A 55,315-nucleotide genomic window follows, 5' to 3' on the forward strand; every position below is an offset into this window, starting at 1 on the left:
CTGCTGGGCGTGTCCGCCCCCGAGCGGATGTAACATCGGTACATGGCAACCAAGCGCAAAACCACCCGCCGTTCCTCTGGCGAAAGCGGCAGCACTCTGTACGGGGCGCTCGCCGGCCTGCTTATCGGCCTGATCGTGGCCGCCGCCGTGGCGTTCTACGTCACCAAGGCCCCGGTGCCTTTCGTGGACCGCGCCAGCCGCCAGGGCGACGCGGGCAAGCTGCCTGACCCCCGCCAGGCGCCGGACCCCAACGCCGGCCTGTACGGCCGCGACGGCGCGGCGGGCGCGCCGCCCACCGGCCCGACCGCCACCGCCCCCGCGCCATTGCCCGGCGCCGGCACGGGCGGCACGCCGGCCAAGCCCGACGAAACGCCCTCCAGGCTGGACGACCTGGGTGCGCTGATCGCTACGTTGCCGTCAACCGCCAAACCGCAGGCGGCGTCCACCCCGCCCGCGCAAGTCGCCATGGCTCCCGCCCAGGCGCCCACGCCAATTTCCAAGTCCGCGCCGGCCGCCACCCCGGCCCCGTCCCCCAAAGCCGCGACCGCCACGGCGTCTGCGGCAACGGGCACGTACTACCTGCAGGCGGGCGCCTTCCGCGGCGAAAATGACGCGGAATCGCTGAAAGCCCGCATCATCCTGCTGGGGCTGCCGGTGGCAGTGCAGAAGGCCGAAGTCAACGGCAAGGCGATCAACCGGGTACGCGTCGGCCCGTTCGCCCGCCTGGACGACATGAACCGCGCCCGCGGCAGGCTGGGCGAGAACAAGATTGAAACCGCCGTGGTGCGCCAGTAAACGCGGCGCCTGCGGCTTGGCATTGAACGCTTGGCATTGAACTTATCCGGCCCCGGGCCTGTCTGTAACTTTTTACCCAGGAACCTCTCATCCATGTTGTCCACCAAGATTATCCGCATCATGGCCGCGGCCGCGCTGACCGCCACGGCGTTCTTCAGCCAGGCAAGCCACGCTCAAGGCACGCCGGCCTATGTGTCGATCAACCCGCCGTTGCCGTCGGACACCCCGGGCAAGGTGGAAGTGCTGGAATTCTTCGCCTACACCTGCCCGCATTGCGCCGCCATGGAACCCATGGTTGAAGACTGGGTGAAGACTGCCCCGTCCGACGTGGTGCTCAAGCAAGTGCCGATCGCCTTCAACGCCGGCATGAAGCCGCTGCAGCAGGTGTACTACACGTTCCTGGCCCTGGACCGCCAGGACCTGCACGCCAAGTTCTTCACCGCCATCCACGGCGAGCACAAGCGCCTGTTCGACAAGAAGTCCATGGGCGAGTGGGCCGCATCCCAAGGCGTGGACCGCGCCAAGTTCGATTCGGTGTTCGACTCGTTCACCGTGCAAACCCAGGTGCAACGCGCCACCCAGTTGGCCGAGGCCTACCGCATCGACGGCACGCCCTCGTTTGCCGTGGGCGGCAAGTTCATGACCTCGCCGGTCATGGCGGGCAACAGCTACGAAGGCGCGCTGAAGGAAGTCAACCAGTTGATCCCGATGGCGCGCAGCAAGTAATCCGCGTCCGCGAATCACGGCAAAACGCCCCGGCCTCACCGCCGGGGCGTTTTCTTTTTGGAGAAGATGTTTCAGCCGCGCCGGGCGCCAAACGCCGGCGCTACACTTTCGCCACAAAAATTCGCCGCATCGACGGCATCAAACGGGTGGAAGACAAATGAAACAGCAATTCCTGCGCAATCGCGCGGCGTTGGGCCTGGGCCTGTGCCTGGCGTTCGGCGCCGTCGCCTCGCATGCCAGCACGGCCGACGGCGTGAAGATCGGCGTCCTGACGGACATGGCGGGCGTCACCGCCGACGCCACCGGCAAGGGGTCGGTGGAAGCCGCCCGCCTGGCCATCGAAGAAATGGGGGGCACGGTGCTGGGCAAGCCCATCTCGCTGGTGTCCGGCGACCACCAGCATCGCCCCGACATCGGTAGCAGCATGGTCCGCAAGTGGTACGACACCGATGGAGTGGACGTCGTGGTGGACGTGCCCAATTCGTCCGTCGCGCTAGCGGTGCAAGGCATCGCGCGCGAAAAGAAGAAGCTGGTGCTGTTCTCCAGCCCCGGCACCACCGCGCTGTCGCAAGCGCAATGCTCGCCGTATGGCGTGCAGTGGACCTACACCACCTATGCGTTGTCGCGCGGCACGGCAACCGCCGTCGTCAAGGAAGGCAACAAGCGCTGGTTCATCCTGGCCTCCGACTACGCCTTCGGCAAGCAACTGGCGGCCGACACCGAAACCGTCGTCAAAGCCAATGGCGGCGAAGTGGTGGGCACGGTGTTCCACCCGCTCAACGCCTCTGACTTCGCCTCCTTCCTGCTTCAGGCGCAGGGCTCCAAGGCGCAGATCATCGCCATCGCGAATGCGGGCGGCGACACCATCTCGGCCATCAAGCAAGCCGCGGAATTCGGCATCGGCGGCACGCAGCAGCTGGCCGCCATGCTGCTGCTGATCACGGACGTGCACAGCCTGGGCCTGCAAGCGGCGCAGAAGACTTATCTGACCGTGCCATCGTATTGGGACATGAACGACGGCACGCGCGCCTTCACCAAGAAGTTCGAAGCGCGCGTCGGCCGCCCGCCCACCTTCCTGCAGGCGGGCGTGTATAGCTCGGTGCGGCATTACCTGCAGGCGGTGAAGGCCGCCGGCACGGCGGATTCGGATGCCGTGATGGCGAAGATGAAGTCGCTGCCCATCGACGACCCTTTCAGCCTGAACGCGCATATCCGCGAGGACGGGCTGGTGGTGCGCGACATGATGCTGGCGCAGGTGAAGACGCCCGAGCAGTCCAAGGCGCCTTGGGACTACTACAACATCGTGCGCACCATTCCCGGCGACACGCTGGCCTGGCCGCTGTCGGAAAGCCAATGCCCGCTGGTCAAGCCATGACGCCGGCCAGGCCGTCGTCCGCCTCGGAGCCCGTCGCGCTGGCGGACTTCGGCAGCTTCTACGCCGGCGGCAAGCCCGTGCGCGTGGCCGGCCTGCCGCAGCGCGACATCGCCTTCACGCAGACCGCGTCGCTGGCTTATGACCCGAACGGCCTGTACCACTTCGAACAGGCCTATGTGCAGTACTTCATTCCGGCCCGGCTCACCCATCCGCTGCCCGTCGTGCTGCTGCACGGCGGCGGCATGACGGGCGCCATGTGGGAACAGACGCCCGACGGCCGGGCAGGGTGGATGCAGCATTTCCTGCGCCAGGGCCATGCGGTGTATGTGGTGGACAACGTGGAGCGCGGCCGCGCCGGCTGGGCCCCGTTCCAGCAGGTCTGGCCCGAGTCGCCCATCATCCGCAACGCGGAAGAAAGCTGGTCGCTGTTCCGCTTCGGACGCGCCGAGGATTTCGAGGCGCGGCGCGCGTTCGCCGGGCAGCGCTTTCCCGTCGACGCGTTCGACGACTTCATCCGCCACGCGGTGCCGCGCTGGCTGGGCAACAACGATGCGGCCTTGCGGGGTTTTTGCGCCGTGCTGGATCGCGTGGGCCCGTGCCTGGTGCTGGCGCACAGCCATGGCGGCGAAGTGGCCTACCGCGCGTTGCATGCGCGGCCGGACCTGGTGCGCGGCGTGATCGGCATCGAGCCCTCGGGCTTTTCCAGCGAGGTGGTCACCGCCGCCGTGGCGGACAAGCCGTTCCTGTTCGTCTATGGCGACTATCTGGATGCCACGCCGTTGTGGCAGCGCCTGTGCGCCGCCGGCCAGGACTATGCGGATTCGCTGGCGCGCCACGGTGCGCGGGTGGACGTGTGGCGGCTGGCGGAGCAGGGCATCGCGGGCAATTCCCACATGCCGATGATGGACGACAACAGTGACGACATCGCCGCGCGCGTCGGCGCCTGGATCCGCGCCACGGCGGTCTGAGCGCACGGCGTCGCGCGCGTTGCGCGATGCCGTGCTATCAGGCTGCCATGCCGCGGGCTGCGGCGTTACTCGCGTACCGCCGCGGCTTTTTCCAGCGCCTGGGTCAGGTCGGCGATGATGTCTTCCGGCGATTCCAGACCGATGTGCAGGCGGACCAACGCGTTGTCGCCCTCGCCCCAATAGCGGTGTTTGGACAGGTCCTTGGGCGACACGAGTTGCACCAGGCTTTCGTAGCCGCCCCAGGAAAAGCCGATGCCGAACAAGGTCAGCGCGTCCACGAAGGTACGTGCCGCCGCGGGCGACAGGCCCAGTTCCACCGACAGCATGCCGTTGGAGCCGGTGCAATCGCGCTGCCACAACGCATGGCCCGGGTCCGCCGGCCAGGCCGGATGGAACAGGCGCACGGTTTCGGGACGGCTCTTGAAGAATTCGCACACCTGCAACGCGTGGCGCGCGTGCTGGGCCATGCGGATCGGCATGGTGCGCACACCGCGCAGCGCCAGCCAGGCGTCGTCGGCGCTGATGGAATAACCCATCGCGTACTGCGTGCGGTTCAGCTTCTTGGCGATTGCTTCGTCGTTGGTGACCACCGCCCCCAGCATCAGGTCGGAGTGGCCGCCCACGTACTTGGTGCCGGCGATGACCGAGACCTGCGCGCCCAGCGTCAGCGGGCGATAGATGTAGCCCGAGCCCCACGTGTTGTCGGTAGCCAGCACCAGGCCGTGGTCCTGCGCGAACGCGGCCATCGCGCCCATGTCCAGCATTTCGAACAACAGCGAACCGGGCGACTCCACATACAGCAGCTTCGTGTTGGGCTGCACCAGCGCTTCCAGGTCTTCGTCGGCCGAGAAGTAGGTGATGTCGATGTTCATGCGCTTGAGCACGGCATCGTCCAGTTCACGCATCGGGCCGTACACGCAGTCGGAGATCAGCGCGTGGTCGCCCGCCGAGCAGAGCGCCATCATGACCATCGTCATCGCCGACAGGCCCGACGAGGCCAGATAGCAATGCGTGCCGCCTTCCAGCTGCGTGAACACCTCTTCCAGCGCGGCATGGGTGTCCATGCCCATACGGCCGTAGGTGGTGGCGCGGCCGCCAGCCGCCTTGGTGCGCTGCGCCTGCTCCAGCGCGGCCAGGTTCTCGAAGCGCACTGTGCTGGCGCGCATGGGCGGCAGCGGCACCGGCGCGGTGCCGGTTTCAGGATGGAACGGGGCGGTGCCCGCGTGCTGCAAAACCGTATCGATGTGTTTGGTGGTCATCTTCAGGGGAAGTGCTTAAGAATGAACGAAGCCGGAACAAGGGCGGATAGGGTGAACCATATCAGGCGCGAGGCGGCCTGTCCCTAGGCCGTGACCCAGGCGACGGCCTCCGGCAGGTCGGCGCGGCGGGTGCGGTAGCTGTTGGCGGGATGCGAGGCGTCCGCGTAGCCAAAGGAAATGCCGCACACGACGCGGCGGTCGGCGCCGATGCCCAGCACCTCGCGCAGCACCTCGGGATACATCGCCAGCGACGCCTGGGCGACGGTGGCCACGCCGTTGGCCTGGGCCGCCAGCAGGAAGTTCGCCACATAGCCGCCGCAATCCATGGCACCGTATTCGCCCAGGGCCTCGTCGGTCGTGATGATGGCCACGTGCGGCGCGTCGAACAGCTGGAAGTTGCGCATTTCCTGACGGCGGTAGGCCTCGCGGTCGCCGCGCGCCACGCCCACGGCGCCATACAGCTGGAAGCCCGATTCGCGCCGCCGCGCCAGATACTCGTTGCGGTATTCGCGGGGGAAGGGGAAGTCCGGAATGAAGCCGGGGGTGACGCCGGCCTGCTCCGCCCGGGCCTGCAGCGCCGCGCGCAAGCGTTCGGTGCCGGCGCCTTCGGTGATCGCCACCTGCCAGGGCTGGCAGTTGCACCAGGACGCCGTGCGCTGCGCAAGCGTCAGGATGCGCTCGATCGTGGCGCGGAGCACCGGGGCGGGCAGAAAGGCGCGGCAGCTGTGGCGGGCGCGCAGCCAGGCCTCCAGCGCGGCGTCCGGGCGGGCGTCGTTATCGTCGCGGACGGGCGTGTCCGGCGTGGGGTTTGCGGCCATGGTGTGTGTCTCTCTCCGATTGTCGGCGCGAATGAGCCGGGTGGATTTTGCCCTTATGATGCCATTCTCCGGCTGACCGGAGCCTTCCCGTTCCAGGCGAAACCCATGCTGCCCTTCGATACCCTGATCGCGTTTTTTGGCATTGCCGTCCTGCTGGCCCTGACCCCGGGGCCCGACAACCTGTTCGTGCTGATGCAATCAGCCATTTGGGGACGCAAGGCGGGCATGTTGGTCGTGCTGGGGCTGTGCACCGGGCTGCTGGGCCATACGGCCGCCGTGGCGTTTGGCCTGGCGGCGGTGTTCGCCGCCTCGCCGGTGGCGTTCACGGTATTGAAGCTGGCGGGTGCCGCCTATCTGGCCTATCTGGCGTGGCAGATTTTGCGCGCGCCGGTGGAATCGGAAACCGGCAAGGCGCCCGAACCGCTCAAGCCCGGCGCCCTGTATCGCCGCGGCATCGTCATGAACCTGACCAACCCCAAGGTGCTGCTGTTCTTCTTCGCCTTCCTGCCGCAGTTCACCTCGCCGGCGCTGGGCCCGGTCGGCATCCAGACCCTGCAGCTGGGCGCGGTGTTCATGGTGTCGACCTTGCTGGTGTTCGGCGCCATCGCGTTTTTTTCGGGCGCGTTCGGCGAATTGCTGCAGCGCTCGGTGCCGGCCAAGCGCTGGCTGAACCGCATCGCCGCCCTGGTGTTCGTGGGCCTGGCCGTGCGGCTGGCGACCGCGACGCGGTAACGGGCTGCGCGCGGTCTGTGCGCAACCCGGTTTGCCCCGCGATCAGGCGGCGGTAAAGCGCACGATGCCGTCGGCGCCGGTGGCGCGCTTGAGCTTGCCTTCGAAATACAGCGCGTGCAGATGCGCCAGCGCCTCGCCCATGGCGAAGGTCAGCTGGTGCAGGTCCAGCTTGCGCTTGAACAGCACCGGCACGATGTCGGAGGTCGACTGCGGCTGCGCGGCGCACGCTTCCAGGACTTCAGCCAGACGGTCGCGGTGATGCTCGTGCTGCTGCGCGATGCGCTCGTGCAGGCCCGTGAAAGGGCGGCCATGCGAGGGCAGGACCAGGGTGTCGTCGGGCAGGCCGTCGTAGCCGTCCAGCGAACGCAGGTACAGGGGCAGCGGGTTGGCATCGGGTTCGTAGTCGAACACGCTCACGTTGGTGGAAATGCGCGGCAGCACCATGTCGCCCGAGATCAGCACGTTCAGGCCGGGCGAATGCAACGACGCGTGTTCCGGGGCATGGCCATAGCCCACGATCACGCGCCAGTCGCGCTCGCCGATGCGGATCTGGTCGCCATGCATGATGCGCGTGTAGCGCGCGGGAACGGCCGGCACCAGGTTCGGGAAATAGTTGGCGCGCTGGCGGATCTGCTCTTGCGCATCCGGGTCGGTCAACCCGTGGCGGGCGAAATGTTCGACGGCCGACTGGCCGCCGGGGCCGCCGCCGGCTTCGGTGCGGCGCGACGACCACAAGGACGCCACCATGAAGTCCGTCATGGTCATCCACAGCCGCGCATCCCAGCGTTCGCACAGCCAGTGGGCCAGGCCGATATGGTCGGGGTGCATGTGCGTGACGATCACGCGCAGCACGGGCAGGCCTTCAAGTTCATTCTTGAAGACCTCTTCCCACAGCGCCTTGACCTCGTCGCGCGAGATGCCACAGTCGACGATGGTCCAGCCGTCGCGGCCGTCGATGTTGTCGCGCAGCAGCCAGAGGTTGATATGATCCAGCGCGAACGGCAGCGGCATACGGATCCATTTGACCCCGTCCGTCACCACATGCGCATGACCGGCTTCGGGCTGGAAGTCCGCCCAGGGGTACTGCAGTTTCTGTTCGTTGGGGTTCATCGCCTCTCGCTCCACGCTTGACGTTACCGTCAAGTCATCATAATTTACGTTTACGTAAACTGCCACACGTCGCATGCCCTCGTCAACCTGGACCATCTCTGAACTCTCCCGCGAGTTCGACGTCACGCCCCGCACGATCCGCTTCTATGAAGACCAGGGGATCGTCAGCCCGGCGCGCGAGGGGCGTAACCGCATCTTCGGCCCGCGCGACCGCACGCGCCTGAAACTGGCGTTGCGCGGCAAGCGCCTGGGGCTGCAACTGTCCGAAATCCTGACCCTGATCGACATGTACGACGGTCCGGGGGACACCGAAGTCCAGCTGCGCCAATACCTGAGCGTACTGGAACAGCACCGCGCCACGCTGGAGCAGCAGCGCCGCGACATCGAAGACACCCTGCAAGAGATTGCCCAGCAAGAACGCGAATGCCGCGCGCTGCTGGCGCAGAAGCCGTAAGGCGCGGACATGGGCGCCCTGCAGACCGTCGCGCTGTTCATCCTGACCGCGCTGGCCGAAATCGTCGGCTGCTATCTCCCGTATCTGTGGCTGCGCAAGGGCCATTCCATCTGGCTGCTGGCACCCGCCGCGGCCAGCCTGGCGCTGTTCGCGTGGCTGCTGACCTTGCATCCGACCGCATCCGGCCGGGTCTACGCCGCGTATGGCGGCGTGTACATCGGCATGGCGCTGCTGTGGCTGTGGGCCGTCGACGGCGTGCGCCCCAGCGCAAGCGACTGGCTCGGCGTGGGCCTGTGCCTGGCCGGCATGCTGGTAATCATGTTCGGCCCCCGGGGCGCGTAGGATGGGTGAAGCGCGAGCGCTTCGTGGGAAGAACACAGCTGCCCAACGCGCGTAACCCATCGGGCGACGGTTATTTCTTGGCAAGATCTGCCACAACACAACCGCTGCTTGATGGGTTACGCGCGTTGGGGGTTTACGTTCTGGCGCGCAGTCTTTCGCGCTCCACCCATCCTACGGTCCGATTCCGAGCGGAACGATAGGCGGCGCGGAGCACGCGGCGCCCGCCAACCCACCCGCGAATCCCGATCACTCCGCCTTGATGTTGCCTTCCTTGATGATGCGGGCGTTGTTCGTGAACTCGGCCTGCACCTGCTTGGCGAACGCCTCGCCCGACGCCGTGCCAGGCTGCAGGTAGGACTTGGCCAACAGGTCTTGGAAGTCGGCGCTGGCAACCGCCTTGTTCAACGCGGCCAGCAGCGGCTGCGACACCGTCGGCGGCAGGTTGGCGGGCGCGAACACGCCAAAGTTGGAGTAGTACTGCGCCTGCGGCAGCTTCAGTTCGGCCATCGTGGGAACGTCCGGCCAGGCGGCCAGGCGTTGCGGGGCCATCACGGCCAGCGGCCGCAGCGCGCCACTGGCCACGTGCGGCAACACGACGTCGCTGTTGACGACAAGCAGTTCGACCACGCCGCCCAGCCCGTCGGTCAGCGCCTGGCTGTTGCCGCGGTAGGGCACGTGCAGCATCTTGGTGTTGGTCTGCGTGGTGACGGCGGCCATGCCGATGTGGGCGACGGTACCCTGGCCCGGTGTGCCGTAGCGCACGCCTTCGGGATGCGCGCGAGCATATTCGACCAGGCCGGCGAAGTCTTTCACCGGCAACGCCTTGGTCGCCACGATGGCGACCGGCGCCACGGCCACGCTGGCCACCGGCGTCAGGTCTTTCATCGGGTCGTAGTTGGTCTTGGCCAGATGCGGGAAGATCGTCAGCGGGCTGGTGGAAGCCAGCAGCAGGGTGGTGCCGTCCGGCTGCGCGCGCGCGACGAAATCCGTGCCCACGGAGGCGCCGGCGCCCGGCTTGTTTTCAACGATGACGGTGATGTTGGCTTCCTTGCGCAGCACGTCGCCCAGGCGACGCCCAATCGCGTCGGCGCTGCCGCCGGCGGTATAAGGCACAACCAGCGTCACGGGCTTGGCGGGCCAGCTTTGGGCCATGGCGCCGCTTGCCACGATTGCCAGGGCCGCCCCCGCGGCCTTGACCAGCAATGTCTTCTTTTTCATATCGTCCTAGTGATGTTGCGTAGCACTGCGTTGGGTAAAGCGTGAAACGGGAAACACATCAAGCAGGCGCGGCGGTCAGGCCGTCAGATAGCGTTGCGCCAGGCGAACCCAGTACGACGCGCCCGCCGGAATCAAAGCATCATTGAAGTCATAGCTGGCGTTGTGCAGCATGCAGGGGCCCAGGCCGTGGCCGGCCATGCGGTGCTCGCCGTCGCCGTTGCCCAGGAACACGTAGCAGCCCGGCTTTTCCTGCAACAGGAACGCGAAATCTTCCGAGGCCATCGCGGGCTCGATGGTCAGCGCGCGGTCTTCGCCGACCACGTCGCGCATGACGCCCATGCAGAACTCGGTCTCGGCCACGGTGTTGACGAGCGCCGGGTAGCGGCGTTCGAAGAACACGTCGGCCTCACAGCCGTGCGCGGCGGCGATGTTGCCGGCGATCTCTTTCATGCGGCGTTCGATCAGGTCCACCACGTCCGTGCTGTAGGCACGCACCGAACCGCCCAGCCAGGCGGTGTTCGGAATGACGTTGATGACGGTGCCGCCCGCCTGCACCTGCGTGATGGACAGCACGGCGGCGTCCAGCGGCCGCTTGCTGCGGGTCAGGATGGTCTGCAGCGACTGGCCGATGGCGAACAGCGCCGGCACGGGGTCGGCGCAATCCTGGGGCGCGGCGGCGTGGCCGCCCTTGCCCTTGACCGTGATCTTGAAGCCGTTGGCTGCCGCCATCATGGGGCCGGCGCACACGCCGAACGAGCCCGCCGGCAGGCCCGGCCAGTTGTGCATGCCGAACACGGCTTCACAGGGAAAGCGCGTGAACAGGCCGTCCTGGATCATGGCGCGTCCGCCCGCGCCGCCTTCCTCGGCCGGCTGGAAGCACAGGTACACCGTGCCGTCGAAACCGCCCGCGGTCTGCAGGTGGCGGGCCGCCGCCAGCAGCATGGCGGTGTGGCCGTCATGGCCACAGCCGTGCATCTTGCCGTCGTGGCGCGACCGGTGGTCGAACTGGTTTTCTTCCTGCATGGGCAGGGCGTCCATGTCGGCGCGCAGCATGATTGCCCGGTCCGACGTGCCGTGCTTGATCACCCCGACTACGCCGGTCTTGGCGATGCCGGTGTGCGTTTCGATGCCCCAGCTGCGCAGCGTGTCCGCCACCACCTTGGCTGTCCGGTGCTCTTCGTAGCAGAGCTCGGGATGCATGTGGATATCGCGCCGCAGCGCCACAATTTCGTCCAGATTGGATAGTTCGAGCACGGCAGACTCCGAGGCAATGACGCAGGATTTCAGGGACAGGGTCGAATAGTAATCAGCGTTGCTCGCTGGGAAACATGCAATTTCCTAGGGATAACCCGACTCCAATTTACGTTTACGTAAACGTAATATTTGCGGTGCATCATTGCGCAGCGATGCGTGATCGGCGCATGATGAGCCCTCCGATGGCGGCATCGCGCCGATGGCAGGCGCCCATAAGAATGTAAGTACCCACTATCACGGAGACATCGATGAATCTTCCCGGCCTGAACTTCGACTTGGGCGAAGACCTGGACATGCTGCGCGACGCCGTGCGCAATTTCGCGCAGGCCGAGATCGCGCCCCGCGCGGCTGAAGTCGATCGCAGCGACCAGTTCCCCATGGACCTCTGGCGCAAATTCGGCGAACTCGGCGTGCTGGGCATGACGGCCGACGAGGAATACGGCGGCGCCAACATGGGCTACCTGGCCCATATGGTGGTGATGGAAGAGATCTCGCGCGCCAGCGCCTCCGTGGGCTTGTCTTACGGCGCGCACTCCAACCTGTGCGTGAACCAGATCAACCGCAACGGCACGGCGGCCCAGAAGGCCAAGTACCTGCCCAAGCTGATTTCGGGCGAACACGTGGGCGCCTTGGCCATGAGCGAACCGGGCGCCGGTTCCGACGTCGTCAGCATGAAGCTGCGCGCCGAAAAGAAGGGCGACCGCTACGTGCTGAACGGCACCAAGATGTGGATCACCAACGGCCCGGACGCCGACACGCTGGTCGTCTACGCCAAGACCGATCCCGAAGCGCACCAGCGCGGCATCACCGCCTTCCTGGTGGAAAAGGGTTTCAAAGGCTTCTCGGTTGCGCAAAAGCTCGACAAGCTGGGCATGCGCGGCAGCCACACGGGCGAACTCGTGTTCCAGGACTGCGAGATTCCCGAAGAGAACGTGCTGGGCCAGGTCAACGGCGGCGTCCGCGTACTGATGAGCGGCCTGGACTACGAACGCGCCGTGCTGTCCGGCGGCCCGCTGGGCATCATGCAGGCGGTGATGGACGTGGTCGTCCCCTACATCCACGACCGCAAGCAGTTCGGCCAGGCCATCGGCGAATTCCAGCTGATCCAGGGCAAGGTGGCCGACCTGTACACCACGCTGCAGGCCAGCCGCGCCTTCTGCTACCAGGTGGGCAAGAACCTGGATAAATTGGGCACCGAGCACGTGCGCCAAGTCCGCAAGGACTGCGCCGCACTGATCCTGTACACGGCTGAAAAAGCCACCTGGATGGCGGGCGAAGGCGTGCAGATCCTGGGCGGCAACGGCTACATCAACGAATACCCGGTGGGCCGCCTGTGGCGCGACGCCAAGCTGTACGAGATCGGCGCCGGCACCAGCGAAATCCGCCGCATGCTGATCGGCCGCGAACTGTTCAACGAAACGGCCTGATCCGCCGTCCGGACCCCATCATGATCCGCATGTCCGATGTCCAGCATATCGAGCAGGCCCCCGCCCCGGGGCCCTCGCCGCTGGACGTCGCGCGGCTGATCCTGGCGGGGTTCGACCGCCACTACGCGCTGTTTCGCTACAGCGCGCAGCGCGCCAAGGCCCTGTTCGAATCCGGCGACTGGCACGGCATCCAGCACCTGTCGCGCGAACGCATCGAGTACTACGACATGCGGGTGCGCGAATGCGCCACCCAATTGGAAGGCGTGCTGCGCGGCCGCCCCGAGGGCGCGCTGGGCGCGGCAAGCCTCAACGGCAACGGAGGCAATGGCGCAGCGGCGCCGGCCCTGACCGACGCCCAGACGGCCTACTGGCAGCAGATCAAGCAGGAATTCGTCGGTCTGCTGGGCGACCACCGCCAGCCGGAATGCGCCGAGACCTTCTTCAATTCGGTGTCGTGCCGGCTGCTGCATCGCGACTATTTCCACAACGATTTCCTCTTCGTGCGTCCGGCGGTTGCAACCGACTACCTGGACAGCAGCACGCCGTCCTACCGCGTGTACTATCCGGCCACCGACGGCCTGGAAAAAAGCCTGATCCGCATGGTGGCAGACTTCGGCCTGGCGCTGCCGTTCGAAGACCTGCCGCGCGACACCCGGATGCTTGCGCGGGCCGCGGTCGCGCAGTTGCGCACGCTGTTGCCGCGCCACGTGGGACGGCGCATCGCCAGCGATTGCCAGATCCATGCGCTGGGCTCGCTGTTCTTTCGCAACAAGGGCGCCTACATCGTCGGCCGCCTGATCAACCAGACCACCGTCTACCCCTTCGCCGTGGCGCTCACGCGCAATCCGGCGGGGCAGGTGACGCTGGACGCGCTGCTGCTGGGCGCGGACGACCTGAGCACGCTGTTCAGCTTCACGCGCGCCTATTTCCTGGTGGACATGGAAACGCCGGCCGCCGTCGTGAACTTCCTGGCGACGCTTCTGCCGCGCAAGCCCAAGGCCGAGCTCTACACCATGATCGGCCTGCAAAAGCAGGGCAAGACGCTGTTCTATCGCGACTTCCTGCACCACCTTGCCCACTCGCGCGACGCCTTCGACATCGCGCCCGGCATCAAGGGCATGGTGATGTGCGTATTCACGTTGCCGTCCTACCCGTACGTGTTCAAGCTGATCAAGGACCGCATCGACAAAGACGGCATGGACCACGCCACCGTGCGCCGCAAATACCAGATGGTGAAGCTGCACGACCGCGTGGGCCGCATGGCCGACACCTGGGAGTATTCGCAGGTGGCGCTGCCGCGCAGCCGTTTCGCGCCCGCCTTGCTGGACGAACTACGCCGTCTGGTGCCCAGCCTGATCGAAGAATCCGGGGACACGGTCGTCATCCGCCATGTCTACATCGAACGGCGGATGACGCCGCTGAACATCTATCTGCGCCAGGCGTCCGACGCGCTGCTGGACCCCGCCGTGCGCGAGTACGGCGACGCGATCCGGCAGCTGGCCGCCGCCAATATCTTCCCCGGCGACATGCTTTACAAGAACTTCGGCGTGACGCGGTTGGGCCGGGTCGTCTTTTATGACTACGACGAAATCCAGCGCATGACCGAAATGAACTTCCGGCGCATTCCGCCGGCCCCCAACGAAGAAGCGGAAATGGCGTCCGAACCCTGGTACGCCATTGGACCGAACGACGTATTCCCCGAAGAATTCGGCCGCTTCCTGCTTGGCGACGCGCGCGTGCGCGGCGCCTTCATGCGCCACCACGCCGACCTGCTGGAACCGGATTGGTGGCAGGCCTGCCGCGCCCAGGTGGCGCAGGGCCGGATTGAAGAATTTTTCCCTTACGATACGGACAGACGCCTGCGTCCGGAACGCCCTTCGGGCAACCGCGCAGTGCCGATACCCAGACGCTGTCCCGACCCTCACAGGAGCTAGTCATGTCAGATCCCATTGTTATCGTTTCCATCGCCCGCACGCCCATGGGCGGCATGCTGGGCAGCCTGTCCGGCCTGGCCGCGCACGAGTTGGGCGCAGTCGCCATCAAGGCCGCCATCGAACGCGCTGGCATCAAGCCTGAGCAAGTCGACGAAGTCATCATGGGCAACGTGCTGCAAGCCGGCCAAGGCCAGGCGCCCGCGCGTCAAGCGGCGCTGGGCGCCGGCCTGCCGCTGGGCGTAGCGTGCACCACGATCCACAAGGTGTGCGGTTCGGGCCTGAAGGCCGCCATGTTCGGCCATGACCTGCTGGCGGCCGGCAGCGCAGAAGTCGTCGTCGCAGGCGGCCAGGAAAGCATGAGCAACGCGCCCTACCTGCTGTTGAAGGCGCGCCAGGGCTACCGTTTCGGCCACAACACCGTGTATGACCACATGGCGCTGGACGGCCTGGAAGACGCCTACGACAAGGGCAAGGCCATGGGCGTGTTCGCCGAAGACTGCGCCGCCAAGTACGAGTTCACGCGCGAGCAGCAGGATGCGTTCTCGCTGGAATCGCTGCGCCGCGCCCGCGCCGCTACCGAAGACGGCAGCTTCAAGTGGGAAATCGCCCCCGTGACGGTCGCCGGCCGCAAGGGCGACACCGTGATCGACACCGACGAAGCTCCCACCAAGGCCATGCCGGAAAAGATCCCCACGCTCAAGCCCGCGTTCAAGAAAGACGGCACCATCACCGCCGCGAACTCGTCGTCGATCTCTGACGGCGCCGCCGCCATGGTGCTGATGCGTGCCTCCACCGCCGAGAAACTCGGCGTCAAGCCGCTGGCCCGCATCGTGGCCCACAGCCAGCACTCGCAAGAGCCGGGCTGGTTCACGACCGCCCCCGTGGGCGCGTTGAAGAACCTGTTCGCCAAGACCGGCTGGAAAGCCGAGGACGTGGACCTGTACGAGATCAACGAAGCCTTCGCGGTGGTCACCATGGCCGCCATGACCGACTTCAAGCTGCCGCATGACAAGGTCAACGTCAACGGCGGCGCCACCGCCCTGGGCCACCCGATCGGCGCATCGGGCGCCCGCCTGATGGCCACGCTGGTCGGCGCGCTGCGCAAGACCGGCGGCAAGCGCGGCGTCGCCACGCTGTGCATCGGCGGCGGTGAAGCCGTCGCGATGGCGATCGAGATGGTCTGACGACACGCGGGAAGGCGGACAGGCGTCCGCCTTCCCGTGGTTTTTCGCTGCGCCTTTTCTCTCATGGCCACCGGACGCGACGGGTCGGTCGCGGGCCAGATCGGAAAAGGCGCAACGAAAACCCACATCGACAAGAATGCCCGGACCAACCGGGCAGCGAGACAACCCGCTCTACGAGCGCCTTCAAATTCCAATCAAGCAGGACGGGTGGAACCCCATGCCCATCATCGAATCCCGCATCAATCCGCGGTCGCAGGACTTCACCGACAACGCGCGTGCCATGCAGGCGCAGTTGGATGATCTGAATCAGAAGCTGGCGCAAACCGCGCTGGGCGGAAGCGAAGCCGCGCGCGCCAAGCACGTGGCGCGTGGCAAGCTGCTGCCGCGCGACCGCGTCGAGAACCTGATCGATCCGGGCACCCCGTTCCTGGAACTGTCGCCGATGGCGGCCCACGACATGTACGACGGCGACGCGCCGGGCGCAGGCGTCATCACCGGCATCGGCCGCGTGTCGGGCACTGAATGCGTCATCGTCTGCAACGACGCCACGGTCAAGGGCGGCACGTACTACCCGATGACGGTCAAGAAGCACCTGCGCGCGCAAGAGATCGCCGCGCAGAACCATCTGCCTTGCGTGTACCTGGTGGACTCGGGCGGCGCCAACCTGCCGCAGCAAGACGAAGTGTTCCCCGACCGCGAACACTTCGGCCGCATCTTCTACAACCAGGCGCAGATGTCCGCGCAGGGCATTTCGCAGATCGCCGTGGTGATGGGGTCGTGCACCGCCGGCGGCGCCTACGTGCCCGCCATGAGCGATGAATCCATCATCGTGAAGAACCAGGGCACCATCTTCCTGGGGGGCCCGCCGCTGGTGAAGGCCGCCACGGGCGAAGAAGTCAGCGCCGAAGACCTGGGCGGCGGCGACGTGCACACGCGCCTGTCTGGCGTGGTGGACCACCTGGCCGCCAACGACATGCATGCGCTGCAACTGGCGCGTAACGCCGTGGCCCGCCTGAACCGCAAGAAACCCGCGCCGCTGGCCACGATTCCCGTGCGCGAACCGCGCTTCGATCCCAGCGAGTTAAACGGCATCATCCCCGCCGATACGCGCAAGCCCTACGACGTGCGCGAGGTCATCGCGCGCATCGTGGACGGGTCCGAATTCGACGAATTCAAGGCGCGTTTCGGCCCCACGCTGGTGACCGGCTTTGCCCACATCCAGGGCATGCCTGTCGGCATCGTCGCCAACAACGGCATCCTGTTTTCCGAGTCCGCGCAAAAGGGCGCGCACTTCATCGAACTGTGCGCGCAGCGCAAGATCCCGCTGGTGTTCCTGCAAAACATCACCGGCTTCATGGTGGGCCGCAAATACGAGAACGAAGGCATCGCGCGCCACGGCGCAAAGATGGTGACGGCGGTGGCGACCGCCGCCGTGCCGAAGTTCACCGTGCTGATCGGCGGCTCGTTCGGCGCCGGCAACTACGGCATGTGCGGCCGCGCCTATTCGCCCCGCATGCTGTTCATGTGGCCCAACGCCCGCATCTCGGTGATGGGCGGCGAACAGGCCGCAAGCGTGCTGGCCACGGTCAAGCGCGATGGCATCGAAGCGCGCGGCGGGAAATGGTCGGCCGATGAAGAAGCCGCCTTCAAGGCGCCCATCCGCGAACAGTACGAACATGAGGGCCATCCTTACTACGCCACGGCGCGCCTGTGGGACGACGGCATCATCGCGCCGGCCGATACGCGCCGCGTGCTGGGCCTGGCCTTGTCGGCCGCGCTGAACGCGCCTATTGAAGACACGAAGTTCGGCGTGTTCCGGATGTAGGGCGTACGCCCTTGCCCCGCAGCACCGCAGTTCAAGAAGAATTACAGCCAGGATGACATCCATGTTCGACACTTTGCTGATTGCCAACCGCGGAGAGATCGCCTGCCGCGTCGCCGCCACCGCCCGCCGTATGGGCATCCGCACCGTCGCCGTCTATTCGGACGCGGACGCCGACGCGCGCCACGTGGCCGCCTGCGATCAGGCCGTGCACATCGGCGGACCGGAACCGCGCGCCAGCTACCTGCGCGCCGACGCCATCCTGCAGGCCGCGATCGACACCGGCGCGGGCGCGATCCACCCGGGCTACGGCTTCCTGTCGGAAAACGAAGCGTTCGCCGAAGCCGCAGAAAAGGCGGGCATCTCGTTCGTCGGCCCGCCGGCGTCCGCCATCGCCGCCATGGGCAGCAAGTCCGCCGCCAAGTCGCTGATGGAGAAAGCGGGTGTGCCGCTGGTGCCGGGCTATCACGGCGACAACCAGGACCCGCAATTCCTGAAGACCCAGGCTGACGGCATCGGCTATCCAGTGCTGATCAAGGCCAGCGCCGGCGGCGGCGGCAAGGGCATGCGCGTGGTGGAATCGTCGGGCGCGTTCCTGGATGCGCTGGCGTCCTGCCAACGCGAAGCCGCCTCCAGCTTCGGCGACGACCGCGTGCTGATCGAGCGTTATCTGCAAAAGCCGCGCCACATCGAAATCCAGGTATTCGCGGACACGCACGGCAACTGCGTCTACCTCTTCGAACGCGACTGCTCGGTGCAGCGCCGCCACCAGAAGGTGATCGAAGAAGCGCCGGCGCCCGGCATGACGGAAGAACGCCGCCGCGCCATGGGCGAAGCCGCCGTGGCCGCCGCGCGCGCCGTGGGCTACGTGGGCGCGGGCACCGTGGAGTTCATCTCCGAGCCGGATGGCCGCTTCTACTTCATGGAAATGAACACGCGCCTGCAGGTGGAGCACCCGGTCACCGAAATGATCACGGGCCACGACCTGGTCGAATGGCAGTTGCGCGTGGCCGCCGGCCAGCCGCTGCCGGCGCGTCAGGAAGACCTGCGCATCAATGGCCACGCCATCGAGGCCCGCATCTACGCCGAGAACCCCGAAAAGGGCTTCCTGCCGTCGATCGGCACGCTGGCCTACCTGGGCCTGCCGCCGCACACCGCGTTTGCCAACGGCGACGTCCGCGTGGACGGCGGCGTGCGCACGGGCGACACGATCACCCCCTTCTACGACCCCATGATCGCCAAGCTGATCGTGCACGGCGCCGACCGCGACCAGGCGCGCGCCCGCATGCTCCAGGCGCTGGCCCAGACGCAGGCCGTGGGCGTGCAGACCAATGTGGCGTTCCTGTCGCGCCTGATGCAAGACAGCGCCTTTGCCGCCGCAGACCTGGACACGGGCCTGATCGAGCGCCAGCGCGCCACGCTGCTGCCGGAACCGCAGGCCGCAAGCACCGCCACGCTGGCGCTGGCCTCGGCCGCCGTGCTGGTGCGCCAGGGCCTGGCCCAACCCGGCCTGCATACCGCCGGCAAGGGGCCGTCCGACCCCTGGGACGCGCGCGACGGCTGGCGCCTGGGCAACCAGTACCAGCGCCATCTGCAGTGGGTGGACAACGGCGAGACGCGCCGCGTGACCGTCGCCCGCCAAGGCGGCGCCTGGACGCTCGATGCCGGCTCGGGCCCGCAACCGTTCCTGTGGCGTTCGCATGCCAGCGCCAACCCCAACCTGGCCTACGGCCTGCGCATCACGCTGGCAGGCCATGAGAACGCCGGTACGGTCGTTCTGCATGCCGACCGCGCCCACGTCTTCGGCGAAGGCGGCGTGCACGTGCTGGAACTCTACGACCCCTTGGCGCACGCCCAGGACACGCAGGGCGAACACGGCGGCGGCCTGACCGCGCCCATGCCCGGCAAAATTATCTCGATCTCCGTCAAGGCGGGCGACACGGTCGAAAAGGGCCAGCCGCTTCTGGTCATGGAAGCCATGAAGATGGAGCATACGATCTCGGCGCCGGCGGACGGCCGCGTCGGGGAAGTGTTCTACGGCGTAGGCGACCAGGTCACCGAAGGCGCGGAACTGGTGTCGATCGAATAGGAAGGGGTAGCCCTGGGGACGGCCGCCGTCTTGCAGTGCTATCCTCGGCGGCAGTATTCCGACACAGGCGACCGTGCCCACACGCCATGCCTAGACTGCCGACGTTCCTTCGCGTTGCCGTTGCCATGACTGCGGCCCTGGCCCTGCAGGCATGCAGCTTCGGCGGCGCGCCGTCCTACATCATCTTCGGCGCGTATTTCCCCCGGTGGCTGATGGCCGGACTGGTCGGCGTCGCGGCAGCGCTGGTTGCCCACCGCGTCTTCGTCGCCACCGGCTGGAACCGCAAGGTGCCGCTGCAACTGTCCGTCTGCAGTGCGATCGGTTTGACCGTCGCGGTGCTGATCTGGGCGCTGGGAACAAGGTGACTCCATGAAACTCGCCGGCACCTCCACCCCCGTCGCGCGCGGCCACCTGATCGCGCTGGCTATCATCGCCATCGGCATCGCGGCGCTGGGCTACGCCGCGTATCGATCTTCGCACTACCCGGCCACCGACGACGCCACCATCGACGCCGATCTTGTCCACGTCGCCACGCCCGTCGGCGGCCGCCTGGTCTCATTGCCCGTCAAGGAAAACCAGCACGTGACCAAGGGCGATACGCTGTTCGAAATCGACCCTGAACCGTATCGACTGACCGTCCGGCAGGCCGAGGCCGACCTCGCCATGGCCCAGGCCTCGCTGGAAACCCGGCGCCGTGCGCTGATTGTCGAGCGCGCCAACTCCAGCGTGGCCGACGAACAGCTGCGCCGGGCCGAGGCCAACCACGCGCTGGCCGCGCGCACCGTGAAGCGGCTGGCGCCGCTGGCGGCACAGGGCTACGTCCCGACCCAGCAGTACGACCAGTCCCAGGTCGCGCTGCGCGACGCCGAAGTCTCTCTCAAGCAGGCGCAGCAGCAACAGGCGGCCGCCGCCAGCACCATTGGCGACGAGGCCGAGGCCCAGGCCGCCGTACAGGCCAGGCAAGCGGCTCTGGCGCGTGCGCGCCACTCGCTAGGCGAAACGGTCGTGCGGGCGCCCCACGACGGCTATGTGACTGGCCTTGGCGTGCTGTCCGGCGAAACCGTGGCGCCCGGCCAGTCCCTGTTCACGCTGGTGGCGTCCGACGAATGGTTCGCAGTCGCCAACTTCCGCGAGACCGACCTGGCCCGCATCAGCGAAGGCGATTGCGCCACCGTCTATTCGATGATCGACCGCTCGCAGGCGATGCGGGGCAAGGTGATAGGCATCGGCGCCGGCGTGCTCGACGGCGAACGCATCAACGTGCCGCACGCCCTGCCGCTGGTGCAGCGTTCGGTGAACTGGGTGCGGGTGGCGCAGCGCTTTCCCGTGCGCGTCGAGATCGAGGAACCGCCGCAAAAGCTGGTGCGCATGGGCGCAAGCGCCATGATCGAGGTCCGCCATGGGCCGGCCTGCCGCTGACGCCGGCTTTCCGCGCTGGAGCGAGCTGAGGCAGTGGCTCGCGCCGTTCCTTGGCCGGGCCGAGATGACCTTGCGCGTGACCGTCATCTGCGCGCTCACCGCGCTGGTCGCCAGCGCCTACGGCACGCCCGAAGCCGCCTTGTCCGTCTACATCGTGTTCTTCCTGATCCGGCCGGACCGCGTCACCAACGCCGTGCTGGCGGGCGCCATGCTGGTGCTGGTCACGCTGGTGATCGGCCTGGTCCTGCTTGTGACCCAGGCCAGCATCGACTACCCGCTGCTGCGGGTTTCCGCCATGGCCGTACTGTCGGCCGGCCTGCTCTACCTGACATCCGCCAGCAAGCTGCGCCCGGTGGGCGCCATCATCGCGATGGTCGTCGGCTTCGGGCTGGACCAGATGGGCCGCGTTCCGATTGGCGAGGCCAGCACGCGCATCCTGCTGTACGCGTGGCTCATGGTGGCGATCCCGGTCGGCCTGGCCATCATCGTCAGCGTCGTGGCCGCGCCGTCGCCGCGCCGGCTCGCCTGCGCCAGCCTGGCGCGCCGGCTGCGGCTGGGCGCAAGACGGCTGCGCGAAGGCAAGGACGCGGAGCCGGCGTTTGGCCAGGCCTTGCAGGACGGCAATAAGCAGATCCTGACCTGGCTCAAGCTGTCGGTCGTGGAAGGCACCACCACGCGCCACGACGCCGCTGCGCTGGGCCAGGCCGCGGCCTCCAGTATCGCCATCCTGCTTGCCATCGACGTGCTGCGCGACGCGGACGGCCCGGGGCTGCCCGGCGAACTCGCCCAGCCGCTCGCCCGCACGCTGGACGAGATGGCGGCGATGCTGGAGCAGGGCGGCTATCCCGTCGATATCGAACCGGACCCGCTGCCGGCGGTGGCCCTGGCGCCGGCCGCACGCGTGGCCTGCGGGCAACTGTGCGACGCCATCAAGCACTTCGCCGTGCCGCCTGCCGAAGCAGAGACGCCGGAAGAGGACGCCGCCGCCAAGCCCAAGGCCGGTTTCTTCCTGCCCGACGCCCGCAGCAATCCGGAACATGTGGCCTATGCGCTCAAGACCACCGGTGCAGCCATGTTCTGCTATCTGCTGTACACGCTGCTGGACTGGCCCGGCATCCACACCGCCGTCATCACCTGCTACATCGTTTCGCTGGGCACCGCCGGTGAGACCGTGCAGAAGTTGCGCCTGCGGCTGGCCGGCTGCGTGATCGGCGCGGTGGCAGGCACGGCGGCGATCGTCTTCGTCGTGCCGCACATGGATTCCGTCGCCGCGCTGCTGGCGCTGGTATCCGCGGCGGCGGCGCTGTCGGCCTGGATCGCGGTGGGGCCACCCGCCATCGCCTATGCCGGCTTCCAGATCGCCTTCGCTTTTTTCCTGTGCGTCATCCAGGGCCCCGGTCCCGGTTTCGACTTGACCATCGCCCGTGACCGCACCATCGGCATCCTGCTGGGCAACGCGGTGGTGTACCTGATGTTCACCCGCGTCTGGCCCGTCAGCATCGGCCCGCAGGCGGATCGGGCCTTGGCGGCGCTGCGCGAACAATGGCGCGCGGTCGCGGCGGGCGGGCCCCGGCGCCATGCCTTGGCCGCCGAGGCGCTGGCGGCTGGCCGCGAGGCCCAGTACAGCCTGGCGCTGGCAAGTGCCGAGCCTTCGTGGGTGCGTCCCGGCCAAGCCTGGCTGGACGCCCGGCGCGATGCGCTGGCCGCCTTGTCGGCAGCCGCGGCGCCGCTGGTCGTGGCGGCGGGCCGCGCTCCCAGCGATCCGGCACTGCGGGCCCAACTGGACCGTCTGGGCCGCGTCGGCCCGGCGCAGGCGGCAAGCCCTGATGCCGCGTCGAGCCAGGCCGGGTCTGATCCAGCGACCGGGGCCGACGCCGACGTGCCCCCGCCTCCGGCGGCAACCTCGGCCCAGCAAGGCGACCCCTCCCTGCAAGCGCTGCTCCACATGATCGACGCGCGGACCTCGCGGCAGGCCGCCGCCCGCCAGCGCGCCCGAGACACCAAGGAATCCCCGGCCCATGCTTCTGCCTAAGACGCCGCGCCTGCCCGCCCGCCTGTGCCTCCCGGTACTGGTGCTGGGCCTTGCCGGCTGCGCCGCCTCATCGCTGGACCTGGCGCCGCCCAGGGCCGACCGACCCTGGATCCCGCCGGTCGACGCCAACGGCGCCATCGTGTCGGGCCCGGCGCAGCCGGACCGCCCGGACGCCCGCTACACCCTGCCCGCCAACACGGTGGCCGGGGCCCTGCCGCAAGACCCCGGCATCGACCCCGATCACGATTACGCGCTGGCTGAACTCATTGACCTGGCGCAATCGGCCAACCCGCGGACCCGCATCGCCTGGAATGCCGCGCGCAACGCGGCACTGGCCACCGGTATCACCAAGAGCGTGTACCTGCCGCACCTTGCCGCCACGGCCATGACGGGCTGGCAGCGCGGCCATGGCCAGAGCGACATCGGACTGGGCACATCCAGCGACAGCAACGCCCACGGCACCGTGTCCGTGCTGGCGTTGCAATGGCTGCTGTTCGATTTCGGCGGCCGCGAGGCGCGCGTGCAAGCGGCGGAACAGGCCACCATCGCCAGCGGCGTCGCGCTGACCGCGACCCACCAGCTGGTTGTGCAGGAAGTCAGCGTCGCCTATCACGCCTATATCGCGTCACGCACCCGCACCGTCAATGCGCGGCAGGGCCTGGCCAACGCCGGAACGCTGCTGGACGCCGCCCGCGCCCGCTACAAGCAGGGCCAGGGCACCGTGGTGGAAGTTGCCCAGGCGACGCAAAACCGGGAACAGGCCAGACTGGCCGCCGTGACCGCCGAAGGCGCCGAGGAAGACGCCTATCTTGGGCTCATCACCGCCATGGGCATCTCGCCGCTGGCCAGGCCGCGCATCGCCGCAATGCCCGGCACGCCGCTGCCGCCCGACCTGGCGCAACCGGTCGAACAGATCATCACCGACGCGCTGGCACGCCGCCCGGACGTACTGGCCGCCTATGCCGCAGAACAGGCCGAGCAAGCCAAGGCGCGCGCGGCCGACGCGGATTTCCTGCCCAAGGTCTTCGTATCGGCGGCAACCTCGCATACCTCCGGGCGCTCGTCCATCACGGCGGTGCCCGCCATCGGTCAGCAGGCCGCCACCGTCAACCTGAACGGCAGCCGCTCCGGGTCCAATATCTTCCTGGGCGTCACGCTGCCTTTGTATGACGGCGGCATGCGCACGGCCTTGCGGATGCAGGCGCAGAACGACGCGGCCAGCGCCGGCGAACGGCTAAGCCGCGCCAAACAGGAGGCCACACGCCAGATCGTCGCCGCGCGCAACGCGCTGCGTTCCGGCATGGCCGCCAACGAAGCCGCCACCGCACTGCTCAAGGCGTCGCGCACAACCTACGACGCCGCCCTGGCCGCCTACAAGAACGGCGTGGGCTCGTTGACCGACGCCACGCTGGCGCAAAGCCAGATGCTGATTGCGCAGAACGCCTACGCGGACAGCATCGCCAACGCGCGGTCGGCCGCTGCCGTGCTTGCCGTGGCCACGGGACGGGTATCCCTGCTGGACGAACGCTAGGCCCGGCACCGGGGCCCGCGAGGCCTCGGTGCGCCCACCGCAGGCTTTGCGACCAAGGCCATTTATGCGTTTTACGCAATCAATTATCGAAATAGATTGTTCTTGTTATCAATGACAGGGGACTTCTATCCTCGTTGCAACGTCATCCGACAGCCACGAGGAGATTCTGATGAGCGCGGTTCTGCAAACGACGGCGTCGCCTGCCGCCATGGTGCCCGCCGGGGTGGACCTGGTCGAGTATTACTACGAGCGCGGGTTCACCGACGGGTTGCCGGTCGTGCCGCCGACCCGGGAAAAGATCGACGAGGTCATCGCGCGGCTGGGCGGTGACGGCGATTTCGTCGAAGCCCGTGTGGCGCCGCGCTGGGGCGAACTGACGCGTGAAGTGCTCGCCATCAACATGGTGATGGCTGGCTGCAAAGCGGAGTACGCGCCGGTGGTGCTGGCCGCCGTCAAGGCGGTGACCGACCAGGCGTTCAACCTGAACGGCGTACAGGCCACCACGCACGTGGCCGCACCCTTGCTGATCGTCAACGGGCCGATCGCCCGCGAAATCGGCATGAATGGCGGCGTCAACGCATTCGGTTCCGGCAACCGCGCCAACGCCACCATCGGCCGCGCGCTGCGCCTCATCATGCTCAACGTGGGCGGCGGATGGCCCGGCGACCTGGACAAGAGCACGCTGGGCCACCCCGGCAAATACACCTACTGCGTGTGCGAGAACGAGCTGCAAAGCCCCCTGGCGCCGTATCACGTCGAGCACGGCTACAAGGCCGAGGACTCGACCGTCTTCGCGATGGCGGCCGAAGCGCCGCACAGCGTGACCAACCACATCTCGAACGACCCCGAAGGCATCCTGGACACGATGTGCTCGGCCATGAGCACCATCGCGTCCAACAGCGCCGTGCTAGGCGGCCACATCGCCGTGGTGCTGGGCCTTGAGCACGCGCAGACCATCGGCAAGCACGGCTGGTCGCGCGCGGATGTACGCAACTACCTGTACGTCAACCACGGTAACCGCTTCATCGACCTGGCCTACGGCCACCGCTACGGCAAGGTCTACAACCGCAACCTGCCCAAGTACTACAAGCGCGAAGACGACACGCGCATTCCCATCGTGCACAGCCCCGACCACATCCATATGTTCGTGATGGGCGGCGAAGCCGGCCGCTTTTCCGTGCTGATCCCCGGCTGGGGGCACATGAGCACGCCGGTGCTGCGCGCGATTGACGGCGCAAGCGCGGACAGCGGCGATTGCACAAGCGGCGCGTGCGCCATTTGACGCGGCGCGCCCGCACCACAACCAGGAGCCAGGACATGCTGATGAATGATGGGGAAAAAGTCGCGGTGTTCGACCCGCGCGGCGCGCTGCGCTTTACCGATGCGCCGGTTTCGGCGCGCAAGAAAGCCTTGGCCGGGCTGCGGCTGGGCATCCTCGACAACTCCAAGTGGAACGCCAACAAGCTGCTGCGCGGCGCGGCCGCGGCCTTGGGCGAGGACATCGATTTCGCCCAGGTGAACTACTACGTCAAACACAGCTTCTCCAAGGATGCCGCGCCCGAGCTGATCGAGCGCATCGCGGCCGAGAACGACGTCGTGCTGACCGCCATCGGCGACTGCGGCTCATGCTGCTCGGCCTGCGTGCGCGACTCCATTGCGCTGGAGCGGCTGGGCGTGCCCAGTGCGGTGATCATCACCACCGAGTTCGCGCGCGAAACCGAACTGACCCGCCAGGCTGTGGGCATGAAAGCGTTGGAACCCGTCGTGATCGCCCATCCGGTCAGCTCCATCACGGCCGAGGAAGTGGCGCAGCGCGTCGCCCAGATCAAGGAACAGGCGCAGCAGGTATGGCTGGGCACCAAGGCGCCGCTGCAGGTGCGCGTGGAACTGCAGTAACAGCGCCGCCGCGCCGCGGCGACAATGGGGGAGGGGAAGATGGGCGCACTGTCGCACTTGCGGGTGCTGGACCTTTCACGCGTGCTGGCCGGCCCCTGGGCCAGCCAGCTGCTGGCCGATCTGGGCGCGGAGGTCATCAAGATCGAACGGCCCGGCGTGGGCGACGACACCCGCGGCTGGGGGCCGCCGTGGATCCGCGACCCGCAGTGGGGCGAGGTGGCGCAATCCGCCTATTTCGCCGGCGCCAACCGCAACAAGAAGTCGGTCGCCGTCGATATCGCCACGGACGACGGCCAGCGGCTCGTCGCGGCGCTGGCGGCGCAGTGCGATGTGCTGATCGAGAACTTCAAGGTCGGCGGGCTGCAAGCCTACGGCCTGGACTACGCCACGCTTAAAGCGCGCCACCCGGGCCTGGTGTACTGCTCCATCACCGGCTTCGGCCAGACCGGCCCCTACGCCGCGCGGCCCGGCTACGACTTCCTGATCCAGGGCATGGGCGGCCTGATGAGCATCACCGGCCGCGGCGACGGCGAACCCGGGGCCGGCCCGCTGAAGGTGGGCGTGGCGCTGACCGACATCCTGACGGGCCTGTACGCCACCGCCGGCATCCAGGCGGCGCTGGCGCATCGCGACCGCACCGGAGCAGGCCAGCACATCGACGTGGCGTTGCTGGACGTGCAAGTGGCCGCGCTGGCCAATCAGGCCATGAACTACCTGGCCAGCGGCAACGCACCCGATCGCCTGGGCAACGCGCATCCCAACATCGTGCCCTACCAGGACTTCGCCACCCGCGACGGCCACGTCATCGTCACCGTGGGCAACGACGGGCAATTCCGGCGGTTCTGCGGCGCCATCGGCCGCCCCGAGCTGGCTGACGACGCGCGCTATGCCACCAACACCGCGCGCCTGGCCTCGCGTGAAACCCTGATCCCGCAAATCCAGGCGCAGATGGCGCAGCATTCCAGCGCGCACTGGCTGCGCACGCTGGAAGCGTTGGCCGTGCCTTGCGGGCCGATCAACGGGATGGCCGACGTCTTCGCCGACCCGCAAGTCCTGCAGCGCGGCATGCGCGTGCCGATGCCCGATGCGCAGGCCGGTTGCACCGACCTGGTCGGCAACCCGCTGCATCTTTCTGCGACGCCCGTGGCGTACCGCAGCGCGCCGCCTGTGCTGGGCGCCCACACGGAAACCGTCTTGCGGGACATGCTGGGGCTGGAACCGCAGAGGCTTGACGAACTGCGGCGCAATGGTGCGATCGCGGTCGGATCCTGAGATGTGCCAACACAAGAAAGACACAAGGGAGACAAACCATGGAACCATTCACCCGAGCCGGCGCGCCGCGCAGCGTCGTGAGAAGGCGGTTGTTGATCGGTGCAGCCGGCGCCGCCCTGGGGTCCCTGACGACCGGCGCGCAGGCGCTGGCGGCGTCCGGTTACCCGTCCAAGCCGTTGCGCGTCGTCATCCCTTATCCGCCGGGTGGCCCCACCGATATCGTCGGCCGCATCGTCGCAGCGGCCTTGGCCGACAAGCTGGGGCAATCGGTGGTCATCGACAACCGGCCCGGCGCCAGCGGCATGATCGGCGCCGACATGGTGGCCAAGGCGGCGCCGGACGGCTATGTGCTGCTGGTCAACGTGTCGGGCCAACTGGTGAATCCCGCGTTGTACGCCAACATGGCGCATGACCCGCTCAAGGATTTCCGCGGCATCACCAACCTGGCCTCGACGCCGATCCAATTGGTGGTCAGCGCCAATTCACCCGTACAGTCGGTAGCCGAACTGGTGGCGCTGGTGCGGTCCCAGCCGGGCCGGCACAACTTCGCATCGTCCAGCAACGGCACGCCCGGCCACCTGGCCGGTGAAGTGTTCAAGGCGGCTGCGAAGCTGGACGCCACGCATATCCCGTACAAGGGCAGCGCGCCGGCGCTGACCGATGTGATCGGCGGCCAGGTCACCTACATGCTGGATTCAATGCCGTCCTCGATCAGCCTGGTCAAGGGCGGCAAGCTGCGCGCGCTGGCGGTCACCTCGGACACGCGCGTGGCGGCGCTGCCGGAAGTGCCCACGTTCGCCGAACTGAACTATCCCACCGTCAACCTCACCACTTGGTACGGGATGTGGGCGCCGGCGCAAACGCCGTCGGCCCTGGTCGCCAGCCTGTACCAGGCCGTCAACGATGTTCTGCGGCAACCGGAAGTGCGCGCGCGCCTGACCGACGCGCAAGCCATGCCCGTCGGCGATACGCCGGAACACTTCGACGCCTATTGCCGCACGGAAGCGAAGCGCTATGCCGACATCGTGCAGCTTGCCGGGATCCGGCTGCAATAAGCGCGGTGGCCGCTAGGCCCCGCCGCGGCGCACGCGGCGGGCGCGCGCCGGCGGGACGACTTGTACCCAGTCGCTGCGCAACTGCGCCAGGAAGCCACTGGCGCTGGGGGTAAGGCCCCGTTCCTTGAGGAACACCACGCCGATGGCCTGGCTTAGCGCAGGCTTGACCAGCGGCCGCGCCACCAGGTCCGCACTCAACGCCGCGGGCACGGCCCCGCCCGGCACGATGGCGATGCCTACGCCAGCCCACACGCATTGCATGACGGTGGCGAACTGGCTCACGGTGACCGCGTGCCGCAGCGGCACGGCCGCGATCGAGGCGTAGCTGTCGATCAGGCGGCGCGTCTGCGCCTCCCTGGGCAGCGAAACCAGCGCGTACGGCGCCAACTGCTCCAGCGTCACGCCGGCTTCGGCAGACAACGGATGGTGGCGCGGCATCACCACATGAAAGGCTTCGCGGCCCAACGACACCACCGAGAATTCGTCGGGCACCTCGTCGACGTACGTAATGCCCATGTCGGCCACGCCGCTACGCACGTCATCCAGCACCGTGCCGTGCACGCCCTCGCGGATCTGCAGTTCGATACGGGGCCGCGATTCGCGGTATCGGGCCACGATGCCCGGCAGTTGCGTGTACGCCACCGACATCACCGCGGACACGATGCTGCGGCCGCGCTGCTCGTCGGAGATCTCGCGCATGTTCTCGAACGCGATGCGCAGGTCGGCCAGAACGCGGTTGGCCAGCGACACGAACTCCTGGCCCGCCGCCGTCGTCTCGACCCGGCGCGTGGAACGATGGAACAGTTCGACGCCGACGGCCTTCTCCACCCGCTGCACCGTGCGGGTAAGCGCAGGCTGAGAGATGTTCAACGTCAGCGCGGCAGCGACGAAGCTGCCGCACTCGGCAACCATGCAGATGGCCTGGAGTTCGCGCGAGCTCAAATCGGGAAGCGTGACCATCGATGGATGCCTTTGTCTGGGTGACTGATGCGTCAAACGGAATTATAAGTAGCGCAGTGCTGCGACAGGCATAAGTTCATAACCGGATGAAGGGGTCAGCCGGCAGGCGGAAAGTTTCTTAGCTTCCCGTCAGCCAATTGTCCCTAGAATGCAACTTCCGGTGCGACCCGCGCCAGCCCCGCATCCCCGCACGCCCTCATGCCCGCCCCCGACTCCCCCAGTCCGCTTTCCCGTCCCCCATTCCTGCACTTCCTGTTCGCGCGCGTCAGCGCGTCGCTGGCCTTCCAGATCGTCTCGGTCGCCGTCGGCTGGCAGATCTATGCGTTGTCGGGCAGCGCGATCGACCTGGGGCTGATCGGCCTGGCGCAGTTCCTGCCCATGGCCGCGCTGACGCTGGTCGTGGGCCACGTGGCCGACCGCTACGACCGCCGCAAGATCGTCGCCATCTGCATGGCGCTGGAAACCCTGGCCACGCTGGTGCTGGCGATCGCAGCGCTGCACGGCGTGGGCGGTAAGACCCTGATCTACGCCACCATCATCATCATGAGTTCGGCGCGCGCCTTTGAAGCGCCCACCTTGTCCACGCTGATACCCGCGGTGGTGCCCCGCGAGTGGCTGCCGCGCGCCACCGCCTTGGCGTCTTCCGGCGGCCAGATCGCGCAGATCGCCGGCCCCGCGCTGGGCGGCATCGGCTACGGATTGGGAGCAGGGTGGATCTATTGCGTGGCGGCAGCGCTGTACCTGACCGCCTTCGCGTCCATCGCCACGCTAGTCATAGAACGCGCCCCGCCGCGCAAAGAGCCGACCACCTGGCGCACGCTGTTCGCCGGCATCACCTTCATCTTCCAGCGCCGGCTGCTGCTGGGCACCTTGTCGCTGGATCTGTTTGCCGTGCTGCTGGGCGGAGCGACGGCCTTGCTGCCCATCTTCGCCAAAGACATCCTGAATGCAGGTCCGTGGGCGCTGGGCGCCTTGCGCGCGGCGCCTGCCTGCGGCGCGGCGTTGATGTCGCTGACGCTGGCACGGCTGAGCCTGGGTGAAAACGTGGGGCGCCTGCTGTTCGGGTCGCTGATCCTGTTCGGGCTGGCGACCACCGTGTTCGGCCTGTCGACCTCGATTCCGCTGTCGGTCGCCGCGCTGGTCGTGCTGGGCGCCGCGGACTCGATCAGCGTCGTGGTGCGTTCATCGCTGGTGCAATTGAATACGCCTGACCACATGCTGGGCCGGGTCAGCGCCGTGAACACCTTGTTCATCGGCGCGTCCAACCAGTTGGGCGAGTTCGAGTCCGGCGTGACGGCCGAACTGTTCGGGGCCGTGCCGGCGGTGGTGATCGGCGGCCTGGGCACGATCGCCGTGGCGGGATTGTGGATGCGGTGGTTCCCGGAATTGAGAAAGCTCAGAACGCTGCATGGAAGCGAGACCGCGCCCACCTGAGGCGGGTGTCTTGCGCATTCGTTTGCTCAACGGGTGCGCTCGATCACCCTTCGATTGCCTTGTTTGCTGCACGTGAGCGTGCCCGCGTATTTGTCGCACAGGTTGTCCAGCAACGCGGTGGCGCAAGCGCCGCTCACCGGTTGTGAAATAAGGACGGTGTCCGCGTCGCCATTCAACTGAATATCCGCGTTCGAGTTGCGGCGCAGCCCGTCAGCGATAGCGCCTAGTGTGCGGGGCGCGCCGGAGAAGGCTTCCGCGTCCGGGGCGAATCGACTGTTCAGCTGCCAATACGTCAGTCCCCACAGCGCAATTGCCAGCGCTATCAGGAAAAGACCAACGGGACCCTTCAAACGGTACTTTTCAGTCCCCGCCTCCGTCGGAGGCTCGCCCAGGCCAGGCCGTCGACGGACCAGCAGATACACCCCCAGCAACAGGAAGCCGAATCCCACCACGACAAGCAGGATCAGCATGGTGATGTCCAATCCAGGCAATTCCCGTACGCAAGTCAGATCCATGGTCTCTCACCGTTTCGCGTTGGCAAAGAACAGCACCAGCAACTGCGACTGTTGTTGAAAATCCAGCTGCACGAAGCCCTGTCCGATCTCGAACTGGCTGTTGGGGCTCCACTTGATCGTTTGAGGCGCCTGCTTGCCGCGGAACACCGCGGAAATGACCTCGCTGTATTTTCTTGAGAACTCGACGATCTCGGCATCCATCTGCTTGATGGGCAGTTCTGCGCGGACAACGGCTTCGCGGAACAGGCTGGCCCGCGCCAGCACGGGCAGGGCGGCTTCAATGAACTTGCTGTCGGACAACGACGTCGTGTCGCCCGTTTGGGCAAACGCCAGATAGCGGGCCAGAATCTCGGGTGCCAGGCGAAATTGCGCGCTATAGGCATCCTGACCCAGCAGGGAACTGAGCACGCCGGGATTGGCGCCGACGCCCGAGAAGCCGAATTCGCACTTGCGCCCGCCGCCGTACCGCTGGACGGTGCATGTGCCGTCGGTGCTATAGGCCTCGTACTGCCCTGATGAGAACCTGCATTCGCAGAATTTTCCCGGCGCCTGCGGCACCGCGGCCACGCCCATCTGGCCGGCCCCTTGGGCAAGGGCCACGCCGCTCGATAGCGTCAGCATTGCGCCGACGGCAGCCAGGATTCGCAGGGGAAATCGGCATTGCGGCATGAATACACCTCGCCATGTCAGAGACCTGAGCAGGAGTGAAGCTTGCCGCCACATTTGATACCAGGATGGCCGTGCCGGTGCCTGGACTAATCCAAAAAACCGTGTGCACCGGCACGGATGGTATCGGCGCTGCCTTCGTCTGACTCGCCCGGTGACGGGGCGGAATCAACGCCTCAGGCCGCGGCAGCAGGCCCCGCAATCGCCGTGCATTTGATCTCGACCAGCAGACCGGGCCGCGCAAGCTCGCTCACGCCGATGCACGTCCACGCACACCGGCCGCGGGGAAACGTCCTGTCCTTGACGGCCCGGAACACGTCCATGTGGGTGGACATGTCGACGTGGTAGGTCGTCATGTCCACCACGTCCTCGAACGTGCAGCCGGCCTCGGCGAGCACCACGCGCAGGTTTTCCCAGGCCGCGGCGAACTGCGCCTCCGGATCCGCAATGACCTGCAGATCAGGCGTCCGGCCCACCTGCCCGGCGCAATAGACCGTGTGCCCGACCTTCACCGCAGGCGCGTAGCCGGCCCTGTCTGCAAGCGTCTTCATCGAATCGGGGAGGATGATCTGTCGGTCGGTCATGGCAGGCTGAATTCCAATGGAGTGAAGCGTTGGATTTTAGCTAGCCTGGACGGCGACCGACCGTCACTGGGTGGCTGCTGCCTACGCCTTGCCGGTGGGCGCCTGAATCATCTTCCAGCCATTGCCGGCCGGGTCGCGAAAGCCGGCGTCCACGCTGCCATAGCGGTCTGTGGGCTCCTGCGTGAACTCCACACCCAGCGCCTTCAGTCTGGCGTAGCTGGCGCGGCAGTCCGACACCGATAGCACCAGGGGCGGCATGGCCCCTTTGGCGACCATGGCACGCAGGGTTTTTGCGGTGGCCTCGTCATGGACAGGCGGGCCCGGTGCGAACAGGCCAAGCTGGAACGCGGGCTGATCCGGATGCTGGACCGTGAGCCAGCGATACGGGCCATTGCGCACATCCGTGTGGATGCGAAATCCTAATTTTTCTACGTAGAACGCCAGCGCCTCGTCCTGATCGTCGACGTACACGCCCACCACATTGATACCTTCGTTCATGGCTCCTCCTTGGTTGAGGCCCCCACTGTATTGCCGGCCAAGCGGCGGCGCTTCTCCAAATCTGCGGTGCCCAGATCAGGACGCTGCGCGGCCTTCACGACACACGCGGGCACCCGGCCGATGTCGGGCATCGTCGCCCGCGCCTCGCTGCGCATGGCGCTGGGGGACAAGCCCGTGACGTCATGGAAAATGCGGCCGAACGTGCCCAGGCTTTGCCAGCCGGTCGAAAAGGCAATGTCGGTGATGCTGAGCTCGGTATCGCGCAGCAACGAGACCGCCTGTTCGATCCGGCGCGTCAGCAGATAGCGGTGCGGCGGAAGGCCAAAAGCCCGCTTGAAGGAACGCGCGAAATAGGCCTCCGAGACCCCACTGACCTCGGCCAGCCGGCTGACCGGCCAGGCCTCGTGCGAGGCGGCATCCATGCGGTCTTTGGCGCGCAGCAAACGGCGCAGCAGGGCAGCATCCTGCAATGGCTCCGTAGCGGCCGGATCCGGTGGGGACGCAGGCGGGGCATGAGGGGCGGCGCGGGATCTCATGATTGCGGGCGTTGGAAAAGGGGGGTGTATCTGAGTGTAGAGGACTGGCCCCCGCACAATCTCAGCAGGCGTATGCACACGGGCATATTGGCCCTGGGCAGCTTGCTTGATGCTGCGCAGCAGTGCCGCTTCAAACTCGGCCATCTCAGCATCGGCATTTTTAGGCATCAAGACTCTCCTTGATTTTGGCCGGAAATGAGGCCGGCAGGTCAACGAATCTGGCTTTGGCGTAAACGATCAACACCACCACCGCTTACAAGCTCTGAGAACATTTCACCATCCGGAACGAGGCCTCGCTCCGCCATAGCACGCACGGAAGTTGAAATCCGACGAAGAGAAGGGCAGAGAACGCAATGTCTCGCGACCTGCAGCGGGCTCAAGAATGCGCGCCGCACCAATGCCCCCACAGGGAGTAGACTGACCGCCTCCCTTCGCATTTCGAGTCCAAATCCATGATTGTTAAAGCCTTGCGTGTCGGCCTGGGTCAATTGATCGTCGCGGGCGACGCCCTGACGCGGCCGCGCCCGCAGAAGCGTTCGCCGCAAGGCCAGGCGGCCGTCAACAAAGACGCGGCCGCACTCTCGCTGTACCAATTCCACGCCTGCCCGTTCTGCGTCAAGACGCGACGCGCCATGCATCGCCTGAACGTGCCGGTGGCCCTGCACGACGCCAAGCGCGATCCGCAGGCACGCGAACAATTGCTGGCCGGCGGCGGCAAGGTGAAGGTGCCTTGCCTGCGCATCGAGGAGGCGGGCGGCACGCGCTGGATGTACGAGTCCAGCGACATCATCGCCTACCTTGAACAGCGCTTCGCCAACGTCGCCTGACCGGAGTTTTCCAAGATGATGCGCCTTGCCTGCCGATTGGCACTGACGCTGTGCGCGGCAAGCGTGCTGGCGGGTTGCGAACCTTCTCTTCCACCGCCACCGCCAGGGTCGACACTCACCGCCGAAACCATTGCCACGCGCGAAACGCCGCCGCACCACCAGTTCAAAGGCGTGCTGGCCGGCAAGCCCATTCACTTGCTCGTCAACAACTGCAAGGTCTACAAGGTGGACGCGGCCGAAGGCGAGAATGTGACCTGGACGCTGGTGTTGGAGGGGGAGTTCTATCCGCTGCCCACAATATGCGTCAACCAATCGCTGACCGAAGGCAAAGGCTTTATCACGGCCTTCATCGGGCGTCAGGCGTTCGGCGCAGGTGGGTGTTGCTCGGGCCAACCCGAGTACCGTTCGAAAGACGGGCTGACCTGGAAGCCGCACTGACAGGTGTCAGGCCTGCTGCCAGAGCTTGGCGGCGGCAGCGTTCAATCAGCGCAGATCGGCCACATTGATTGTCCTGGCCTCGCACGCCTGCACCAGTTCGGGATCGTGGCTGGCGAACAGCACAACGCGATCTTTCGCCCAGGTCTTGAACACCTCGGCCAGCACCGCGCGGCCCTGCGCATCGAACCCGTTGCTGGGCCCGTCCGCAATCACCACTGCCGGGGCGCCCAAGGCGGCCGCGGTCACGAAGACCTTGCGGCGCGTACCCGTCGACATCTGTTCGAAGCGCTTGTCCAGGTGCGGTTCCAGCCCCAGCCGGTAGGCCAGATCAAGCACCGCGTCGTCCACGGCAACCTGCTTGTCCAAGGCAACTTGTTCCAGCAACGCACGCCCCGTCATCGCCGGAAAGGCCATGCAATTGTCCGGCACATAGGCCAGGCGGGCTCGTGCCTCGCGCGGGGCATGCGTCAGCGAATGCCCGTCTATCCAGACGTCTCCGGCATCCGGCGCGACCGCGCCCGCGATAATGCCCAGCAAGGTGGATTTGCCGGTGCTGTCTTCTTCGCATAGCGCCACGCATCCCGGGCCGAACGTGTGAGTCAGCCCCTGGAAGACGAGATAGTCGCCGTAGCGCTTAGTGAGATTGTCGATGCGTAGCATGCCGGAAGTGTACGCACGAACGCGGTCTGCGGCCAGATCCTGCATCCGGATTTTGACCGTGTCCGATCAGGTATATTCGTCGCACCCATGACCCGAAAAATCAATTTGACTCCGATTCCCTGGCCCGTCGGCGCGGCCAGTGCGATAGCGATTTTCGCCCTGATCTGGCTGCTTTCCAAGCCTGGCATGCAGCTCTTCGACGCCAGCCGGCTATCGGTGATCAGCGTCTGGACGGGCGCGCTGGCCATACTTTGCCTGGTCTACATCAAGCGCTACGCGCTGGCGTTGTGGCTGCACGGCGCCCTGGCCGCGTGCTTCTGGACCCGCATCTTCGCCGGCGCAGACCGCGAACTTGCGCGGGCGTTCGGACCGTATGGCCTGGGCGAGCAGCTGAGCTGGATCATCACCGACGACCTCTTCCCGCTTTTCTGCATCGCGACGCTGACGAGCCTGATGCTGGTCGCGGCCAGCATCGGCAGCGTAAAGCTGTCTCGCCGGGCGAGCAGGGGGACGCCGTGATGCTTACAGGATTCACGTTCTATCACTACTGGATGGTGGCCGGTTACGCGCTGCTGTTCGTGGCGGTTCATTTGCTGCTGGTCTTGGCGGCGTTGCGCTATGCCGGCCGACGCACGCCCGCTTGGCCGTTGGGCGCAGGCGCCGCGATGCTGGCGATGGCCATCGCCGGCTTGTCCTTCGGCAACATGCAGCGCGGCGGCTTGGCGGCCGGACTGGAACAGCGCATCGGCCCGGAGTTGGGAGGCGTTTGCCGGCAAGCCGAGCAGCTAATCGCGGATATGGGCGGCGACGCCTCGCCCGACGACGAACCGCTGCGCGAGAAAATCCAGCAGGCCCTGCGAGCCCATTTTTCACAATCGGCCCGACAGCGTTTTGAAGACGACCGGTTTGCCCCCGCGTCGGTGGTGGAGTCCGGGCAGGATCCGAAATGGGGCGATCTGGTCATCGCGCTGCGAACGCATGGCGCCGGCCGCGACCCCGTGCATGTCGGTTGCTACAACCAGTACGAGCATCGCTACAGCGGCTTCTCCGGCGCCACCAAGCCGTATTGGCGCTGGGATGCCGATCCGATCCCGTTCGAGAACATCGTGTTTTTCCGTCAGGACCCGCGTAGCCAGCCTGTGGTGAGCTATGAAGCCGCGGGACAGTAAGGGGATGCAAATGAATCGGCAAGACTATCAAGCCGCGCTGCGGCGCGTTCTGGACCGGCATTCCGAGAAGGCACAAGCGCGCTTGGCCGCGCTGATCGCGGCCCTGCCTGAAAAGGCCCGCGAAATCCGCGTCGGCATCTTCCCGGACCAGGACGGCGAGGGCACGTTCTCTGTCGTCGTCAGCCTCGAAGGCCCCGATCTTTATGTGCTGAACAAGGCGGTGGATGCGCATCGCATCTTGTTCGACGTCCGGCACACCGCCAGCGGGGTAACCCCGGCCGTGCCGACGTTCGGCCTGGACGAGCCCGACTTTGTCGTGCAGGACGCCATCGTCGACACGGCGGCGGACTGGATCGAAGTGCTGTGGGCAAACGTCGGGCGGGGCAAATCGCCGTTGCCCGGACTCATCTATGGCGATGAAGACGCCGGTACGTTGATGCCGCGCGAACTGCCTGTTTGAGGCAAGCTCCTGCGCGCCGGCACGCCATGCAAGGGTGATGCGGTGGCTGGGGTATAACGAAACCCGTAGTTCAGAGCAAAGGAATCTTGTGTCGAGCAAACTCGGGGCAGGTCGCTTTTTCGCCGCGACAGCTGGTGTCATCCGACAACAGGGCCGGTCCATGTTGGCCGCCGCGCCGTGGTCGCTTGCCGTGTTCACGCTGTCTCTGCCGTTCGCCTTGGCGGACACCCCGCTATATCAGCTGACGGATCTGGTGTTTGTCGCGCTGACGCTGATCAACCTGATCGCGTTCGCGCGCATGACGTTCGCCTGGCATCGGGTCGTCGTCCTGGGGAACATCCCGCGCGAGGTGACCGCGCGCGGCGGCACTGCAGAGGCCAAGCACCTGGTGTTGCTCGGCGCGCTCACCATCGCCGTCGCGGCCCTGGGTCGTGCGACCGGCGATTTGCCGTTTGTGGTCTATGTGCTGCTGAACGGCGCGGAAGACATCCGATTCTGGGGCGCGTTGATCGCGTCCGCGGCGATTATCTGGCTGCCTGTCTTGTACGCGCTTGCGACGTATGGGCTGAGCTTGCCGCGCGTCGCGACGACGGGTGAATATGGCTTTGGCCACATTCGCGCGGCAATGCCCTACCCGCGTTGGCCGCTGATGCTCATGCTGCTGGCGCTGGTCGTCGTGGCCGGTTTCACGGCGAGTGTGCTGTCCCCGCTGACGTACACGTTCGTGACGGGCGCTGATGTGGCCTATGCCGCGCTGGGCGTCGTGCTTAGTGTCCTGGCCACGTTCGTCGTGACGGCCATGTATGCGGTCGCGTATCGCGATGCGACGGGCAGCGCGGACGAAAGCGCGTGACGGCTTCGGGCCCGCGGTGGCCCGATCAGGCTTCCTGATTTTTTCTACGCAGTGTGCAAGGTCCGCAACCGGCGCCTTGCATCATTGCCCGGCAGCGCCATGGAAGCGTTCCCACGCAGCCTCCTCGATGCCCTGAATCACGGTGCCGTCTTCATCCGTGATCGTGAACGTCTGCTGGCTGTCCCCGATGCTGGCCTCCCCGTCCAGACCCAGCAGCAGCGCAACCATCGTGTCTTTAATCACGGTGTCGAGGATGCCCTGCATCTGAACGGCTTGCTCGGCGGACAACCCCATTGCCCGGACCTTGGCGGCGACCTCACTAGCCGCGTCCGGCGCCGTAAAGGCGCCCAGCAACTCAGCCCTGAGCGCATCCCAGTTGGCGACGAACTCTTTTGCGTCCATTCCGTTTCCTGTCGAATCCTAGTTCCGACCCACGGCCCGAATCACGTTCGGCTCGCCCGCGGACGCCGGTTTGTAGTACAGGGTGGGTGCCCGATACGTCAGGTCACGCAGCGCCGCATCCAACTTCGGCAAATTGAAACTGGCCGCGCCCGGCGCCTGCCGGAAATCGTCCAGGCTGGCGGGCAGGCGCGTCAACGTCAGCGAGTCCATCGTGCAGGTGGGGCCGAGGGAGGTGTCTTCGCACGAATCGGGCGTCATGACCGGCTGATCGACGGGCAACACAAAGCCGTCCGTCAGCACCACATCGCCCGCTTCAAGCTTGATTGCCGCGATCGGCGAGAAAGTCAGTTCGGCTTCGATGCCGGGCGCAGGCACGGCATCGGCCTGTCCGCCGTTGAACGCGATTTCGCCGTTGATCCGCCAGCGCACCTCCCGCGCGGCCTCGTCGCAGCCGCCACCCGCCCGCAACACCACCTCGCAGCCCTTGCCCAAGCTGTCGTCATCCTCTAGCCCGGTTTTCGCTTGGGGCGAGCTCATCTTGAACTCGCGGTCCACCGTGTAATCCAGCGTCGCAAGGCCGATCTTCTTCAGCCGCTCCATGGCGCTTTGCGGCGGCACCGTTTCGGGCAATTCGGTACGAGGCTGATGATACGTAATGCGGTTGAGCCGGTATTCACCCGGCCACACCGGAATCACCTGATACAGCAGCTTGCCGCGCACCGTCTGGAACTGCGGCCCGGGGTCCGTCGATTTCAGCTTGTGGTCTCCCGCGCCGGCGCTGATCGCGTAGCCCTCTTCTGTCTTGTGGTTCCAATGCATGAACGTGCTGCGCTGGCGCACAAAGCGGTCGCGCGTCGCGTCGTCGTTGAAATCGCGCTGGGGCTCGGCGTCCAGGTTCAGGGTCGGAATCACCAGCAACGCCATTCCCTCCTGCCGCGCATTACCCAGCAGTCCGTCCACATTCACGCGATGGCGCTCCACCAACGCGGCCGTGCGCGCGGCGAAATCCGGCTCGGCGGGCTGGGCAAGCGCCAGCGTCGGGGCGAAAAGGGCGATCAGGCAAACGCGGGCAAGCGTGGGGGAAAACGGCATCGTTCTGGGTTCCTGTTTCCGAAGCGGGAAGGAACGGGGCATTGCAAGCGGCAGGGCCAGGCAATACCCCGGCGGGGAAGGGCGGGGTCATGATATCGCGTCGGCCCCGCGCCTTGCTTAACAGCCAGTCTGCGTGGCCAGCCACACCGTCGCGCCGCCGCACGCCGGATCTTCCTGCTGATGCCGAACCACCGAGAATCCGTTCTCCGCCAGTAGTTGGCGATATTCGCCGGCATCCAGACTGCCGTGATAAAGCGGCTTGCCTTCAAACGTTCCAATGGCTTCGCCCAACGCCGTGCCGCTGGTGAACATCAACACCGCACCGGGCGCGGCCAGGCGCCGAAAGATAGGGAACATCAGCCGCTGATCTTCGGGTCGAAGATGGAAAAAGCTGTGCCAGGCGATCAAACCATGAAACGGTCCAATGCCTGTCAACTGCCGCATGTCGGCGGCGATCCAATGATGGTCGGGAAACGATGCCTTGGCCCGGGACAGCAGCGGCAACGAGGTATCGATGCCGGTGATACGGCAGCCGTTTTCGATCAGGTGGCGGGCGATGGGAACGCCAGTGCCGCAACCCGCATCCAGCACCTGCGGATGCGGCACGGCAAGCCGCTCCAGGAACGCGGTCAGCCAGGCGCGCTCGATCAATTCCGTACTCCGCTGCGCCGCAAACGCTGCGGCATGCGCTTGGTACAGGGCGATCACGTCGTCAGCGGGAGAGGAGGGCATGTCGGGACTCTGGCGATGTGGATGGAGGCATCTTAAAAGATGCGCCCCAACCCCTCAATTCGGCTTCAACTCAATATCCCGAGCCACCTTCCCCAGAAGCTCATAGTCCGTGCGAGCCCGTTCAGCAGCCTGCTGCGACGTATTCCCGACGATCACCCAACCCAACTCCTTCAGCTTGCGCTGCATCTCGGCATCCTTAAGGCTCGCAACCACCGCACCCTGGATTTTTTCCACAACCGCGGGCGGCGTGTCCTTGGGTGCCGCCAAACCAAACCATCCGGTCGGAACCAACCCCGTGATGCCCAGCTCCTTCGCCGTGGGCACTTGCGGATACCCATCAAACCGATAATCGCTGGTGACGAACAACGCAGTGGTTTTGCCCGAGGTGACATACGGGATTTGCGAGGCTGCGTTGTCCATCATCGAATCCACGTGTCCGCCCAGGATGTCGTTGACGGCAGGCGAGGCCCCCTTGTAGCCCAGGATGCTCAGGTTCACCCCCGCCAACTTGGCGAAGGCCGCCTGCGTCAGGTGCGCCTGGGTGCCAAGCCCGGCGTTCGCCGAGCTCAGGCCGCCGGGTTTCGTGCTGCTTAACGCTTTGAACGCCGCGTAATCCTGCGCCGGAAAATTCTTGCCCACGACGAAGACGAACGGAACTTCCACGGCGATGGAGATCTGCGCCAGGTCTTCGACGGGGTTGTAGCGCAGCTTGTAGATGTGTGGATTGACCGCGATGGTGCCGCTTGCGCTGAGCAGCAGCGTATAGCCATCGGGGGCCGCGCGCACGACGTGCTCGGTGGCAATCGAGCCGCCGGCGCCGGGTTTGCCGTCGACGATCACGGGCTGCCCCAGGCGCTTGGACATGGCTTCTGCAAGCAGGCGGGTCATCGTGTCGGACGCTGATCCCGGCGCGTAGGGGTAGATGATCGTGATCGGTTTGGTGGGGTAGGCGTCCGCCGCGTGAGCCGGCGTCAATCCCACCGACAGCAGCAATGCGGTGATAGCGGTGCTAAGGCGTGTCATGGTTTTCTCTCCCTACGGGCGGGTGGTATGAATGATCTTCTGAATGACGGGAACGGCCATCGCGGCGTACCAGCTCAGTTCGGGCAGCATGTCTTGGCGATACCAGCCGGCCTCGTGCAGCAGGTTCAGCGATGCGATGGTCTGGCCGTCCCAGCGGACCGGCACGTTCACGGCGCTCTCGCAGCCAAGTGAATGAATCAGCTCGTGGTCTGGAAAGGCGCGCATGCACGCGGCGCGGTCCACACAGATCCGGGCGTGTCCCCCCATCACGACAGTGGCGTAGAACTCGCTGTTTTCGCGGATGGGCTTGGCGCCTCCCGGGGGATAGGCGTCGGGCTGGCTCGAGAAATACCGCAGGCTCTGCTCCGCCTCTCTATCCAGCACCAGTACCGTGAACAGCCGATAGCCGATGCGGGTGGCCAGCGCTTGGGCCAGCCCCTGCAGCCCGCATTCGGGTTGGGGTGCTGCGGCCAAGGCCTGCGCCATGTCGCTTAAAAGCTGTGCCTGGGCCATGTTTTCTGTTGAATGCTTCACCGCTTGCCCTCGTCGATCGGGAAAGGCATTTTGGCTGCCAACGACCATAAGGCGCTAATGAATAAAGCTGAGAGATCCATTACCATTTCTGCATGGACGCCACCTCGATCGACCCGCCCTGGACCCGCCGGCTCAAGCTGCGCCACCTGCAAGTGCTGGCCGCGCTGGAAAGCGCGCGCAGCGTCACCGGCGCCGCCAAAGCCATGCACATGACGCAGCCTGCGCTCTCGCACTGGCTGAGCGACATGGAAGACCTGGTCGGCACGCCGCTGTTCCTGCGTGGCCGGTCGCTTGAACTGACAGAGGCCGGGGGTGCGCTCTGGCGCTACGCGTGCCGCGTCCTGGGCGACACCGCGCGCACTGGCGAGGAAATCGAAGCGGTCAAGGGTGGCGTGGCCGGCCATCTGCATATCGGCACCATTCTTTCTGCCGCGCCGGTCTTGTTGCCGCGCGCCATTGCCGCGCTGCACCAGCGTTCGCCCAACGTGCAGATCGAACTGGTTGAGGGCTTGCTCGAGCCCCTGATTGAACGTGTGGAACGGCGCGAGATCGACCTCATCATCGGGCCATTGGATGTGCGCGCCAGCCGTTCCGGCCTGTGTACCGAATGGCTGATGACCGACACCTTCAGCGTGGTGGCCCGGCGCGGGCATCCGCTGGCGAAACTGGATGCGCCCTGCTGGGAAGACACCCAGCGCTATCCGTGGATTCTGCCGCCGCTGGGCACGCTGTCGCGCGCACGGCTGGATCAGGCCGTGGTGGATGCGGGCATGCCGCCCCCGAAGCCGTCCGTCGAGACCAGTTCGCTGGTCGCGCTGTTGTCGATGCTGCAAGACCGCGATTACATCGCCACCTTGGCGAGCTCCGTCGCGCACATGTATGAACGGCTTCAGCTCATCAGCATCGTGCGCGCGCCGTCCCGCCTGGAGTTCGGCCCCATCGGCATGTTGTGGGCGGCCGACTCGCCCAGCATCGTGCTGCCGGCCTTGCGTGAAACGCTGCGCCAGGAGGCGCAGAGCGCCTCCCAGGGCAGCGCCGCCCACGACGCGGCTACTTGACCGTCGCGTACTCGAGCGTCTTGGGCGTGTGGGTCAGCACGCGCGGCGTGCTTCCCACCACCACCGTGTCGTCCAGCCGGAAGCCGCCGATGCCATAGGCGTAGATGCCCGGTTCGGCCGAATACACCTCGTTGTCCAGCAAGGGCCGCTGGTTGAAGGCCATGTCTTCCGGGTACTCGTGGTGGATGATGCCCACGGCATGCCCAGTGCGATGGCGGATGAAGTCCGCGTACCCGGCCTTCTCGATCTCGGCCTGCGCGGCCGCGTCGATCGCGCAGACGGGATTGCCGGTTCGCGCAGCGGCAATGGCCGCCTCGTTCGCCGCCTTGGCCGCGGACCACAGCCGCACCTGCTCGGCCGAAGGCGTGCCGCAGAACCAGGTGCGCTCGTTCTCGATGGTCAGGCCGTTCAGGCGTGGAATGACGATGTTCACCAGCACGTCGCCTTCCTGGATCCGCGCGCCGCATGACGCACCATCGCCATGCGGCGATGCCGACGCGGGGCCGCTCAAGGTCCAGCAGCGGATGACTTCAAAATGCTCGCCCGGAAAGCGCTCGGCCGCCTCTTGCACGAACAGAGACGCCATTGCGAAGTCCAGTTCCTGTACCAGCCGGCCCGGCCGGATGTTCTCGCGGTAGCGGTCCTGAATCCAATCGGAGATGGACGCGGCGGCCGCCATCACGGCAAGCTCTTCATCGTGCTTCTGCCAACGCAGCGCGCGGCACTCGGGCGTCGCGTTGCGCAAGACGACGTCCGGCAGGAAGCGCGCGAGTTGCGCCAGCACGGGGCTGCCACCCTCGACCGCAATGCGCGAGCGCGCAAGCCCAGCGGCCTTCAATCTTGCCGCCAGCACCTCGGGCAGCTGCGGAATCAACGGCAGCCGGTTCTGCACGCGCGGATGCTCGGCGTAGTAGCTGATGTCGGTGATCCAGACCTTGCCCTGTTCCTGCGAGAACTGCATGTGATGCGTGGACAGCTCGTTCATCACCAGGAAGGGCGTGCCGTTACGCGGCACGACGGCAAAGATCGGCCGTTCCCAGGGCAACACGTCGGTATGGAAATTGGTGGCGAACTGGAAGAAGTCTGCCGAGGTGAAGATAACGGCGTCGACGGCCAACTCGTCCATCATGGACGTCATCTTGTCGAATCGGTATTGCCAGACCGCCTGGGTGAGTTTGGGCATGGTGTGTCCTTTGTCGTGGTGTTCAGTCGTTGTTCAAGCCCAGCTGGCGAATCAGCGGGCCCCAGGTGGCGCTATCGCGGGCCGTCCATTCCGCCACGGTCTCGGGCGACGAGGGCAGCGGCTCCAACTGGAGTTCCTGCAAGCGCGCCTTGACCGCGGGGTCGTCAAAGAAGCGCCGGGTCTCGGCGTTGAGCCGCGCGATGGCCTGCGGCGGCGTGCCCTTGGGCGCGACCAGCGCATACCACCCCGGCATCGGAAAATCCTTGAAGCCCAATTCGGCCAGCGTCGACACGTCCGGCACACTGGCCGCCCGCTTGTTGCCCACCACCGCCAACGGCACCACCTTGCCCGCATTGGCCTGCACGGCGCCCGTGTTCAGCACATCGGCCATTACCTGGGTCTGATTGGCCATCACGCTGGTCAGCCCCGCGGCCGCGCCGTTGTACGGCACGTGCGTGAGCTTCATGCCCGTCTTCTGCGCCAGCATCTCCACGACCAGATGCGTGGAATTGCCCTTGCCCGCCGACGCGAAGTTCAGCGACTCGGGCTCGGCCTTGGCGCGGGCGACCAGTTCGTCCAACGAACGGATCCCCGTCTGCGTGCCGGCGACGAGCAAGAAGGGCGTATTCACCAACAGGCTGACGCCGTCGAAATCCCGCGCCGGCTGATACGGCATGTTCTTGTACATATGCGGGTTGAAGGCCAGGTACGACACCCCGCTGACCAGCACCGTGTACCCATCGGCCGGCTGCTTGGCCACGTAACTGGATGCCAGGATGCCGTTGGCGCCCGGCCGGTTCTCGACCACCACCGGCGTCTTCAGCTGCCGTGCCACGTAGTCCGCCCACAAGCGGCCGATCACATCCGTGCCGCCGCCGGCGGCCTGCGGCACGACCAGCTTGATGGGCTTAGCCGGATAGTCGGCGACGGCGCGTGTGCTGACGCCTGCGAACAGCAGGCACGCGATCCCTGCGACGCAGCTTGTGCGTCCCAGTAAAGTCCTCAACATGTCATTCCCCATGAATCATCAGATACGTCGCGAATGGACGGCGGCCTTTGAAGCCTGCGGGATGATTATGGGGAGGTCAGGCATGCATGCCCAATGAATAAACCTGAGGTTTCCATAAGTGTTTTGGCATAGCGGGACGCCGTGGCTGCCGAAGCAGTGCAACCGTTGCGGCTTGAAGGCGACTGATGGTGCAACAGGCGATGCTTCCTGCGGCTTGCGTCTGAAATCAGCTCAGAATCAGACCGTTTCAGCTCATCTGGCTTCAAAATCAGCTCAGTTTTGAGCTGATTCTTGATAAATTGAGCTGATTCAGTCTCTACGCACGCGCCATGACCACCCGCGAACACATCCTCCAGCTACTCCGTGCCCAGCAACAGGATAATCTCCCCTGGCTGAGTTCCAGCGAATTGGCCTATCGAACCCGCGCCAGTTGGTCCACGGTAAAGCGCCAGCTGGACGCACTGCGCAAAGCCGGCCTGGTGCTGCGCGAAGGGCAAGGCCGGGCAACGCGCTACGGACTCGCGGGCGACGCGCCCGCCTGGACGCCGGCCCCGGACAGCGTCGCCACACGGGTGGCGGATCCGGCATCCGAAACGATCGGAATGATCTGGTCCGAACATGGGGTGGAACTGCTGGCCCATCTTCGGCAACCGCTAGCATCGCGCGCACCGGTCGGCTATCAGCGCAGCTTCGTGGACAACTACGTCCCGAACCAGAGCTCCCTGTTGCCTCCTGCTTTGGCCCAGACTTTGGCCGACGAAGGCCGCATGCAGGGCCAGCAGCCTGCCGGCACTTACGCGCGCCGCGTGCTGGAACCGCTGTTGCTGGATCTGTCTTGGTCGTCTTCGCGGTTGGAAGGCAATCGGTATTCGCTGCTGGCCACGCAAGAACTCTTCAAGCGCGGCGCGGCGGGCACTGATCTGGACGCGGTCATGCTGCTCAACCACAAGGCCGCCATCGAGTTCATGATCGACGCGGTGCCCATGCACGGCCTCACGTCCGCCGTCATCGGCAATCTCCACGCGATCCTGATGCAGCACCTGTTGCCCAATACCAGAAGCCTAGGTCGTATCCGCCGGACCGTGGTCAACATCGGCGGCACGACCTATCTGCCCATCCAGGCGCCCGCACTGCTGCAGGAAATTTTCGATCACATCGTGGAGAAAGCGCGGCTAATCAAGAACCCCGTCGAAGCGGCATTCTTTCTCTGGGTGAACCTTGCCTATCTGCAGCCATTCGAGGATGGCAACAAGCGCACCAGCCGCCTGTCGGCCAACATTCCGCTGATGCTCTACAACTGCGCGCCGCTATCATTCCTGGACGTGGAGGCTCAAGACTATGCCTACGCCATGACGGGCGTCTACGAACGCGGCGATGTGACGCTGGCGGTGGATCTGTTCACGTGGTCCTATCGGCGCTCGATCCGAAAGTACGCCATTCAGCTCGACGCGGCGGGTGTGCCGGATCCCATTCGCCTGCGCTTCCGGGAAAAACTGAACGAAGCGATCAGTCGGGTGGTGCGCGCACGGCAGACGGCCGATGCGGCGGTAGCGGCGCTGGCCCTATCGAAGGACGATGCGCACGTGTTGCGTCCGATGTTGGCGGAGGAACTGCTCTTGCTGGATCTGTACAACTGCGCACGATACCGGTTGCCGATGGAACAGGTGCAGGAGTGGATCGAGGCGGGACGGCCGCGGTAGGGATCTGGGGGTCTTGGAGTCAGACCACAGTTTCGGCACTTATGTGCTGAGACATTGTGGTCTGACATTTTTCGCGGCGGGTTCCATCGTCACCAGGAACGTACCTGCGAACACACTGATCTCTAGAAATTCAGCCAAACTGATCCGGTGGAACGCTGAATAACGCAGGTAGGATTGGGAGCGTATTACCCGGCGCAGGCGATGACGCTCACGCTACCGCCCCAACGAAAGGCATCAAACTGCAATGTCGGCAGTCATGCCCATACCGCTATCGTTCGTTTGTCTTTGCCTGGACCACGAGTCGTGAATGAAGCTGCTGAAGCAGCCTTTTGAGGAAATAATGAATTTTTGGGTCCCTGTCGTCTTCGGTACGTTCAAGCTTCTCGTGTTGGGCACGGGCATGTTTCTCGCCATCAAGTCTCACTACGATGGAGAAAAAAAGGAGAAGAAGGAGAAGGAGGAGAAGGAGGAGATGAAAGCCCGGTAGGGAAGACCTCATGAAAGGTGTCAGTCTGACACCTTTTTATCCCGGAGGATGTTGGAGACGACAGACCTGCCCATGGAGCGGGTCACAATGAAGATCGGGTTTGGGTCAGCGGTTTCGCTGAGGGAGCATTTCTTGGGATCGTAGGGACGAGCTCATGAAGCTTCGGCGAGGGAGGGAGAAGACGGCTCGAGCGCGACGCGTATCGCAGCAGGCTTGTGCCGCCTTGCATCGAGCCAGGTGCACCGTGCGCAGCGCTGCCGGCGCTGACGGAATCTGTACAAGTTCGTGCCAATTCCCAGCAGAGCGTCGATCAAAGTGCTCACGTAAGCACACATGCCTTTCACTCGACCCATCTGGCCACGGTCCCTGCAACCAGCCTGTGCGCCGCCTGCAGGGGGTTCAGAGAAGTTTCGTCCAAAGAGCTCGATGGTCTGAATCGGGATCGCGATGACTGATCTGCAGCGAGACAGAAGATCGTCCACCTGATGAGCTATGAATTAGCATTGACGCACACAATTTAATGTGTTTTTATCATGAAATTATGTGCCAATTCGCTCGAGAGGCTTGGCGATGACATACACCGAGTTTCTGGGAGAGCTGGGAAAAGCTGGTCTCACTGTCCGCGCTTTTGCTAAGTTGATCGGGATGAACCGCAATTCCGTTTCAAACTACGCAGGCGCCGGGGAGGTACCCGGCCATCTGGCTGTAATTGCTGCTTTGCTTGCGGAAATGAGTGTCCAGGGCTTGGCTTTCCACGATGTCCTCGCACGAATCGACTTGACGCCAAAGCGCCCACGTGGTGCTGCTAAGGCGGGGCGATTCGGTGGCGACAAGCAAAATCAATTGGAGTTGGATCCGTGAAAGAAGAATTGTCGATCTCACTCAATCAGGTGCACGCAGACCTAGGCTGGCCAGCCCCGGCGACTGTAACGCATCCGAAGGGGGCGGGTGCGGCTGTCTTCGCATCACTAGCGCGAGAAAAAATCGGTCGAGCGCTAACCCGCTTTGACGACGCGCAGCGCGCGGTGGTGGGCGTTTTGATGGCTGATTCTCAAGCAACCGCAACTGAGCCACCTTTAGCCGTCGTTGTTGATTTCCAAGGTGACGCAAAGGATGCCACTCTACGAGAGTTGCATCGCCTGACTTGGAATTTTTCACACAGCCCAGTTTTGGTGACGATAGAGCCGAATCTGCTCCGTGTCTGGAGTTGTTGTGAAGCCCCAGACCCTGACAGGAACGTTGGCGATTTCCTAGTGCATCAGATCACGCAGTCAGATTTAACACAAATTCGCTCTGACGGTCTTGAGAATCGAGCGGCGCGTGCGCTGCACTGGATAAATCTCGTTTCTGGGGAGTTCTTTTTCCAGCACGCTGAGCGGTTTGATCGCGACGGACGGGCCGACCAAATGTTGCTTGGCAATTTGCGATACATTCGCGCCAAATTGGATGAGGCCGGTCTTCAAGACGATGATATTTGCCATGATTTGCTGGCTCGCATCATCTTCGTGCAGTTTCTCTTTGATCGTAAGGACTCGGATGGCGCTGCCGCTCTAACGCCTACCAAACTTGCACGCCTCCATGCGGATGGCATTCTAAGCCGTGCACATACCGGATTTGCTAGCGTCCTTGATAGCTATCAAGATACCTATAGGCTTTTTGATTGGTTAAACATCCGCTTCAATGGGGATTTGTTTCCTGGCAAGGGCGACACCCCAGCTGCGCGTGCCCAAGGCTGGGCAGCTGAAAAGCGGGCAGTTAGTAAGCAACACCTTGCCCTACTAAGCGATTTCATTCGTGGCGACGTGAATATGCCTTCGGGGCAGAGATCCCTTTGGCCGCAATATTCTTTTGATGTTATCCCACTGGAATTCATCAGCAGCATTTATGAGACGTTCGTGACCGAGCGAGCTTCTCAAGATGGAATTTTTTATACCCCACCCCACTTGGTGGACTTTGTGTTGGATCGCGTATTGCCATGGAGCGGCGTCGAGTGGGATTTGAAGATTATCGATCCCGCATGTGGCTCGGGGATTTTTTTGGTCAAGGCGTTTCAGCGTCTAGTTCATCGGTGGAAGCAAGCCAATCCGGATAAACCTATCCGCGCGGAAACCTTGAGAAATCTCCTGGAGCGCAATATTTTCGGCGTGGACAAAGATCCGCACGCCGTTCGTGTCGCATGCTTCAGTCTTTACCTGGCAATGTGCGACGAAATTGAGCCGCGCCATTACTGGACGCAGATTGTGTTTCCAGCCATGCGAGAAAGACGTCTAGTTTGTTCGGATTTCTTTTCCGAAAATCGTAACGGCTTCGACTCAATCCAAGATGCGAACTCATACGATCTAGTAATTGGCAATGCGCCATGGGGCGACAGCCTTGTAACCCCGCCCGCTCTAGATTGGGCAACTTCCGCTGAGCGGTCTTGGACTGTAGCCAACAAGGATATAGGTGGCTTGTTTCTGGCAAAGGCTGCACATTTGGTGACTCTCTCTGGTCGAGTCGCCATGATTCAGTCTGCAAACTCCTTGCTATTCAATGGCAGTACAAAAGCCATTGCCTTCAGGAAAGAGCTCTTTTCTGCACACCGCATCGAAGAGATCTACAATCTTTCAGCACTGCGGTTTAAGGTCTTCAAGCGCAAGTCACATACCACAAAAACGTCAACCTCACCCGCATGTGTGGTGATGATGAAAAAGTGTATTCCATCGCTGGATGACCGCATTGCTTATATAAGCCCTAAACACCTCAAGCCGCTCGTCGACGAGTTCACTATCATTATAGAACCGCAGGATCGTCGTTGGCTAACCGTACGTGAGGCCGCTTCCGATCGACTGGTTTGGACGGCCCTGATGTGGGGCGGCCCCCGCGATCGTGTCCTTCTAAAGAAGCTTCAAACATACCCCAGCCTCTCTTCTGTCCGGGAAGAGCTCGGCGTAAAAAGCCGGCAAGGGATCATTTACGGCGATCGGACTAGATCCGAGCCCCGTTTGTACAAACGACGCCTCTTTGATGCCGATGTTTTTCCAAACGAATCATTTTTACATATAGATGTCGATGCACTACCGCTAGCAGGCGAGATAACAACCCACTCTCGGGACTCTACCGATTTTGGTGCATTTTCCTTTCCACAATTGATTATCAAGCAGAGCTGGCAGAAGGCATCAAGTCGCTTTCATGCACGCATAGCCAAGTCTCGTAAAGGAGAGGGGGCCCTGTGCAATAAGAGCTATGTCAGCGTTCACGCTCCAGCACCATTGCTAGAAGCCGCCTGTGTGTCCTTCAATAGTGCTATCGCTACTTATTATCTACAATTGACTAGCGGGCGTATAGCCGCGTATCGGCCAGAAGCGTTGGTTCATGAACTAATGAGTCTTCCTATTCCTAACCCTGAGTCTGGATTGGCGGATGGAATTGAAACGTATGAACAGCTAGATGCACGTGCTTTCCGAGCTTTCAATCTAAATGATGCGGAGCGCGTTTTGGTTGAAGATATGTTTCAGTACACGCTACAAGATTTTCGTGGCGATGACACGGCCCCCTCTCGACAGGTAACGTCCGGTTCGAATGACGAATCAGAAGTCCAACTAAACTCTTACTGTGACTATTTTGTTCGTGTATTGAAGGCGGGATTTGGGAACAATAAAAAAGTAGCTGCGACTATTTTTCGATGCGAGCATGAGTCCCAGTTACCATACAGACTTGTGGCATTCGAACTAGGCGGAACCGCCAATGATACGATCAATGTTAGACAAGTACGAACAACAGCGCTGCTTGATGAGTTCGAACGGTTAGACAAGGGATCGTTACGGCCCGATGTCGCGCGACGCGGTATATATCATGAACGGATTGTGCGTATATATGACAGCAGCAATGGGATTCCAACAATATTTGTCGTAAAACCAGACATGGCACGATATTGGACGCGCAGCGCAGGTTTAAGTGACGGTGATGAGGTGGCATTGGATCTCTTTCGCTGGCAGCAAGTGGCCGCAGAGGAGGCGGCCCTCCAATGACGACGCCTACTTCTTGGCCTTCACCGCCAACTGTCCCAGATCCATCGTTCATCGCGCTAGCCTGCTCATGGATGCAGAATCCAGCACACTGGATACTCGGCTTCGTATGGGCAGCCTACGATGAGATGCTCGCACATCCACCCGCCGTCGATAGTCGTGATCTTGAACGCAGCATTACGCAGTTGCTTGAACCGCGTATTAGGGATTCCATGACGGGCTTTGAACCCTTTTACGTGCAACATGGCTCCTTCGAAAGAGAAACGATGATGGCGCCACCCGCTCAACCACCGGCTTACGATCTCGCGTTTATACTTCGAGCTGATGAGCGCATCATGTGGCCGCTAGAGGCTAAGGTGCTGGAAACTCCGCGTACATTGGCAGAATACGAAAGAGATGTTCGTGAGGAGTACCTGACCTGTCGATATGCACCATTCTCGAATTCTGGCGCGATGTTGGGATACCTTATATCAGGGTCTGCACTGGACACGCTTGCAAATATTGCGAAAAAACTGGGCTGCGCTCTTGATACTGTTGCCGAGTTTCCCTCAAGGCCACATCGGCTCTCCAATCATCATCGCAGCGTGCCCACCGGCAAGGCCTATCCGAGCGACTTCAGATGCCATCACCTAGTCCTGGAATATCCAGGACTGGCACGTCATAAGTAGAAAAACTGAGGGTGTCAGACTACAACTTCGCAACCTGTAATTGCGAGAACTGTAGTTTGACGCTGAGAGTTCCCCACGAATTTCCAGGGAAACCCATTTCAAATCAGAGGCTTGGGGAGCAGAGAAAAAGTAAAACGATTCGCTGGTTGATGATCAGGGCATCTTGCTCACCCAATATTGGTCAACACGGCGCGTGCACGGCCTTCGCGCGGTGCGCATCAGTTGAATTTGCCCAGGTATCGGGAGAACACCCAGCCCTGAATTTCCGCGCCGCTCTCTTTGTCGACCCATAGGACCAAGGCAAAGTCTTTCTCCTTCCTCAGTAGCTTCACCGCCTGGCCGAAGGCCAGACGCCCGACCGCTGGCGAGCGGGCTCGAGCGTTCTGCCGAACAATGAGCACCTTGGCCGAGACGTAGCGGTAATCTACCAGCAGTAGCGGCGACCCCACTGCGGCACGCGCGTTATCCTGCACCGCCTTCTTAGCTGCCTGCGGGCTCTCACCCAACACTACCGGCGCGTAGTGCCCCATGGCCGCCCCTATAGCGCCCGCAATCAGCCAATCCACGAACTTGCGAAAGAATAACCACAGCATCAACTGTACCGTGGGCTTCTGCTGCACCTGAATGGCGAGGACGATGCGCTCGACAGCCTCCTGAAACGACTCCTGCTCGGCGACGGTCTGAGTTATGGACTCCACGACCTGCTGGGTCTCCTGCAAGTCCTCCTCGTTGGTCTCGAACTGACTGAAGTCAATTTCTCGGAATTTCGGCCACATGCGATGCAACGACTTCTTGGCCTCCTCCATTATCCGGAACGCGGGGGTTGCCTCCAGTTGGCGCGCAAAGTTAACAGCCGAGAGTCCAAAAGCTTGGCGCCGAAACTCCTCCAGCATGTCTTGATTCTGAGAGATCGGCTTCACGTGTTGCTCATACTGCTTGACCATACTACTGATGGAATCGAGGCGGGCCGCTCGCCGAATAGTGTCGTTGTCTATGCCGAGGCCGGCGAACGTGTCTTTCGGGAAGTCCTGCTCCATCATTCGCTTCACCTGCATGGCGATGGATGTCCCGTCGATGATCCCTTGCATATGCTTGGGGACCGCTAAGCGTTCCAGCACTGCTTGAATCTGGGAGTGCGGCTCAAACTGCCTCGTCAATTCCTTCAGTTGGTAGTCGGAGTAAGGCTTCACCAGATCCTGCATCTCTTGGATTTTTCGCAGCGGGCGCATCTGACGCTCAAGCTGCTCCTGAATCTGCTGGAGCGCGGTCTTCTTGGGGTTGCCTGGCGGCTCGTCGAGTGTGCTATCCATTTGAATATGTTGCCCGCTAGCAGGCTCTCAAAGTCCGAGGTACTGAGGTGAAGGGCCTGCCTAGGAACGGTCATCGATCACCGTCTTCTTTTAGCCATAAGCAGAAGTTAGAAGAGGCTTGTTGTCCCCCCTTAGGGATGGTCTGTATGCAGATGGCGTTACAGCGCAGAAGAATCGATCGGCTAGGGTTAACTAATTGCCATCCTTCAATAACAACAAGGTGTCGGACTGCAATTTCGCTGCGAATTGATTGTCGGACTGCAATTTCACGGCATATGGCTGGCCATAGCCTAGCCTAAAAATCTATCCCTTTCCCACAACAGCATCAATTAACCGCCGCATTCCCAACGCATTCAGTGTCTCGGTCGTCATCAGACTATTAACCGGCAGTGACTTAAAAGTGGTGTCAGACTACAATTCACATCTGCTAGTTTCTAGTCTGACGCCATTTTTCTCAAGAGACTAGTCTGGGGCTGAAGCGCCTTTGGCAATATACGGTCGAGCTCTGATTGCCCGAGGGATCGTCCGGTTAACAATAGACCATCGTCCGCTGAGCCGGCGAAGAGTTGCACCGGCACTTTAGCTTAACCCAATCATTCCCACCTACGAACATGATCTTTGTCGATGAGAGCATTCAGGACGATCTTGGCTACATTTGCGTTGGTTTCGCTTACTGTGACGAAGAGCCGACCGACGCTGTTAATGGCGCCATATCTCGGGCGGGTCTAACGCCAACTCTCGACGAATACAAGAGCGGTGCTCGAATGGCCCACGCACAAGGACTGCGCGACCTACGAGCCGACATCTATCGCATCGTTCTAGATACCTGCAGGTTAGGCTTGTATATTGGTCCAACTAGCGAGCGACCTATCTTGCTCAAATCTGTCGTTGCAACCGCAGATCAGATTATCCAACGCAATGCCCTTCCCCGGCCACAAGCTGTATTTGTGGATGAAGGCATCACTGGAGCCGCTATGCCGACCGAGAACATGGAGCTTACAGTCGACTGCAATTCAAAATTTATACCTGGAATTCAACTCGCTGACTTCGTAGCCTATCACTGTTCGTACTTGCTCAAGTGCTCGTTGACTGGGATGCAAAAGAAGGTTCATATCAACGATGAACTACATCCGCTCGGCGGGCAGGAAGTTGAGCTAGATTGGATTGTCCGAACCGCCTTCCGCCGGAAGTTCTTTGTAGAGCATAGAAACTTTAATGAGCTTCAGGGGGACGACTGGTCATTCAAACTTGCTGGACATGGGGCCTTCTTCTCCGAAGATCTTTCACCGAGCGTAAGGACAGTGGCCAAAGATATCTTTGATTCAATGTACTTTGGATGTGTTTGGTAGTTTCCAGCGAGAAGACGCTACGGGATTACCGGTCCAAGGAAAAAGGTGTCAGTCATTTAGCAAGACTACATTTACACCGTCAGACCTGACGTCTGGCACTAAGGCGCTTCCGCTGCCAACCGCGCATCGAAGCCATTGCTAGGCCCATCCGCTATCACCACCGCCTGATCGCCCAAGGCCGCCGCCGTCGCGAACACCTTGCGCCGCGTCCCGGTGGACATCTGTTCAAAGCGTTTGTCCAGATGCGGCTCCAGCCCCAGGTCATAGGCCAGCTCCAGCGTGGCCTCGTCGAGCGCCACATTCTTCTCCGCCCCAACCTGTTCCAACAGCCCGCGCCCCTTCTGCGTGGGGAACGCGAGGCAATTATCTGGCACTTAGGCCAGACTGGCCTTGGCTTGCTGGGGCGCGTGGGTCAGGAATGCGTCTATCCAGACGTCTCCGCTATCCGG

55 protein-coding genes and 2 pseudogenes (2 of these 57 running past the window's edge) are annotated in these 55,315 nt (G+C 64.2%); 36 read left to right on the forward strand and 21 right to left on the reverse strand.

Annotation, left to right across the window (positions count from 1 at the left end):
- The 5 genes from argS to AC3WMU_RS26735 all read left to right on the forward strand — a co-directional run.
- Positions 1–33 carry the 3' end of an arginine--tRNA ligase gene (argS, locus tag AC3WMU_RS26715; protein ID WP_006224476.1) on the forward strand. The gene continues 1,653 nt to the left of window position 1, outside the view, so the window shows 33 of its 1,686 coding nt (coding positions 1,654–1,686); the start codon falls outside the window, past its left edge; the stop codon is at positions 31–33.
- Between the two features lie 9 nt (positions 34–42).
- On the forward strand, positions 43–795 hold the full coding sequence (locus AC3WMU_RS26720; protein ID WP_280027206.1) for an SPOR domain-containing protein: 753 nt from the start codon (positions 43–45) through the stop codon (positions 793–795).
- A 93-nt stretch (positions 796–888) separates the two neighbouring features.
- Positions 889–1,521 (forward strand): thiol:disulfide interchange protein DsbA/DsbL, encoded by a 633-nt coding sequence (locus tag AC3WMU_RS26725; protein WP_006226127.1) that lies wholly within the window; start codon positions 889–891, stop codon positions 1,519–1,521.
- Between the two features lie 157 nt (positions 1,522–1,678).
- Positions 1,679–2,896 (forward strand): ABC transporter substrate-binding protein, encoded by a 1,218-nt coding sequence (locus tag AC3WMU_RS26730; RefSeq protein ID WP_088589794.1) that lies wholly within the window; start codon positions 1,679–1,681, stop codon positions 2,894–2,896.
- A complete protein-coding gene (locus AC3WMU_RS26735; RefSeq protein WP_280027205.1) occupies positions 2,875–3,864 on the forward strand; it encodes an alpha/beta hydrolase in 990 nt (329 codons plus the stop codon). Before AC3WMU_RS26730 ends, AC3WMU_RS26735 begins: the two co-directional genes overlap by 22 nt.
- 65 nt (positions 3,865–3,929) lie before the next feature.
- On the opposite strand, the gene metC is transcribed toward AC3WMU_RS26735, so the two are convergent.
- Together metC and AC3WMU_RS26745 are read right to left on the reverse strand one after the other, a co-directional pair.
- Positions 3,930–5,123, reverse strand: a complete 1,194-nt coding sequence (gene metC / locus AC3WMU_RS26740) for a cystathionine beta-lyase (protein WP_006226124.1) — start codon at positions 5,121–5,123, stop codon at positions 3,930–3,932.
- Between the two features lie 83 nt (positions 5,124–5,206).
- Complete coding sequence (locus AC3WMU_RS26745; RefSeq protein ID WP_280027203.1) at positions 5,207–5,941, reverse strand: nitroreductase; 735 nt, start codon at positions 5,939–5,941, stop codon at positions 5,207–5,209.
- A 105-nt stretch (positions 5,942–6,046) separates the two neighbouring features.
- Here AC3WMU_RS26745 and AC3WMU_RS26750 point away from each other — a divergent pair, with 105 nt between their 5' ends.
- A complete protein-coding gene (locus AC3WMU_RS26750) occupies positions 6,047–6,673 on the forward strand; it encodes a LysE family translocator (RefSeq protein WP_006226122.1) in 627 nt (208 codons plus the stop codon).
- Between the two features lie 42 nt (positions 6,674–6,715).
- On the opposite strand, the gene AC3WMU_RS26755 is transcribed toward AC3WMU_RS26750, so the two are convergent.
- Positions 6,716–7,783, reverse strand: coding sequence for an MBL fold metallo-hydrolase (locus tag AC3WMU_RS26755; protein ID WP_006226121.1), 1,068 nt, complete (start codon positions 7,781–7,783; stop codon positions 6,716–6,718).
- A gap of 73 nt (positions 7,784–7,856) precedes the next feature.
- Here AC3WMU_RS26755 and AC3WMU_RS26760 point away from each other — a divergent pair, with 73 nt between their 5' ends.
- Positions 7,857–8,237: a MerR family transcriptional regulator gene (locus AC3WMU_RS26760; protein ID WP_006226120.1), complete on the forward strand. Its 381-nt coding sequence runs from the start codon at positions 7,857–7,859 to the stop codon at positions 8,235–8,237.
- A gap of 9 nt (positions 8,238–8,246) precedes the next feature.
- On the forward strand, positions 8,247–8,579 hold the full coding sequence (locus AC3WMU_RS26765) for a YnfA family protein (RefSeq protein WP_492283195.1): 333 nt from the start codon (positions 8,247–8,249) through the stop codon (positions 8,577–8,579).
- Positions 8,580–8,825: 246 nt separating this feature from the next.
- Here AC3WMU_RS26765 and AC3WMU_RS26770 read toward each other — a convergent pair whose 3' ends face one another.
- Positions 8,826–9,797 (reverse strand): Bug family tripartite tricarboxylate transporter substrate binding protein, encoded by a 972-nt coding sequence (locus tag AC3WMU_RS26770; RefSeq protein WP_006226118.1) that lies wholly within the window; start codon positions 9,795–9,797, stop codon positions 8,826–8,828.
- 75 nt (positions 9,798–9,872) lie between these two features.
- Positions 9,873–11,051 (reverse strand): M20 aminoacylase family protein, encoded by a 1,179-nt coding sequence (locus AC3WMU_RS26775; protein WP_006226117.1) that lies wholly within the window; start codon positions 11,049–11,051, stop codon positions 9,873–9,875.
- A 248-nt stretch (positions 11,052–11,299) separates the two neighbouring features.
- Here AC3WMU_RS26775 and AC3WMU_RS26780 point away from each other — a divergent pair, with 248 nt between their 5' ends.
- From AC3WMU_RS26780 to AC3WMU_RS26840, 13 genes are all read left to right on the forward strand, one after another.
- Positions 11,300–12,478: an isovaleryl-CoA dehydrogenase gene (locus AC3WMU_RS26780; RefSeq protein ID WP_169272777.1), complete on the forward strand. Its 1,179-nt coding sequence runs from the start codon at positions 11,300–11,302 to the stop codon at positions 12,476–12,478.
- 20 nt (positions 12,479–12,498) lie between these two features.
- A complete protein-coding gene (aceK, locus tag AC3WMU_RS26785) occupies positions 12,499–14,412 on the forward strand; it encodes a bifunctional isocitrate dehydrogenase kinase/phosphatase (protein ID WP_492283196.1) in 1,914 nt (637 codons plus the stop codon).
- Positions 14,413–14,414: 2 nt separating this feature from the next.
- Positions 14,415–15,596: an acetyl-CoA C-acetyltransferase gene (locus tag AC3WMU_RS26790; RefSeq protein WP_006226114.1), complete on the forward strand. Its 1,182-nt coding sequence runs from the start codon at positions 14,415–14,417 to the stop codon at positions 15,594–15,596.
- 217 nt (positions 15,597–15,813) lie between these two features.
- Positions 15,814–17,421: a carboxyl transferase domain-containing protein gene (locus AC3WMU_RS26795; RefSeq protein ID WP_006226113.1), complete on the forward strand. Its 1,608-nt coding sequence runs from the start codon at positions 15,814–15,816 to the stop codon at positions 17,419–17,421.
- A 61-nt stretch (positions 17,422–17,482) separates the two neighbouring features.
- Positions 17,483–19,507: an acetyl/propionyl/methylcrotonyl-CoA carboxylase subunit alpha gene (locus AC3WMU_RS26800; protein ID WP_492283197.1), complete on the forward strand. Its 2,025-nt coding sequence runs from the start codon at positions 17,483–17,485 to the stop codon at positions 19,505–19,507.
- Positions 19,508–19,632: 125 nt separating this feature from the next.
- The gene (locus AC3WMU_RS26805) at positions 19,633–19,872 is read left to right on the forward strand and encodes a hypothetical protein (RefSeq protein WP_492283198.1); all 240 of its coding nucleotides are present in this window, start codon (positions 19,633–19,635) and stop codon (positions 19,870–19,872) included.
- Between the two features lie 4 nt (positions 19,873–19,876).
- On the forward strand, positions 19,877–20,926 hold the full coding sequence (mdtN, locus tag AC3WMU_RS26810) for a multidrug transporter subunit MdtN (protein ID WP_492283199.1): 1,050 nt from the start codon (positions 19,877–19,879) through the stop codon (positions 20,924–20,926).
- On the forward strand, positions 20,907–22,958 hold the full coding sequence (locus AC3WMU_RS26815) for an FUSC family protein (protein ID WP_492283200.1): 2,052 nt from the start codon (positions 20,907–20,909) through the stop codon (positions 22,956–22,958). The genes mdtN and AC3WMU_RS26815 overlap by 20 nt, the downstream gene beginning before the upstream one ends.
- Positions 22,945–24,489 carry a TolC family protein gene (locus AC3WMU_RS26820; protein WP_006226108.1) on the forward strand — a complete coding sequence of 515 codons (1,545 nt, stop codon included), beginning with the start codon at positions 22,945–22,947 and terminating at the stop codon, positions 24,487–24,489. The genes AC3WMU_RS26815 and AC3WMU_RS26820 overlap by 14 nt, the downstream gene beginning before the upstream one ends.
- Before the next feature lie 169 nt (positions 24,490–24,658).
- Positions 24,659–25,771 carry a hypothetical protein gene (locus AC3WMU_RS26825; protein ID WP_492283201.1) on the forward strand — a complete coding sequence of 371 codons (1,113 nt, stop codon included), beginning with the start codon at positions 24,659–24,661 and terminating at the stop codon, positions 25,769–25,771.
- Between the two features lie 35 nt (positions 25,772–25,806).
- Positions 25,807–26,385, forward strand: coding sequence for a UGSC family (seleno)protein (locus AC3WMU_RS26830; protein WP_424626142.1), 579 nt, complete (start codon positions 25,807–25,809; stop codon positions 26,383–26,385).
- Between the two features lie 39 nt (positions 26,386–26,424).
- The gene (locus AC3WMU_RS26835) at positions 26,425–27,657 is read left to right on the forward strand and encodes a CaiB/BaiF CoA transferase family protein (RefSeq protein ID WP_492283202.1); all 1,233 of its coding nucleotides are present in this window, start codon (positions 26,425–26,427) and stop codon (positions 27,655–27,657) included.
- A 38-nt stretch (positions 27,658–27,695) separates the two neighbouring features.
- Positions 27,696–28,712 (forward strand): Bug family tripartite tricarboxylate transporter substrate binding protein, encoded by a 1,017-nt coding sequence (locus tag AC3WMU_RS26840; RefSeq protein WP_035213714.1) that lies wholly within the window; start codon positions 27,696–27,698, stop codon positions 28,710–28,712.
- A gap of 12 nt (positions 28,713–28,724) precedes the next feature.
- Here AC3WMU_RS26840 and AC3WMU_RS26845 read toward each other — a convergent pair whose 3' ends face one another.
- Positions 28,725–29,672 (reverse strand): LysR family transcriptional regulator, encoded by a 948-nt coding sequence (locus AC3WMU_RS26845; RefSeq protein ID WP_492283203.1) that lies wholly within the window; start codon positions 29,670–29,672, stop codon positions 28,725–28,727.
- Positions 29,673–29,870: 198 nt separating this feature from the next.
- Here AC3WMU_RS26845 and AC3WMU_RS26850 point away from each other — a divergent pair, with 198 nt between their 5' ends.
- On the forward strand, positions 29,871–31,106 hold the full coding sequence (locus AC3WMU_RS26850) for an MFS transporter (protein WP_424626139.1): 1,236 nt from the start codon (positions 29,871–29,873) through the stop codon (positions 31,104–31,106).
- Positions 31,107–31,132: 26 nt separating this feature from the next.
- Here the strand turns inward: AC3WMU_RS26850 and AC3WMU_RS26855 are convergent, their stop codons facing one another.
- The 5 genes from AC3WMU_RS26855 to AC3WMU_RS26875 form a co-directional block, all read right to left on the reverse strand.
- Positions 31,133–31,576 carry a hypothetical protein gene (locus AC3WMU_RS26855; protein ID WP_492283204.1) on the reverse strand — a complete coding sequence of 148 codons (444 nt, stop codon included), beginning with the start codon at positions 31,574–31,576 and terminating at the stop codon, positions 31,133–31,135.
- 51 nt (positions 31,577–31,627) lie between these two features.
- Complete coding sequence (locus tag AC3WMU_RS26860; RefSeq protein WP_492283205.1) at positions 31,628–32,242, reverse strand: hypothetical protein; 615 nt, start codon at positions 32,240–32,242, stop codon at positions 31,628–31,630.
- A 221-nt stretch (positions 32,243–32,463) separates the two neighbouring features.
- Positions 32,464–32,871 carry a RidA family protein gene (locus AC3WMU_RS26865; RefSeq protein WP_492283206.1) on the reverse strand — a complete coding sequence of 136 codons (408 nt, stop codon included), beginning with the start codon at positions 32,869–32,871 and terminating at the stop codon, positions 32,464–32,466.
- An 81-nt stretch (positions 32,872–32,952) separates the two neighbouring features.
- Positions 32,953–33,369, reverse strand: a complete 417-nt coding sequence (locus AC3WMU_RS26870) for a VOC family protein (protein ID WP_280027180.1) — start codon at positions 33,367–33,369, stop codon at positions 32,953–32,955.
- A complete protein-coding gene (locus AC3WMU_RS26875; RefSeq protein ID WP_492283259.1) occupies positions 33,366–33,905 on the reverse strand; it encodes a helix-turn-helix transcriptional regulator in 540 nt (179 codons plus the stop codon). The genes AC3WMU_RS26870 and AC3WMU_RS26875 overlap by 4 nt, the downstream gene beginning before the upstream one ends.
- A gap of 452 nt (positions 33,906–34,357) precedes the next feature.
- Here AC3WMU_RS26875 and AC3WMU_RS26880 point away from each other — a divergent pair, with 452 nt between their 5' ends.
- Positions 34,358–34,732, forward strand: coding sequence for a glutaredoxin family protein (locus tag AC3WMU_RS26880; RefSeq protein WP_006226096.1), 375 nt, complete (start codon positions 34,358–34,360; stop codon positions 34,730–34,732).
- 15 nt (positions 34,733–34,747) lie between these two features.
- Positions 34,748–35,170, forward strand: coding sequence for a hypothetical protein (locus tag AC3WMU_RS26885; RefSeq protein ID WP_006226095.1), 423 nt, complete (start codon positions 34,748–34,750; stop codon positions 35,168–35,170).
- Between the two features lie 45 nt (positions 35,171–35,215).
- Here AC3WMU_RS26885 and AC3WMU_RS26890 read toward each other — a convergent pair whose 3' ends face one another.
- Positions 35,216–35,830, reverse strand: coding sequence for an ABC transporter ATP-binding protein (locus AC3WMU_RS26890; RefSeq protein WP_492283207.1), 615 nt, complete (start codon positions 35,828–35,830; stop codon positions 35,216–35,218).
- Between the two features lie 105 nt (positions 35,831–35,935).
- Between AC3WMU_RS26890 and AC3WMU_RS26895 the strand changes: the two genes are divergently transcribed.
- From AC3WMU_RS26895 to AC3WMU_RS26910, 4 genes are all read left to right on the forward strand, one after another.
- Positions 35,936–36,349, forward strand: coding sequence for a hypothetical protein (locus tag AC3WMU_RS26895; protein WP_492283208.1), 414 nt, complete (start codon positions 35,936–35,938; stop codon positions 36,347–36,349).
- On the forward strand, positions 36,349–36,999 hold the full coding sequence (locus tag AC3WMU_RS26900; RefSeq protein WP_492283209.1) for a hypothetical protein: 651 nt from the start codon (positions 36,349–36,351) through the stop codon (positions 36,997–36,999). The genes AC3WMU_RS26895 and AC3WMU_RS26900 overlap by 1 nt, the downstream gene beginning before the upstream one ends.
- Positions 37,000–37,009: 10 nt before the next feature.
- Entirely contained in the window at positions 37,010–37,459 is a 450-nt protein-coding gene (locus tag AC3WMU_RS26905) for a DUF6389 family protein (protein WP_492283210.1), read from the forward strand.
- A 160-nt stretch (positions 37,460–37,619) separates the two neighbouring features.
- Complete coding sequence (locus AC3WMU_RS26910; RefSeq protein ID WP_492283211.1) at positions 37,620–38,312, forward strand: hypothetical protein; 693 nt, start codon at positions 37,620–37,622, stop codon at positions 38,310–38,312.
- Between the two features lie 81 nt (positions 38,313–38,393).
- On the opposite strand, the gene AC3WMU_RS26915 is transcribed toward AC3WMU_RS26910, so the two are convergent.
- The 5 genes from AC3WMU_RS26915 to AC3WMU_RS26935 all read right to left on the reverse strand — a co-directional run bounded on the left by AC3WMU_RS26915 (position 38,394) and on the right by AC3WMU_RS26935 (position 42,035).
- Complete coding sequence (locus AC3WMU_RS26915; RefSeq protein WP_492283212.1) at positions 38,394–38,714, reverse strand: hypothetical protein; 321 nt, start codon at positions 38,712–38,714, stop codon at positions 38,394–38,396.
- Positions 38,715–38,732: 18 nt separating this feature from the next.
- Positions 38,733–39,806: a hypothetical protein gene (locus tag AC3WMU_RS26920; RefSeq protein ID WP_492283213.1), complete on the reverse strand. Its 1,074-nt coding sequence runs from the start codon at positions 39,804–39,806 to the stop codon at positions 38,733–38,735.
- A 117-nt stretch (positions 39,807–39,923) separates the two neighbouring features.
- Complete coding sequence (locus AC3WMU_RS26925; protein WP_492283214.1) at positions 39,924–40,538, reverse strand: class I SAM-dependent DNA methyltransferase; 615 nt, start codon at positions 40,536–40,538, stop codon at positions 39,924–39,926.
- A 54-nt stretch (positions 40,539–40,592) separates the two neighbouring features.
- Positions 40,593–41,561 carry a Bug family tripartite tricarboxylate transporter substrate binding protein gene (locus AC3WMU_RS26930; protein ID WP_492283215.1) on the reverse strand — a complete coding sequence of 323 codons (969 nt, stop codon included), beginning with the start codon at positions 41,559–41,561 and terminating at the stop codon, positions 40,593–40,595.
- 12 nt (positions 41,562–41,573) lie between these two features.
- Entirely contained in the window at positions 41,574–42,035 is a 462-nt protein-coding gene (locus AC3WMU_RS26935; RefSeq protein ID WP_492283216.1) for a GAF domain-containing protein, read from the reverse strand.
- Between the two features lie 152 nt (positions 42,036–42,187).
- Here AC3WMU_RS26935 and AC3WMU_RS26940 point away from each other — a divergent pair, with 152 nt between their 5' ends.
- Entirely contained in the window at positions 42,188–43,153 is a 966-nt protein-coding gene (locus tag AC3WMU_RS26940; RefSeq protein WP_492283217.1) for a LysR substrate-binding domain-containing protein, read from the forward strand.
- Here the strand turns inward: AC3WMU_RS26940 and AC3WMU_RS26945 are convergent.
- Positions 43,146–44,336, reverse strand: a complete 1,191-nt coding sequence (locus tag AC3WMU_RS26945) for a M24 family metallopeptidase (protein WP_492283218.1) — start codon at positions 44,334–44,336, stop codon at positions 43,146–43,148. The two genes, AC3WMU_RS26940 and AC3WMU_RS26945, sit on opposite strands and share 8 nt — an antisense overlap.
- A 22-nt stretch (positions 44,337–44,358) precedes the next feature.
- Positions 44,359–45,345: a Bug family tripartite tricarboxylate transporter substrate binding protein gene (locus AC3WMU_RS26950; RefSeq protein ID WP_492283219.1), complete on the reverse strand. Its 987-nt coding sequence runs from the start codon at positions 45,343–45,345 to the stop codon at positions 44,359–44,361.
- 329 nt (positions 45,346–45,674) lie between these two features.
- Between AC3WMU_RS26950 and AC3WMU_RS26955 the strand changes: the two genes are divergently transcribed.
- From AC3WMU_RS26955 to AC3WMU_RS26980, 6 genes and pseudogenes are all read left to right on the forward strand, one after another.
- On the forward strand, positions 45,675–47,045 hold the full coding sequence (locus AC3WMU_RS26955) for a Fic family protein (protein WP_492283220.1): 1,371 nt from the start codon (positions 45,675–45,677) through the stop codon (positions 47,043–47,045).
- Positions 47,046–47,352: 307 nt separating this feature from the next.
- On the forward strand, positions 47,353–47,532 hold the full coding sequence (locus tag AC3WMU_RS26960; protein WP_492283221.1) for a hypothetical protein: 180 nt from the start codon (positions 47,353–47,355) through the stop codon (positions 47,530–47,532).
- A 39-nt stretch (positions 47,533–47,571) separates the two neighbouring features.
- Positions 47,572–47,690, forward strand: a pseudogene (locus tag AC3WMU_RS26965) (AraC family transcriptional regulator); the annotation flags it as partial.
- Between the two features lie 412 nt (positions 47,691–48,102).
- Complete coding sequence (locus AC3WMU_RS26970) at positions 48,103–48,393, forward strand: XRE family transcriptional regulator (RefSeq protein WP_492283222.1); 291 nt, start codon at positions 48,103–48,105, stop codon at positions 48,391–48,393.
- On the forward strand, positions 48,390–51,542 hold the full coding sequence (locus AC3WMU_RS26975; RefSeq protein WP_492283223.1) for an HsdM family class I SAM-dependent methyltransferase: 3,153 nt from the start codon (positions 48,390–48,392) through the stop codon (positions 51,540–51,542). The genes AC3WMU_RS26970 and AC3WMU_RS26975 overlap by 4 nt, the downstream gene beginning before the upstream one ends.
- The gene (locus AC3WMU_RS26980) at positions 51,539–52,207 is read left to right on the forward strand and encodes a hypothetical protein (RefSeq protein WP_492283224.1); all 669 of its coding nucleotides are present in this window, start codon (positions 51,539–51,541) and stop codon (positions 52,205–52,207) included. The genes AC3WMU_RS26975 and AC3WMU_RS26980 overlap by 4 nt, the downstream gene beginning before the upstream one ends.
- A 218-nt stretch (positions 52,208–52,425) precedes the next feature.
- On the opposite strand, the gene AC3WMU_RS26985 is transcribed toward AC3WMU_RS26980, so the two are convergent.
- Positions 52,426–53,517, reverse strand: coding sequence for an SH3 domain-containing protein (locus tag AC3WMU_RS26985; RefSeq protein ID WP_492283225.1), 1,092 nt, complete (start codon positions 53,515–53,517; stop codon positions 52,426–52,428).
- Between the two features lie 611 nt (positions 53,518–54,128).
- On the opposite strand from AC3WMU_RS26985, the gene AC3WMU_RS26990 reads away from it, so the two are divergent.
- A complete protein-coding gene (locus AC3WMU_RS26990) occupies positions 54,129–54,866 on the forward strand; it encodes a DUF3800 domain-containing protein (RefSeq protein WP_492283226.1) in 738 nt (245 codons plus the stop codon).
- 119 nt (positions 54,867–54,985) lie between these two features.
- Here AC3WMU_RS26990 and AC3WMU_RS26995 read toward each other — a convergent pair.
- Positions 54,986–55,315: pseudogene (locus tag AC3WMU_RS26995) on the reverse strand (ATP-binding cassette domain-containing protein); its annotated part runs 153 nt beyond the window's last position; the annotation flags it as partial.

The sequence above is a fragment of the Achromobacter sp. FW305-C-13 genome, assembly GCF_058783475.1.

Coding starts and splice junctions, on each gene's coding strand:
- AC3WMU_RS26940 (WP_492283217.1), top strand. CDS start 42,188: ATGGACGCCACCTCGATCGACCCGCCCTGGACCCGCCGGCTCAAGCTG.
- AC3WMU_RS26815 (WP_492283200.1), top strand. CDS start 20,907: ATGGGCCGGCCTGCCGCTGACGCCGGCTTTCCGCGCTGGAGCGAGCTG.
- AC3WMU_RS26910 (WP_492283211.1), top strand. CDS start 37,620: ATGTTGGCCGCCGCGCCGTGGTCGCTTGCCGTGTTCACGCTGTCTCTG.
- AC3WMU_RS26725 (WP_006226127.1), top strand. CDS start 889: ATGTTGTCCACCAAGATTATCCGCATCATGGCCGCGGCCGCGCTGACC.
- AC3WMU_RS26900 (WP_492283209.1), top strand. CDS start 36,349: ATGCTTACAGGATTCACGTTCTATCACTACTGGATGGTGGCCGGTTAC.
- AC3WMU_RS26920 (WP_492283213.1), bottom strand. CDS start 39,806: ATGCCGTTTTCCCCCACGCTTGCCCGCGTTTGCCTGATCGCCCTTTTC.
- AC3WMU_RS26820 (WP_006226108.1), top strand. CDS start 22,945: ATGCTTCTGCCTAAGACGCCGCGCCTGCCCGCCCGCCTGTGCCTCCCG.
- AC3WMU_RS26805 (WP_492283198.1), top strand. CDS start 19,633: ATGACTGCGGCCCTGGCCCTGCAGGCATGCAGCTTCGGCGGCGCGCCG.
- AC3WMU_RS26765 (WP_492283195.1), top strand. CDS start 8,247: ATGGGCGCCCTGCAGACCGTCGCGCTGTTCATCCTGACCGCGCTGGCC.
- AC3WMU_RS26925 (WP_492283214.1), bottom strand. CDS start 40,538: ATGCCCTCCTCTCCCGCTGACGACGTGATCGCCCTGTACCAAGCGCAT.
- AC3WMU_RS26855 (WP_492283204.1), bottom strand. CDS start 31,576: ATGCTGATCCTGCTTGTCGTGGTGGGATTCGGCTTCCTGTTGCTGGGG.
- AC3WMU_RS26790 (WP_006226114.1), top strand. CDS start 14,415: ATGTCAGATCCCATTGTTATCGTTTCCATCGCCCGCACGCCCATGGGC.
- metC (WP_006226124.1), bottom strand. CDS start 5,123: ATGACCACCAAACACATCGATACGGTTTTGCAGCACGCGGGCACCGCC.
- AC3WMU_RS26830 (WP_424626142.1), top strand. CDS start 25,807: ATGCTGATGAATGATGGGGAAAAAGTCGCGGTGTTCGACCCGCGCGGC.
- AC3WMU_RS26730 (WP_088589794.1), top strand. CDS start 1,679: ATGAAACAGCAATTCCTGCGCAATCGCGCGGCGTTGGGCCTGGGCCTG.
- AC3WMU_RS26870 (WP_280027180.1), bottom strand. CDS start 33,369: ATGAACGAAGGTATCAATGTGGTGGGCGTGTACGTCGACGATCAGGAC.
- AC3WMU_RS26755 (WP_006226121.1), bottom strand. CDS start 7,783: ATGAACCCCAACGAACAGAAACTGCAGTACCCCTGGGCGGACTTCCAG.
- AC3WMU_RS26750 (WP_006226122.1), top strand. CDS start 6,047: ATGCTGCCCTTCGATACCCTGATCGCGTTTTTTGGCATTGCCGTCCTG.
- AC3WMU_RS26720 (WP_280027206.1), top strand. CDS start 43: ATGGCAACCAAGCGCAAAACCACCCGCCGTTCCTCTGGCGAAAGCGGC.
- AC3WMU_RS26735 (WP_280027205.1), top strand. CDS start 2,875: ATGCCCGCTGGTCAAGCCATGACGCCGGCCAGGCCGTCGTCCGCCTCG.
- AC3WMU_RS26770 (WP_006226118.1), bottom strand. CDS start 9,797: ATGAAAAAGAAGACATTGCTGGTCAAGGCCGCGGGGGCGGCCCTGGCA.
- AC3WMU_RS26845 (WP_492283203.1), bottom strand. CDS start 29,672: ATGGTCACGCTTCCCGATTTGAGCTCGCGCGAACTCCAGGCCATCTGC.
- AC3WMU_RS26980 (WP_492283224.1), top strand. CDS start 51,539: ATGACGACGCCTACTTCTTGGCCTTCACCGCCAACTGTCCCAGATCCA.
- AC3WMU_RS26970 (WP_492283222.1), top strand. CDS start 48,103: ATGACATACACCGAGTTTCTGGGAGAGCTGGGAAAAGCTGGTCTCACT.
- AC3WMU_RS26955 (WP_492283220.1), top strand. CDS start 45,675: ATGACCACCCGCGAACACATCCTCCAGCTACTCCGTGCCCAGCAACAG.
- AC3WMU_RS26745 (WP_280027203.1), bottom strand. CDS start 5,941: ATGGCCGCAAACCCCACGCCGGACACGCCCGTCCGCGACGATAACGAC.
- AC3WMU_RS26930 (WP_492283215.1), bottom strand. CDS start 41,561: ATGACACGCCTTAGCACCGCTATCACCGCATTGCTGCTGTCGGTGGGA.
- mdtN (WP_492283199.1), top strand. CDS start 19,877: ATGAAACTCGCCGGCACCTCCACCCCCGTCGCGCGCGGCCACCTGATC.
- AC3WMU_RS26905 (WP_492283210.1), top strand. CDS start 37,010: ATGAATCGGCAAGACTATCAAGCCGCGCTGCGGCGCGTTCTGGACCGG.
- AC3WMU_RS26960 (WP_492283221.1), top strand. CDS start 47,353: ATGAAGCTGCTGAAGCAGCCTTTTGAGGAAATAATGAATTTTTGGGTC.
- AC3WMU_RS26825 (WP_492283201.1), top strand. CDS start 24,659: ATGAGCGCGGTTCTGCAAACGACGGCGTCGCCTGCCGCCATGGTGCCC.
- AC3WMU_RS26780 (WP_169272777.1), top strand. CDS start 11,300: ATGAATCTTCCCGGCCTGAACTTCGACTTGGGCGAAGACCTGGACATG.
- AC3WMU_RS26890 (WP_492283207.1), bottom strand. CDS start 35,830: ATGCTACGCATCGACAATCTCACTAAGCGCTACGGCGACTATCTCGTC.
- AC3WMU_RS26990 (WP_492283226.1), top strand. CDS start 54,129: ATGATCTTTGTCGATGAGAGCATTCAGGACGATCTTGGCTACATTTGC.
- AC3WMU_RS26865 (WP_492283206.1), bottom strand. CDS start 32,871: ATGACCGACCGACAGATCATCCTCCCCGATTCGATGAAGACGCTTGCA.
- AC3WMU_RS26800 (WP_492283197.1), top strand. CDS start 17,483: ATGTTCGACACTTTGCTGATTGCCAACCGCGGAGAGATCGCCTGCCGC.
- AC3WMU_RS26795 (WP_006226113.1), top strand. CDS start 15,814: ATGCCCATCATCGAATCCCGCATCAATCCGCGGTCGCAGGACTTCACC.
- AC3WMU_RS26860 (WP_492283205.1), bottom strand. CDS start 32,242: ATGCTGACGCTATCGAGCGGCGTGGCCCTTGCCCAAGGGGCCGGCCAG.
- AC3WMU_RS26945 (WP_492283218.1), bottom strand. CDS start 44,336: ATGCCCAAACTCACCCAGGCGGTCTGGCAATACCGATTCGACAAGATG.
- aceK (WP_492283196.1), top strand. CDS start 12,499: ATGATCCGCATGTCCGATGTCCAGCATATCGAGCAGGCCCCCGCCCCG.
- AC3WMU_RS26760 (WP_006226120.1), top strand. CDS start 7,857: ATGCCCTCGTCAACCTGGACCATCTCTGAACTCTCCCGCGAGTTCGAC.
- AC3WMU_RS26850 (WP_424626139.1), top strand. CDS start 29,871: ATGCCCGCCCCCGACTCCCCCAGTCCGCTTTCCCGTCCCCCATTCCTG.
- AC3WMU_RS26915 (WP_492283212.1), bottom strand. CDS start 38,714: ATGGACGCAAAAGAGTTCGTCGCCAACTGGGATGCGCTCAGGGCTGAG.
- AC3WMU_RS26835 (WP_492283202.1), top strand. CDS start 26,425: ATGGGCGCACTGTCGCACTTGCGGGTGCTGGACCTTTCACGCGTGCTG.
- AC3WMU_RS26985 (WP_492283225.1), bottom strand. CDS start 53,517: ATGGATAGCACACTCGACGAGCCGCCAGGCAACCCCAAGAAGACCGCG.
- AC3WMU_RS26880 (WP_006226096.1), top strand. CDS start 34,358: ATGATTGTTAAAGCCTTGCGTGTCGGCCTGGGTCAATTGATCGTCGCG.
- AC3WMU_RS26950 (WP_492283219.1), bottom strand. CDS start 45,345: ATGTTGAGGACTTTACTGGGACGCACAAGCTGCGTCGCAGGGATCGCG.
- AC3WMU_RS26840 (WP_035213714.1), top strand. CDS start 27,696: ATGGAACCATTCACCCGAGCCGGCGCGCCGCGCAGCGTCGTGAGAAGG.
- AC3WMU_RS26875 (WP_492283259.1), bottom strand. CDS start 33,905: ATGAGATCCCGCGCCGCCCCTCATGCCCCGCCTGCGTCCCCACCGGAT.
- AC3WMU_RS26885 (WP_006226095.1), top strand. CDS start 34,748: ATGATGCGCCTTGCCTGCCGATTGGCACTGACGCTGTGCGCGGCAAGC.